61 protein-coding genes and 1 pseudogene (1 of these 62 only partly in view) are annotated in these 55243 nt (G+C 70.3%); 23 read left to right on the top strand and 39 right to left on the bottom strand.

From position 1 onward, the window contains the following. From AB0B50_RS39945 to AB0B50_RS39985, 9 genes are all read left to right on the top strand, one after another. Positions 1–688 carry the 3' portion of a M28 family peptidase gene (locus tag AB0B50_RS39945; RefSeq protein ID WP_362341403.1) on the top strand. Its footprint begins 446 nt before the window's first position, so only the last 688 of its 1134 coding nucleotides appear in the window; the start codon falls outside the window, past its left edge; the stop codon is at positions 686–688. After that, entirely contained in the window at positions 681–1139 is a 459-nt protein-coding gene (locus AB0B50_RS39950) for an NUDIX domain-containing protein (protein ID WP_362341406.1), read from the top strand. The genes AB0B50_RS39945 and AB0B50_RS39950 overlap by 8 nt, the downstream gene beginning before the upstream one ends. 81 nt (positions 1140–1220) lie before the next feature. Next, entirely contained in the window at positions 1221–2237 is a 1017-nt protein-coding gene (locus AB0B50_RS39955; protein ID WP_362341409.1) for a Gfo/Idh/MocA family oxidoreductase, read from the top strand. A 120-nt stretch (positions 2238–2357) separates the two neighbouring features. Then, positions 2358–4703: a hypothetical protein gene (locus AB0B50_RS39960; protein WP_362341410.1), complete on the top strand. Its 2346-nt coding sequence runs from the start codon at positions 2358–2360 to the stop codon at positions 4701–4703. A 109-nt stretch (positions 4704–4812) separates the two neighbouring features. Beyond that, positions 4813–6096, top strand: a complete 1284-nt coding sequence (locus tag AB0B50_RS39965) for a DegT/DnrJ/EryC1/StrS family aminotransferase (protein ID WP_362341413.1) — start codon at positions 4813–4815, stop codon at positions 6094–6096. 73 nt (positions 6097–6169) lie between these two features. Next, on the top strand, positions 6170–6859 hold the full coding sequence (locus AB0B50_RS39970; protein ID WP_362341416.1) for a methyltransferase: 690 nt from the start codon (positions 6170–6172) through the stop codon (positions 6857–6859). Between the two features lie 62 nt (positions 6860–6921). Continuing rightward, on the top strand, positions 6922–7800 hold the full coding sequence (hisN, locus tag AB0B50_RS39975) for a histidinol-phosphatase (protein WP_362341418.1): 879 nt from the start codon (positions 6922–6924) through the stop codon (positions 7798–7800). Between the two features lie 107 nt (positions 7801–7907). Continuing rightward, positions 7908–8510: a GNAT family N-acetyltransferase gene (locus AB0B50_RS39980; RefSeq protein WP_362341420.1), complete on the top strand. Its 603-nt coding sequence runs from the start codon at positions 7908–7910 to the stop codon at positions 8508–8510. Positions 8511–8647: 137 nt separating this feature from the next. Continuing rightward, on the top strand, positions 8648–9793 hold the full coding sequence (locus AB0B50_RS39985) for a methyltransferase (RefSeq protein WP_362341423.1): 1146 nt from the start codon (positions 8648–8650) through the stop codon (positions 9791–9793). Here AB0B50_RS39985 and AB0B50_RS39990 read toward each other — a convergent pair. Beyond that, positions 9790–11250 carry an MFS transporter gene (locus tag AB0B50_RS39990; protein ID WP_362341426.1) on the bottom strand — a complete coding sequence of 487 codons (1461 nt, stop codon included), beginning with the start codon at positions 11248–11250 and terminating at the stop codon, positions 9790–9792. The two genes, AB0B50_RS39985 and AB0B50_RS39990, sit on opposite strands and share 4 nt — an antisense overlap. Before the next feature lie 144 nt (positions 11251–11394). Between AB0B50_RS39990 and AB0B50_RS39995 the strand changes: the two genes are divergently transcribed. Both AB0B50_RS39995 and AB0B50_RS40000 read left to right on the top strand, forming a co-directional pair. After that, positions 11395–12135 (top strand): pentapeptide repeat-containing protein, encoded by a 741-nt coding sequence (locus tag AB0B50_RS39995; RefSeq protein ID WP_362341429.1) that lies wholly within the window; start codon positions 11395–11397, stop codon positions 12133–12135. A gap of 43 nt (positions 12136–12178) precedes the next feature. Continuing rightward, positions 12179–13090 carry a HipA family kinase gene (locus AB0B50_RS40000; RefSeq protein ID WP_362341431.1) on the top strand — a complete coding sequence of 304 codons (912 nt, stop codon included), beginning with the start codon at positions 12179–12181 and terminating at the stop codon, positions 13088–13090. 365 nt (positions 13091–13455) lie between these two features. Here the strand turns inward: AB0B50_RS40000 and AB0B50_RS40005 are convergent, their stop codons facing one another. From AB0B50_RS40005 to AB0B50_RS40025, 5 genes are all read right to left on the bottom strand, one after another. After that, entirely contained in the window at positions 13456–13791 is a 336-nt protein-coding gene (locus AB0B50_RS40005) for a hypothetical protein (protein WP_362341434.1), read from the bottom strand. 29 nt (positions 13792–13820) lie between these two features. Further along, complete coding sequence (locus tag AB0B50_RS40010; protein ID WP_362341437.1) at positions 13821–14000, bottom strand: hypothetical protein; 180 nt, start codon at positions 13998–14000, stop codon at positions 13821–13823. Next, positions 13958–14467 (bottom strand): hypothetical protein, encoded by a 510-nt coding sequence (locus AB0B50_RS40015; RefSeq protein WP_362341439.1) that lies wholly within the window; start codon positions 14465–14467, stop codon positions 13958–13960. Before AB0B50_RS40015 ends, AB0B50_RS40010 begins: the two co-directional genes overlap by 43 nt. 61 nt (positions 14468–14528) lie before the next feature. Then, entirely contained in the window at positions 14529–16148 is a 1620-nt protein-coding gene (gene aceB, locus AB0B50_RS40020) for a malate synthase A (protein WP_362341441.1), read from the bottom strand. A gap of 224 nt (positions 16149–16372) precedes the next feature. Then, complete coding sequence (locus tag AB0B50_RS40025) at positions 16373–17044, bottom strand: nucleotidyltransferase family protein (RefSeq protein WP_362341444.1); 672 nt, start codon at positions 17042–17044, stop codon at positions 16373–16375. 220 nt (positions 17045–17264) lie between these two features. Between AB0B50_RS40025 and AB0B50_RS40030 the strand changes: the two genes are divergently transcribed. Further along, a complete protein-coding gene (locus AB0B50_RS40030) occupies positions 17265–17579 on the top strand; it encodes a DUF5955 family protein (protein ID WP_362341446.1) in 315 nt (104 codons plus the stop codon). A 65-nt stretch (positions 17580–17644) separates the two neighbouring features. Here AB0B50_RS40030 and AB0B50_RS40035 read toward each other — a convergent pair whose 3' ends face one another. Continuing rightward, positions 17645–19114 carry a PLP-dependent aminotransferase family protein gene (locus AB0B50_RS40035; protein WP_362341449.1) on the bottom strand — a complete coding sequence of 490 codons (1470 nt, stop codon included), beginning with the start codon at positions 19112–19114 and terminating at the stop codon, positions 17645–17647. A gap of 101 nt (positions 19115–19215) precedes the next feature. On the opposite strand from AB0B50_RS40035, the gene AB0B50_RS40040 reads away from it, so the two are divergent. Beyond that, complete coding sequence (locus AB0B50_RS40040) at positions 19216–19722, top strand: universal stress protein (protein WP_362341452.1); 507 nt, start codon at positions 19216–19218, stop codon at positions 19720–19722. A 128-nt stretch (positions 19723–19850) separates the two neighbouring features. On the opposite strand, the gene AB0B50_RS40045 is transcribed toward AB0B50_RS40040, so the two are convergent. Beyond that, positions 19851–20504 carry a response regulator transcription factor gene (locus AB0B50_RS40045; protein ID WP_362341455.1) on the bottom strand — a complete coding sequence of 218 codons (654 nt, stop codon included), beginning with the start codon at positions 20502–20504 and terminating at the stop codon, positions 19851–19853. After that, on the bottom strand, positions 20501–21703 hold the full coding sequence (locus AB0B50_RS40050; RefSeq protein ID WP_362341458.1) for a sensor histidine kinase: 1203 nt from the start codon (positions 21701–21703) through the stop codon (positions 20501–20503). Before AB0B50_RS40050 ends, AB0B50_RS40045 begins: the two co-directional genes overlap by 4 nt. Before the next feature lie 289 nt (positions 21704–21992). On the opposite strand from AB0B50_RS40050, the gene AB0B50_RS40055 reads away from it, so the two are divergent. Together AB0B50_RS40055 and AB0B50_RS40060 are read left to right on the top strand one after the other, a co-directional pair. After that, entirely contained in the window at positions 21993–23096 is a 1104-nt protein-coding gene (locus tag AB0B50_RS40055) for an ABC transporter permease (protein WP_362341461.1), read from the top strand. Beyond that, the gene (locus AB0B50_RS40060; protein WP_362341464.1) at positions 23093–23782 is read left to right on the top strand and encodes an ABC transporter ATP-binding protein; all 690 of its coding nucleotides are present in this window, start codon (positions 23093–23095) and stop codon (positions 23780–23782) included. The genes AB0B50_RS40055 and AB0B50_RS40060 overlap by 4 nt, the downstream gene beginning before the upstream one ends. 292 nt (positions 23783–24074) lie before the next feature. On the opposite strand, the gene AB0B50_RS40065 is transcribed toward AB0B50_RS40060, so the two are convergent. Next, the gene (locus tag AB0B50_RS40065) at positions 24075–24890 is read right to left on the bottom strand and encodes an IclR family transcriptional regulator (protein ID WP_362341467.1); all 816 of its coding nucleotides are present in this window, start codon (positions 24888–24890) and stop codon (positions 24075–24077) included. 338 nt (positions 24891–25228) lie between these two features. On the opposite strand from AB0B50_RS40065, the gene allB reads away from it, so the two are divergent. Next, complete coding sequence (gene allB, locus AB0B50_RS40070) at positions 25229–26602, top strand: allantoinase AllB (protein ID WP_362341470.1); 1374 nt, start codon at positions 25229–25231, stop codon at positions 26600–26602. Between the two features lie 4 nt (positions 26603–26606). Further along, positions 26607–27722 (top strand): allantoicase, encoded by a 1116-nt coding sequence (alc, locus tag AB0B50_RS40075; RefSeq protein WP_362341473.1) that lies wholly within the window; start codon positions 26607–26609, stop codon positions 27720–27722. 72 nt (positions 27723–27794) lie between these two features. Here alc and AB0B50_RS40080 read toward each other — a convergent pair whose 3' ends face one another. Further along, a complete protein-coding gene (locus AB0B50_RS40080; protein ID WP_362341476.1) occupies positions 27795–28535 on the bottom strand; it encodes an SDR family oxidoreductase in 741 nt (246 codons plus the stop codon). Positions 28536–28718: 183 nt separating this feature from the next. On the opposite strand from AB0B50_RS40080, the gene AB0B50_RS40085 reads away from it, so the two are divergent. The 3 genes from AB0B50_RS40085 (at position 28719) to AB0B50_RS40095 (ending at position 30885) form a co-directional block, all read left to right on the top strand. Next, a complete protein-coding gene (locus AB0B50_RS40085) occupies positions 28719–29327 on the top strand; it encodes a dihydrofolate reductase family protein (RefSeq protein ID WP_362341478.1) in 609 nt (202 codons plus the stop codon). Positions 29328–29422: 95 nt separating this feature from the next. Then, complete coding sequence (locus AB0B50_RS40090) at positions 29423–30334, top strand: DMT family transporter (RefSeq protein ID WP_362341584.1); 912 nt, start codon at positions 29423–29425, stop codon at positions 30332–30334. Between the two features lie 143 nt (positions 30335–30477). Continuing rightward, positions 30478–30885, top strand: coding sequence for a ribonuclease (locus tag AB0B50_RS40095; protein ID WP_362341481.1), 408 nt, complete (start codon positions 30478–30480; stop codon positions 30883–30885). A 33-nt stretch (positions 30886–30918) separates the two neighbouring features. Here AB0B50_RS40095 and AB0B50_RS40100 read toward each other — a convergent pair whose 3' ends face one another. Beyond that, complete coding sequence (locus AB0B50_RS40100) at positions 30919–31125, bottom strand: hypothetical protein (protein ID WP_362341484.1); 207 nt, start codon at positions 31123–31125, stop codon at positions 30919–30921. A gap of 157 nt (positions 31126–31282) precedes the next feature. On the opposite strand from AB0B50_RS40100, the gene AB0B50_RS40105 reads away from it, so the two are divergent. From AB0B50_RS40105 to AB0B50_RS40115, 3 genes are all read left to right on the top strand, one after another. After that, entirely contained in the window at positions 31283–32578 is a 1296-nt protein-coding gene (locus AB0B50_RS40105; protein WP_362341487.1) for a sensor histidine kinase, read from the top strand. Then, positions 32575–33270: a response regulator transcription factor gene (locus AB0B50_RS40110; RefSeq protein WP_362341489.1), complete on the top strand. Its 696-nt coding sequence runs from the start codon at positions 32575–32577 to the stop codon at positions 33268–33270. Before AB0B50_RS40105 ends, AB0B50_RS40110 begins: the two co-directional genes overlap by 4 nt. 203 nt (positions 33271–33473) lie before the next feature. After that, the gene (locus AB0B50_RS40115) at positions 33474–33863 is read left to right on the top strand and encodes a PaaI family thioesterase (protein WP_362341586.1); all 390 of its coding nucleotides are present in this window, start codon (positions 33474–33476) and stop codon (positions 33861–33863) included. A 61-nt stretch (positions 33864–33924) separates the two neighbouring features. Here the strand turns inward: AB0B50_RS40115 and AB0B50_RS40120 are convergent, their stop codons facing one another. From AB0B50_RS40120 to AB0B50_RS40250, 27 genes and pseudogenes are all read right to left on the bottom strand, one after another. Then, entirely contained in the window at positions 33925–34929 is a 1005-nt protein-coding gene (locus AB0B50_RS40120) for a Gfo/Idh/MocA family oxidoreductase (RefSeq protein WP_362341492.1), read from the bottom strand. Positions 34930–35011: 82 nt separating this feature from the next. Next, entirely contained in the window at positions 35012–36958 is a 1947-nt protein-coding gene (locus tag AB0B50_RS40125; RefSeq protein ID WP_362341495.1) for an FAD-dependent oxidoreductase, read from the bottom strand. A gap of 544 nt (positions 36959–37502) precedes the next feature. Continuing rightward, the gene (locus tag AB0B50_RS40130) at positions 37503–37814 is read right to left on the bottom strand and encodes a hypothetical protein (RefSeq protein WP_362341497.1); all 312 of its coding nucleotides are present in this window, start codon (positions 37812–37814) and stop codon (positions 37503–37505) included. 131 nt (positions 37815–37945) lie between these two features. Further along, complete coding sequence (locus AB0B50_RS40135) at positions 37946–38401, bottom strand: hypothetical protein (protein WP_362341587.1); 456 nt, start codon at positions 38399–38401, stop codon at positions 37946–37948. Continuing rightward, complete coding sequence (locus tag AB0B50_RS40140; RefSeq protein ID WP_362341589.1) at positions 38398–38577, bottom strand: hypothetical protein; 180 nt, start codon at positions 38575–38577, stop codon at positions 38398–38400. Before AB0B50_RS40140 ends, AB0B50_RS40135 begins: the two co-directional genes overlap by 4 nt. Positions 38578–38848: 271 nt before the next feature. Next, a pseudogene (locus tag AB0B50_RS40145) lies at positions 38849–39301 on the bottom strand (YgjP-like metallopeptidase domain-containing protein); the annotation flags it as partial. A gap of 53 nt (positions 39302–39354) precedes the next feature. Next, positions 39355–39705: a hypothetical protein gene (locus AB0B50_RS40150; protein ID WP_362341500.1), complete on the bottom strand. Its 351-nt coding sequence runs from the start codon at positions 39703–39705 to the stop codon at positions 39355–39357. Continuing rightward, on the bottom strand, positions 39705–40523 hold the full coding sequence (locus tag AB0B50_RS40155; RefSeq protein ID WP_362341503.1) for a hypothetical protein: 819 nt from the start codon (positions 40521–40523) through the stop codon (positions 39705–39707). The genes AB0B50_RS40150 and AB0B50_RS40155 overlap by 1 nt, the downstream gene beginning before the upstream one ends. A gap of 114 nt (positions 40524–40637) precedes the next feature. Further along, positions 40638–40844, bottom strand: a complete 207-nt coding sequence (locus tag AB0B50_RS40160) for a hypothetical protein (protein WP_362341506.1) — start codon at positions 40842–40844, stop codon at positions 40638–40640. 126 nt (positions 40845–40970) lie between these two features. Next, positions 40971–42626 carry a ParB/RepB/Spo0J family partition protein gene (locus AB0B50_RS40165; RefSeq protein WP_362341509.1) on the bottom strand — a complete coding sequence of 552 codons (1656 nt, stop codon included), beginning with the start codon at positions 42624–42626 and terminating at the stop codon, positions 40971–40973. Positions 42627–42651: 25 nt separating this feature from the next. Next, positions 42652–43287 carry a hypothetical protein gene (locus AB0B50_RS40170; RefSeq protein WP_362341512.1) on the bottom strand — a complete coding sequence of 212 codons (636 nt, stop codon included), beginning with the start codon at positions 43285–43287 and terminating at the stop codon, positions 42652–42654. A 149-nt stretch (positions 43288–43436) separates the two neighbouring features. Continuing rightward, the gene (locus AB0B50_RS40175; protein ID WP_362341516.1) at positions 43437–44339 is read right to left on the bottom strand and encodes an N-6 DNA methylase; all 903 of its coding nucleotides are present in this window, start codon (positions 44337–44339) and stop codon (positions 43437–43439) included. Between the two features lie 258 nt (positions 44340–44597). Next, a complete protein-coding gene (locus tag AB0B50_RS40180) occupies positions 44598–45164 on the bottom strand; it encodes a hypothetical protein (RefSeq protein WP_362341519.1) in 567 nt (188 codons plus the stop codon). Position 45165: 1 nt separating this feature from the next. Next, positions 45166–45741 (bottom strand): hypothetical protein, encoded by a 576-nt coding sequence (locus AB0B50_RS40185; protein ID WP_362341522.1) that lies wholly within the window; start codon positions 45739–45741, stop codon positions 45166–45168. Between the two features lie 75 nt (positions 45742–45816). Further along, positions 45817–46842 (bottom strand): DUF3560 domain-containing protein, encoded by a 1026-nt coding sequence (locus tag AB0B50_RS40190; RefSeq protein WP_362341525.1) that lies wholly within the window; start codon positions 46840–46842, stop codon positions 45817–45819. Then, positions 46839–47075, bottom strand: coding sequence for a hypothetical protein (locus AB0B50_RS40195; protein WP_362341528.1), 237 nt, complete (start codon positions 47073–47075; stop codon positions 46839–46841). The genes AB0B50_RS40190 and AB0B50_RS40195 overlap by 4 nt, the downstream gene beginning before the upstream one ends. Then, on the bottom strand, positions 47072–47512 hold the full coding sequence (locus tag AB0B50_RS40200; protein ID WP_362341530.1) for a hypothetical protein: 441 nt from the start codon (positions 47510–47512) through the stop codon (positions 47072–47074). Before AB0B50_RS40200 ends, AB0B50_RS40195 begins: the two co-directional genes overlap by 4 nt. 83 nt (positions 47513–47595) lie before the next feature. Further along, positions 47596–47907, bottom strand: a complete 312-nt coding sequence (locus AB0B50_RS40205; RefSeq protein WP_362341533.1) for a hypothetical protein — start codon at positions 47905–47907, stop codon at positions 47596–47598. Between the two features lie 80 nt (positions 47908–47987). Continuing rightward, positions 47988–48323 carry a hypothetical protein gene (locus tag AB0B50_RS40210; RefSeq protein ID WP_362341535.1) on the bottom strand — a complete coding sequence of 112 codons (336 nt, stop codon included), beginning with the start codon at positions 48321–48323 and terminating at the stop codon, positions 47988–47990. A 163-nt stretch (positions 48324–48486) separates the two neighbouring features. Next, complete coding sequence (locus AB0B50_RS40215) at positions 48487–48942, bottom strand: hypothetical protein (protein ID WP_362341538.1); 456 nt, start codon at positions 48940–48942, stop codon at positions 48487–48489. A gap of 31 nt (positions 48943–48973) precedes the next feature. Next, positions 48974–49492: a hypothetical protein gene (locus AB0B50_RS40220; protein ID WP_362341541.1), complete on the bottom strand. Its 519-nt coding sequence runs from the start codon at positions 49490–49492 to the stop codon at positions 48974–48976. Then, positions 49489–49833 (bottom strand): hypothetical protein, encoded by a 345-nt coding sequence (locus AB0B50_RS40225; RefSeq protein WP_362341543.1) that lies wholly within the window; start codon positions 49831–49833, stop codon positions 49489–49491. The genes AB0B50_RS40220 and AB0B50_RS40225 overlap by 4 nt, the downstream gene beginning before the upstream one ends. 250 nt (positions 49834–50083) lie before the next feature. Continuing rightward, the gene (locus AB0B50_RS40230; protein WP_362341546.1) at positions 50084–50956 is read right to left on the bottom strand and encodes a hypothetical protein; all 873 of its coding nucleotides are present in this window, start codon (positions 50954–50956) and stop codon (positions 50084–50086) included. A 91-nt stretch (positions 50957–51047) separates the two neighbouring features. Beyond that, positions 51048–52193, bottom strand: coding sequence for a hypothetical protein (locus AB0B50_RS40235; RefSeq protein WP_362341549.1), 1146 nt, complete (start codon positions 52191–52193; stop codon positions 51048–51050). A gap of 97 nt (positions 52194–52290) precedes the next feature. After that, positions 52291–53391 carry an AAA family ATPase gene (locus AB0B50_RS40240; RefSeq protein ID WP_362341552.1) on the bottom strand — a complete coding sequence of 367 codons (1101 nt, stop codon included), beginning with the start codon at positions 53389–53391 and terminating at the stop codon, positions 52291–52293. A gap of 37 nt (positions 53392–53428) precedes the next feature. Then, positions 53429–53770, bottom strand: coding sequence for a hypothetical protein (locus AB0B50_RS40245; protein WP_362341555.1), 342 nt, complete (start codon positions 53768–53770; stop codon positions 53429–53431). Between the two features lie 275 nt (positions 53771–54045). Beyond that, positions 54046–55095 carry a hypothetical protein gene (locus tag AB0B50_RS40250; protein ID WP_362341558.1) on the bottom strand — a complete coding sequence of 350 codons (1050 nt, stop codon included), beginning with the start codon at positions 55093–55095 and terminating at the stop codon, positions 54046–54048. Positions 55096–55243 lie beyond the last annotated feature (148 nt).

Consider the following 55243-nt stretch of genomic DNA (forward strand, 5'->3'; position numbering starts at 1 on the left):
CCCCGAGCACACCGTGGTCTCCGGCGCCCACCTCGACTCCGTGCCGGAGGGCCCCGGCATCAACGACAACGGTGTCGCCGCCGCCGTCCTGCTCGAAGGCGCGCTCGCGGCCGCCAAGGGCCACGGCACCCGGCCCGAGGACAACCGGCTGGTGTTCGGCTTCTGGGGCGCCGAGGAATTCGGTCTGCTCGGCTCGCAGCACTACGTCGACACGCTCTCCGCCGAAGAGCGGAAACGCACCAAGCTGTACCTCAACCTGGAGATGATCGGCAGCCCCAATTACGGGCTGTTCACGCTGGATTCCGGCGCCACCGACCCCGTCACGGGACAGCGCCCGGCCCCCGGCTCGGCCGAGATCGAGCGCAAGCTGACCGAGGCGTTCGCCGCCCAGGGCCGCAAGTCCCTGCCGGGCCCCGCCGACGGCCGCTCCGACTACGTGGCGTTTCTGGGCGCCGGCATCCCCACGGGTGGTGTCTACGGCGGCTCGTTCGAGGCCAAGACCGCCGAGCAGGCCGCTCTGTGGGGCGGCGCCGCGGGCCGGCCCTACGACCCCTGCTACCACCTGACGTGCGACAGGACGGCGCAGTACAGCCGCGAGGCGGCGACGCTGCACGGACAGGCTTTCCAGACGGTGCTCACCCACTACTCCCGGCACCGGCTGGGCGAGGGGAGCACTCCGCGTGGGTGACGAGACCGCGCCCCAACTCGTGGTGGGCGCGCTCATCAGCGACCCGCTCGGCCGGATCTTCGTGCAGCGCCGCTCGGCCGACCGACGCCTGTTCCCCGGGTGCTGGGACGTCGTGGGCGGCGCCGTGGAGGACGGCGAGACCCACCACGAGGCCCTGGAGCGCGAGATCGCCGAGGAGACCGGCTGGCGGCTGCGCCGGGTCCTCGCCCGGGTGGTGCACGAGAGCTGGACGGCGGACGGCGTGCGCCACCTGGAGTCGGACTATGTCGTCGAGGTGGACGGTGACCTGTCGTCGCCCACACTCGAGTGGGACAAGCACCCGGAGTTCGCGTGGGTGGCGCCGGAAGACGTCTCCCTGCTCGACGAGAACGTCCGGCTCGGTGGCGGCACCTTCATCAAGGACATGGTGACCGCCGGACACGACTGGCTCGCCGCGTCCGTGCGCGGCTGAGCGCCCGCGGTCGTCCTCGACTTCGTCTTCCTTTTCGTCTTCGTCATCGGCAGATGCAATTACACGAGGGGGATGTTCTGCATGTCCACTTTTTCACCGAAGCGTGCGCAACCGCGGCTGCGGGCCCTGATGGTCGGATTCGCGGGCCACCAGGGAAAGGAGTACTTACCGGTCGTGCGGGAGTACGCCGATATCGTCGGGGGCGTCGATGTCGCCCCCGATGCGGCGGCGCTCGCCGATGACTTGGGATTTCCGCGCTTCACCGGAATCGGTGAGGCACTGAAGCGGGTCGACTTCGATGTCGCGATGGTCACCGTGCCGCACAGCGAACATTTTCCGCTGTGCAAGGAACTGCTTCTGCATGGTAAACACATCGTCAAGGAGAAGCCGTTCGCGGTCACCGAGGAAGAAGCCCAGGAGCTGATAGAGCTCGCCGAAGGGGCGGACCGCAGCGTTTATACGCTGCTCCAGCGCAATTTCAACCCGGTGTTCCAGTTCGCGCGAAGGAACCTGGCCCGCATCGGGGACCCGTACTGGTTCTCGTACGACTACCACTTCAACCTGGCGCAGCCGACGAGTGGTTGGCGCGCCTCCCGAGAGCAGGCGCTCGGCGGGGTGCTGCTCGACATGGGCTACCACCTCATCGACGTACTCAGCGGGATGTTCCCCGAACCGACCCGGGTGAACGCCGCCTTCGTCCACCACTACCAGGAGATGCGCGACCGGCATCTGGAGGACCTGGTCAGCCTCATGTGCAGCTATCCGTCGCCGACCCTGTCCGGCTCGCTGCGCATCTCCCGGCACAACCACGAGAAGTCCGAACGCCTCTGCGTCCTCGGCACCGGGGGCGCGCTGAACGTCGAGCCCCACGCCGCCACCGTGCACTCCACCGGCGGCCGGCTCATCGAGCGCTTCACGCTGCCCGGACCCAAGACCGACGCGGTACGCGCCATGATCGCCCACTACCTCGGACACCTGGACGACCGTGAGGTCCGTGACGACCACTTCCGCCGGCAACTCACCACCGTGCGCGTGATCGACGGGATCTACCGGGAGCGGTCAAGGGAGCGGAACGAACTCGCCGACCGGCCCACCTGATCTCTCGCCGATCGGACCACTTGATCGCTTGCCGACCGGTCCACTTGATCTCTCGCCGATCGGTCCACCTGATCCGCCGTCCTCACCGTCCTCACCGTCCCGAGGCACCTGGAGAGAAACGTGACGTTAAGCATCACTCTGACGCGCACACCGGGGGAGTATCTCGCCGCGGCCCTGGACCGCCCCGCCACCGCACCGCAGGCCGTTCCCGTGCTCGACCCCGCGGACCGCCATGTGTGGCCCCGCAGGATCGCCGCACGCCTCGGCCTGCCGCTGACCACCGCCGACGATCCGGACACGACCCACGCCCTCGCGTCCAGCGGTCCCGCGTCCGCCGATGCCGCGTCCGGCGACGGTGACGTCCTCCTGGGCGCCGCCCTCACCGAACTGCGGGCAGGCCGCGACGAGCACCTCGTCGTCGCGATCGCCCACGGCGACGACCACGCCTTCGCCCACCCGGCGGCCGTCTACGCCCTCGCCAAGCGCGCCCGGTTCCTGCCGGCCGCGAACGAGGACGACATCCACCGAACCATCAAGGCCGCGGCGCCCCGCTTCCTCACCCTCGTCGGCCCCGCCCGGCTGCTCGACTTCGGCCTCACCACACGGATACGGGCCCGCTTCCCCGCGCTCGACCTGGGCGTCCTGTACGCGCACAGCCCCGCCAAACTCAGCGAACTCGTCCTCAAGACACTCGTCTACCCGCAGGCCCCGGCCGCCGCGGACGTGCTGATCGCCCCCCTCCTCAAGGGCGACGAACCGCTGCGCAACGGCAAGTTGACCGTCTACCCGCAGGACGCCGTCGACGCCGCGGACTTCACCCGGCCCCTCCCCGGGCGCGGCGCGGACAGCGGCGCCGACAGCGACACCGAAGCTCAGGCCTCTGCCGAACAAGGCCCCATGCACCGCCTGTTCAGCGTCATCACCCACGGCAGCGAGGACTACCTGCGGCTCACCTCGCAGGACATCCTGTGCGGCCTCACCCCCGACCCCGCCGAACAGGCCGCGGCACGGCGGGAGTCACGCACCCTGCCCGCCTGCATGCACGGCGGCGACTGCGTCTACCCCGACGCGCGCCGCTGGGACCCGTCCGGCATCCCCGCCCAGGTCGTCTTCGCCAACGCCTGCCTCACCCTGAAGCTCGGCACCCAGCTCTTCGGCAACCACAATCGCTTCACCGTCGCCCAGCGCTTCCTCGACTCCTGGGCGGGCACCTACATCGCCAGCCCGCTGCTCAAGGACGGCACCCCCGGCGAGAACCTGCTCTTCCACTACCTGCTCGACGAGGGCGGCAGCGTCGGCGGCGCGGTCCGCCAGGTCAACGACAGCCTGCGGCGCTGGGGCATCGACGCCCCCGAAGTGCTCGTCATCGGCGACCCGGAGGCCCGCTACGCCCCCGCCGCGGACCAGCCGTCGCCGGACGCGGTGACCTGCCAGGAGGAGCCCGGTCGGGCCGAGATCACCTTCGAGGGGCAGGTGCCCGCCTTCACCCGTGTCCCCCTCAAGGATCCCGACCTGCGCGAGGCCCACCGCGGCGGACAGCTGCGCATGGTCCCCGCCCGGCCGTTCGGCGGCAAGCTGCCCCTGTACGGCACGTTCGGCGAGAGCGCCGACGGCGAACTGTCCGCGCTGGTCTTCGGGTTCCAGGAGCGCGGGCTCACCGGCACCGAGACCTCGCGCACCCTCACCGTCGCCCCGCGGCGGCCGGCCGCGGCCGACCGCATCGTGCGCGCCGTGGAGCGTTACGAGAACCTCGCCGCACTCGACATCAAGCTCGACAAGACCCGGTCGGTGCTCACCGACACGGCCAACAGCCTGCCCGCCGTGGCCCGCAGGACCAAGGACCACATCGCGGACCTGACCCAGTCCGAACCGCTGCACCGGGCCACCGAGCGCATCCTCGCCAACTGCGCCCGCCTCGACCGGCACCTGCTCGACACCCTGCTGCGCCTCACCGAGACCCGCGAGTACCACTTCGTGGAGGCGTACCGGCCCACGTACGCCGTCGAAGAGGTCCGCAGCCCGTACGGCGAGTGCGTCTACTGCGGCGAGGCAACCCACCGCTACACCAGCGCCCATGTGCTGCGCCCGTGGCTGCGCCGCCACCTCATCAGCTGCCCGGTGTGCGGCGCCACCCAGGACACCGAGGACACCACGGTGAGCCTCGCCATCGAAGGGGACGCCGTCCTCACGCCCGACAGCACGACCTCGCTGCGGGCCCGGATCACCAACGACGGTGACCAGGACCTCGACGTACTCCTCGGGGCCCGGATCACCCGAGGCAAGCCGCACGGCTTCCGATTCGCCCTGGGCCCCGACCGGTTGACCGTCCCCGCGGGCTCCACCGCCACCTCCGAACTGACCGTCACCACTGGCCGGCCGACGTCCCTGCACGCCATGCTCCTGCGCTTCTACGCCGTGGGCCTCGGGCGCATCGACTTCGCGGGCCGCGACCTGCGCTTCCGCTGACCGAGGCAACGTCCCACGCACTGCTGCCGCTTTCCACGCACCGCAGCAACTCTCACGCACCGCAGCAACTCCCATGCACCACAGCCAATCCCCACGCCAGGAAGGACCCATGACCACCGCAGACAAGCTCGCCCTGCTCGGCGGCGCCCCCGCCATCGACCGGCCGCTTCCCCACGAGATCTGGCCGCCCCGCGCGGACGAGGCCGAACTGGCCGCGCTCACCGAGCAGCGTCAGACCGACATCTCGATCAAGGGAAACAGCGGCCCCATCGGCCAACTGGAAGCCGAATTCCTCGACTTCCTCGACCGCGGCGTCCGCTACGCCGTCACCTTCAACTCCGGCACCAGCGCCCTGCTCGCCGCCTACTTCGCACTCGGCGTACGCGAAGGCGTCGAGGTGGTGGGCCCCGCGCTGACCTACCACGCCGCGCTCAGCCCCGTCTTCGCCTTGCGCGGCGACGTGGTCCTCGCCGACATCGACCCTGTCGGCCGAGGTCTTGACCCCAAGGCACTGGAAGCGGCGATCACCGAGAACACCAAGGTGGTCACGGTCGTCCATCAGTGGGGCCACCCCTGCGACATGGACGCGATCCTGCCGATCGCCGAGCGCCACGGGCTGCGCGTCCTGGAGGACTGCTCCCATGCCCACGGCAGCCGCTACAAGGGCAAGCCGGTCGGCACCTTCGGCGACGCCGCGGTCTTCTCCCTCCAGGCCAACAAGGCCGTCTACGCGGGAGAGGGCGGCATCCTCGTCACCGACGACGCGCAGGTGCAGGACCGCGCCACGCTCCTCGGCCACTACCGGGACCGCTCCCGGGACGCGGTCGTCGACGAGGGGCTGCGCTCGCACTGGGTCACCGGTTTCGGCCTGAAGCTGCGGATGTCGCCGTTCAACGCGGTCGTCGCCCGGCACGCGCTCGCCGCCTTCCCCGCCCGCATGGAGGCCAGGCACCGCTGCCTGAACCACTTCGGCGAACTTCTGCGCGAGGTGGACTACTTGGAGCCCATCACCGTCCCCGACCACATCGACATGGGCGCCTGGTACGGCTACAAGCCCCTCTACCGGCCCGAGGCGCTCGGCGGTGTCCCGCGCTCCGTACTCATCGACGCGCTGCGGGCCGAGGGCATGGAGGTCGGGGCGCCGTCAGGACCCCAGCTGTCCACCCTGCCGCTGTACGCACGGGCGGAGAACCCCCTCTTCCCCGGTACCCCCAAGCGCGCCAACACGCCCGAGGCCGGCTCGCACGCCGCCCATGTCGAGCGGCACGCGCTGTCCCTGCCCACCTTCACCGACTGGCCCGAGGACGTGGCGCTGATCGAGGCGTACGCAGAGGCCTTCCGCAAGATCGGACGGCACCGCGATGCCCTGGCCGCCCACGCGGCCTCCCGGTGACGCCCGTACCCCGACTGCTTCCACGATCCCCTCACCACCACGGGACCCGTCACCACCCCAGGAAAGGTCAACCATGACTGTCAAGGAATCCCCCGAGGCCGCTGCCAAGGTTCTCGAGCACGTCATGATCGGAGACGACCTGCCGGACGACTTCTCCCTGCTGGGCCGCGAGTGGATCCTGCACCGCGGCGTCTTCCCCGGCACGCTGACCGCCGCCACCGAGGTCATGGCCTCGATCGTGCCCTACCCCAAGGGCGGCTCCTTCCTGGAGGTCGGCTGCGGCACCGGCGTCATCTCCGTGACGGCCGCGCTGAGCGGATGTAGCGACGTGACGGCGCTGGACATCAACGAGAAGGCGGTGGCCAATACCCGCGCCAACGCCCAGCGGCACGGTGTCGAGGACCGGGTGCGGGTGCTGCACAGCGACCTGTACACGGCCCTCGAGTCCACCGACCGGTTCGACGCGATCTTCTGGAACGTGCCCTGGACGTACGTGGAGGACGGCTTCCCGCTCTCCAGCGACCTGCACTCCGCCGTCTTCGACCCCGGCTACCAGGGCCAGTCCCGGTTCATCTCCGGGGCCCGTGAGCACCTGGCCGACGGCGGCCGGCTGCTGATCGGCACGGCCGACCTGGGCGACCGCGAGCGCATCGACGCCTTCGCCGCCGAGGCCGGGATGACCGTCGAGATGCTGCGCCGCGTACGCCGTATCGAGGTTGTCCGGGTCATGGAGTACCACCTGCTCGAACTGCGCGCCAAGTGAGCCGACCGCCCCGGCGGGCGTTTCCCCCGGCCCGCCGGGGCGGTCCCCGCCCCTTCCACGACATGCGAGGCACCCTCATGCCGGAGCAGGCCGACTCCATGCCGCAACAGGCCGACCCCATGCCGCAGCAGGCCGACCTCGAACTGGCCCTGGAACTCGGCGACATCGCCGACCGCATCACCACCCGCCGCTTTCAGGCACGCGACCTGCGGGTGAGCGAGAAGCCCGACCGCACCCCCGTCACCGACGCGGACACCACCGTCGAGGCGGCCGTACGCGAGGCCCTGTGCGCAGCCCGCCCCGCGGACGACTTCGCGGGGGAGGAGACCGGCGGCGAGGTCACCGCGGGACGCACCTGGATCGTCGACCCCATCGACGGCACCAAGAACTTCCTGCGCGGGGTGCCGGTCTGGGCCACCCTGATCGCCCTCCTGGAGGACGGCCGGCCCACCGTCGGCGTCATCAGCGCGCCCGCCCTGCGTAGCCGCTGGTGGGCTGCGGCCGGGCACGGCGCGTGGCTGCGGCGCGGCTCGCCCGACGCCGATCCGCAGCGGCTGCGCGTCTCCGGCGTGACCCGCCTGGAGAGCGCCTATCTGTCCACCACCAACACCCGTACCTGGGACGCCTTCCACTCGCGCGCGGCGTATCTGCGACTCGCCGACGCCTGCTGGGACGACCGCGCCTTCGGTGACTTCCTGCAGCACTGCATGGTCGCCGAGGGCACGATCGACATCGCGGCCGAACCGGTCGTGAGCCCCTGGGACATCGCTCCCCTGCAGATCCTCGTGGAGGAGGCAGGGGGCCTCTGCACCGACCTGCGCGGCGCGTCGCCGCAGCGGGGGACCGGTGCCCTGTCCGCCAATCCGCAGCTGCACCGGCTCGCCGTGGAGGTCCTCGACGCCTCCGTGACCACGGCGACCGGTGCGGCGACCATTACTTGACCACGGCCATCCCCTGCCCACGGCCATCCCCTGCCCACGGCCATCCCCTGCCCATGGCCATTCCCTGACCACCGCCATCCCTGACCACCACGAGGAGACGACCTTCCATGACCCAGAACAAGCCGACCGTGCGTCCCGCTACCCGCGACGACGTCCCCTCGGCCGTACGCACGCTCGCCGCTGCCTTCGCCGACTACCCCGCCACGCGCCACACCGTCGACCCGGACCGTCACATCGAGCGGGTCACCGAGATCCAGGAGCTGTTCCTCACGCGGGTCGGCCTCGACATCGGCAAGGTCTGGGTCGCGGACGGCGGCGCCGCGGTGGCGGTGTGGACCACGCCGGAGAGCGTCGACGCGGGTGCGGTCTTCGGTGAAATCGGCCCGCGCCTGGCCGAGTTGAGCGGTTCCCGGCTGGCCGCGCAGCAGCAGATGGAAGGCCTCCTCGCGCCCCACCGCCCCACGGAGCCCGCGTGGTTCCTCGCCACCGTCGGCGTCTCGCCCGACCATCAGGGCAAGGGCCTGGGCAGCGCCGTCGTGCGCCCCGGGGTCGAGGCGGCCGAGCGCGCCGGAGTACAGGCCTTCCTGGAGACCTCCGACCCGCGCAACCTCCCCTTCTACGAGCGGCTCGGCTTCACCGTCACCGCCGACGTCGAGATCCCCGACGGCGGCCCGCGCACCTGGTGCATGACGCGCAAGCCGGGGGCCTGATCCGCAAGCCGGGCGCCTGATCCGCAAGCCGGGCGCCCTGCTCCGCGGGCCCGGCGTCCGACCGCCGGGCCCCGCCGCACGACCCACAGCGCCCGACCGAGCCCGACCGAGCCCGACCGAAAGGAGCGCACCACACCATGGCTCCGTCCGAAGCCACCGGGGGCGGCCCCGCCGACCCCGCATCCTCCGTCGTCCCCGAGGCCGAACACCCGGAACACCGCGAGCACTCCGAACACCCCGAACACCCCGAACACGCGGCGCAGTTCGGCGCGCAGGAGCGGATTCTGACGCTCGTCTGGGGCTACATCTCCTCCGAGATCCTGGACCTGGCGACGCGCCTGGACCTGCCCGACCGGATGGGCACGGAGGAACGCGCCGCCACCGAGCTCGCCACCGCCCTGGACACCGACCCCGTCGCCACCCTGCGCCTGCTGCGCGCCTTCGCCTCGCTCGGCCTGGCCGAGGAGACCGGGACGGGACGCTTCCGGCTGACCCCGGCAGGCCACCGGCTCCGCAGCGACGTGCCCGATTCGCTGCACGCCTTCGTCCGCCAGGGCATGGGTGTCTTCCGGCAGGCGTGGTCCCACTTCGACCACAGCATCAGGACCGGCGAACCCGCCTTCGACCAGGTATTCGGCACGGACTTCTTCTCGTACCTGTCCGAACACCCGGAACTCTCGGGCACGTTCACGTCCTCCATGCGCGAGGCCACCCGCACCATGAGCACCGCGCTCGCCAAGGAGCAGGAGTACGACTTCTCGGCGTACGGCACCGTGGTGGACATCGGCGGCGCCGACGGCTCCCTCCTCGCTGCCGTGCTGGGCGCGCACCCCGGCGTCCAGGGCGTGGTCTTCGACTCGCCGGAGGGCGCCCGGGACGCGGCGGCGACGCTGGGCGCGGCAGGGGTGGGGGAGCGCAGCCGCGTCGAGACCGGAGACTTCTTCACGCAAGTCCCCGGCGGCGGCGACCTCTACGTACTCAAGAGCATCCTGCACGACTGGAGCGACGCGCGGTCGGCGGACATCCTGCGGACCGTCAGGGCCGCCATGCCCGCCCACGCCAGGCTGCTGATCGTCGAGGTGCTGCTGCCGGACAAGGTGGACAGCTCCGCGCATCCGCTCGGCTACCTCAGCGACCTGTACATGCTGGTGAACATGGGCGGAAGGGAGCGCAGCGAGCAGGACCTGCGCTCGCTGCTCTCCGACACGGGTTTCCGCACGACGCGGGTCCTCACTCCGCCGGGCCTGACCCCGTTCTCCCTGATCGAGGCGGAACCGGCCTAATCGGCCGTCCTCGCAAGGGGTGTTGCCGTCTTCGTACGGGGGTTGATGAGCACCCAGGCGAGGAGCGCCGTCAGGAGCAGCACCCCGACGGCGAAGGCGATGGCGACGGTGTAGCCGTGCACCGTGCCGTCGACCGTGGCGGCGGGCGAGGTGCCGTGGTCGGACAGGTAGGCGGTGGTGGCGCCGGTCGACACGGTGTTCAGGAGCGCCACGCCCAGTGCGCCGCCGACCTGTTGGGCGCTGTTGACCACGGCCGCCGCGGCCCCCGCCTCGTCCGGGGCCACCTGCGCGGTGGCCGTGTGCATCGCGGGCATCATCATGCAGCCGATGCCGAGCCCGATGAGGATCTGGGCGGGCAGCAGGTGCGTCAGATACACCTGCGGTGTGTCCGCTTCGAGCCGGGTGAGCAGGGCCATGCCGGTCGCGGCGGAGAGCAGCGCGCCCACGATCAGGGTGCGGGGCTGGGTGTGGGGGAGCAGCCGGGCCGCGATGAGCGAGGAGCCCACGGCGATCCCGAGTCCCAGGGGAAGGAAGGCGACGCCGGTCAGGACGGGCGAGTAGTCCAGGATCTCCTGGAGGTAGTACGTCAGGAACAGGAAGAGCCCGAAGAGCCCGATCTGCGGCAGCCCCACGACGAGGAACGAGCCGCCCCGCACCCGATGGGCGACCACGCGGGGCGGCAGCAGCGGATCCCGGACCCGCCGCTCGACGAGAGCGAAGGCCACCAGCATCAGCGCACCGAGCCCGAGCAGCCAGACGACCAGGGGATCCCCCCACCCGTTCTCGGCCTCGACGAAGGCGTAGACGATCGCGACGAGGCCGCCGCAGCCGAGGAGCGTGCCGGGCAGATCGAGCCGCACGGCCTTGCCCACGCTCCGGTCGCGCGGCAGCAACCGGCAGCCGAGCAGGGCGAGGAGCGCGACGGGGGCGTTGACGTACAGGCACCAACGCCAGTCGAGGTACTCGGTCAGCAGCCCGCCGGCCAGCAGTCCCACGGCCGCGCCGCCGCCGCTGACGGCTCCGTAGACCCCGAACGCCTTGCCGCGCTCGGCGGGTTCGGTGAACAGCGTGTTGATGAGCGCGAGCGCGGCGGGAGCTAGGGCCGCGGCGAAGACGCCCTGCAGCGCGCGGGCCGCGAAGAGCGTGCCGGGGTCGGGCGCCGCGCCGCCGAGGAGCGAGGCGAGCCCGAAGCCGAGGATGCCGATCGCGAAGACCCGCCTGCGCCCGAACGCGTCGGCGACCCGGCCGCCGAGCAGCAGAAGACCGCCGAAGGCGAGGGTGTAGGCGGTGATGACCCACTGCCGACTGGCGTCGGACATGCCGAGGTCGCGCTGGACCGAGGGCAGGGCGATATTGACGATGGTCCCGTCGAGGACCACGAGCAACTGCGCCGCCAGGATGACCACGAGCCCCCACCAGCGGCGCACATCCGGTTCCTGACGGGTGGCCGTTTCCATGGACAGCAGCCTCCTGAAAAGCGGTAAGTGGGAAGCGGAAAGAGGAAAGAAGAAAGGGGGAAGAACCCTGACACCCCAGCAAAGAGCGCAAAGGCTGTCCAACAACGGTTGCTCCTCACCCGACAAGGAGCGGTTGTCACGACATTGACAGCCGGACGGTTGCCCCGCAGTCTCACCGAATACACCGCAACAAAGAACACCGAAGATTGGAATCCCCAGATGTCCGGGCAGGTTCGCATCAAGGCGCCCAGCGCCCCTCGGTCGTCACCGGTGCTGCGGCCGGCGGTCCTGCCGCGGGACGACTGGGAGGACGACACCACGCTGAAGGGTGTCGCCTACGACGGAGCGGTCGTCGCCGGGCGGAGCGCGGAGGCGGTGGAGGCGGAGCGGTGCCGCTTCGAGAACACCCGGTTCACCGGCACCGAGCTGCGGCGTTCGGTGCTGTCGGACTCGTACTTCGACACATGTGACTTCGCGCAAGTGCGGGCTCGGGACGTGTCGTTGATCCGCTGCGCCATCACGTCGAGCCGCCTCACGGGCTCCTCGTGGGCGCCCGGCGCATTCCGCGACGTGCGCTTCGACGCCTGCCGCAGCGATCTCGCGCTGTTCAGGTACTCGAAGTTCAACGCGGTTGTGTTCGCCGACTGCAATATGCAGGGCGCGGATTTCCAGAGCGCGGAATTCAACTCCGTACGTTTCGTGAAATGCGACCTGAGGGGTGCGCAGTTCTCGCACGCGAACATGAGGAACGTACGCTTCGAGGGCTGCGACCTCAGTGAGATCAACGGCGCGACGAGCTTCAGGGGCGCGACGGTGCAGGGACCGGGCTCGATGGATCTGGCACTGCTCATCGCGCACGAGACGGGCGTGACGATCGAGGCATAGCACCGCGTCGCTCTCTCAGGAGGTGATTTACACTGCTCACTTCATGAGAACGCTGAGGCAGGTCGCCGCAACCCGCTACGTCGAACCGCTGCGGACCGGTGGCTCCGTCCCCGGCGTCGTCGAGGCCGACGACCTGGGCACGTACGTGGTCAAGTTCACCGGCTCCGCCCAGGGCCGCAAGGCGCTGGTGGCCGAGATCATCGTCGGCGAACTCGCCCGCCACCTCGGCCTGCGCTTCCCCGAGCTGGTCCTGGTCCACTTCGACCCGGCGGTCGCGGCCGACGAACCGCACCAGGAGGTCCAGGACCTGCTGCGCGCGAGCGCGGGCCTCAACCTCGGCATGGACCTGCTGCCGGGTGCGAAGGACTTCACTCCGGACGCCATCGACGTGGACCCGCTGGAGGCGGGCAAGGTCGTCTGGCTCGACGCCCTCACGGCGAACGTCGACCGCACGGTGCACAGTTCGAACCTGATGATCTGGCCGACGTTCGGGACCCGCCCGCCGAAACTGTGGCTGATCGACCACGGCGCGGCCCTGGTCTTCCACCACCGCTGGGGCGCGTCGGAACCGGACAAGGCATACGACTTCCGCCACCACGCCCTGGGCGGCTACGGCCCGGACACGGCCGCGGCCGACCTCGGACTGGCCCCCCTCGTCACGGAGTCGGTCCTCCGCGAGATCGTCGACATGGTCCCGTCCCCCTGGCTGGCCGACGAGCCCGGTTTCACCTCCCCGACCGAGGTCCGCGAGGCCTACGTCACCTACCTCCTGGCCCGAGCCCGCTGCTCGGCGAAGTGGCTCCCGACGGGCTTCCCGACCAGAGGCGAACTGGCGGAGGCGGACGCGAAGCGCGCGGCGGCCACGGAGAAGGGCCGCCCTTCTTGGCTGAAGCGGGTGCCCGATCTGCACGGCAAGCCGCCGGCCGAACAGGACTGGTCGGCGCACCTCGGCTGACGGACTGCCGCAGACCACGGTGGCCCCGCGAGAAGCCTCGCGGGGCCACAAGTGCAGTCCGAGTTACTCCGGCAGAAGTTGCTGAATTACATATGCTTCGGTCACGTTGGACCTATTCCATGTGCCAGGCGCCCAAGAGTTGAGTATCGGGATCCCAGCCTGGAGGAGGTCCCGATGGGTCATTCCACCGGTACCCAGAATCCCGCCATTTTCTCCTGGCCGCACGTACGCCCACAGGCGTTGCATCCTCGTAGCCGAACTCAATCCCGCAGCAGTCACAGATCTCGTGACTTGGGGAAAATCCGTCCTCCCCCCAAGGAGGATCGTCTTGGAGCAGGCCGCAGACTCGGCAGTGAGAATCTCGCTCATCGGGCATTGAAGTAATCCAGGTTTGTCGGGTATCCGTGAGATGTTGGATCCGGCTTGAAGTATGTGCGCGGAACGCCGGATGGGTCCTTGACCCCGAATTCATTTGTCCTCGGATTGAAGCGAAGCACATCGCCATTCGACCTTTCCGGGTCAGGATATTCGGGTCGGCGCTGTCGAGGAAGTTCGTGCCGGCCTTCGATGGTGAGGTTGTAGGTGCGTGCGTGGTCCCGGTACTGGCGGGCCGCCATGACCTTGACCGTCCGGCCGTCGTCCGTGCGCAGGGCCGTGCCCGGCTTGAGGTCTCCTGCCTCTACCCATTTCTTCTGGTTCACCGACCAGAAGGGGCGCTCGTACGTCGCGGTCAGCTTTTGCTGCCTTCAGGCGTAGCGATCGTCAGCTCGGTGAGCTGCTTGTCGTCGTCGGTGACGACGGTCGCCGTGACTTCGCGTTCACTCGTTTCACCTGCTTCCACTCCCTCTCCCGTCTTCTTGAGCTCCTTTATGGCGCCCTTGAACGGCTTGAAAAACTTCCCCACCGGCATGTCCAGCAAGGTGTTCCCACGTCGGTGTTGGTGGCGTACGTGGTCCGAGTGCACTGGTCGTCGGCCGCGGTGGCGCTGTCCCCGAAGTCGTCGACCTGGGTGACGCGGCCCGCGACGGTGTCGAACTGTGTCGCGGTCGATGTGGTCCGCCAGTCCTTGCCCGCGCCGTCGTCGAGCGAGGTCCAGGTCTTGGAACGGCCGGACAACGAGGAGGACTTGAGTCCGTACTCGATCCGGTTCAGCGAACCACCCCGCACGTAGCGGGTGTTGTCCTTGGCTTTGAGGTTGCGGCCGTAGGAGTTCTTCTCCTGGTCGTAGCAGTAGGCGGTCGCGTTGCCGTGCGGGTCGACGACGTAGTAGCGCACGCCGTCGGGGTCGGTCAGGCGCCAGTACTCGCCGCCACCGGCCGGGACCAGCTCATCGCCCTTGCCGTTGAAGGTGATGAACGCGTTGTCGTGGCCCAGCACAGTGACTGAGCCCCCGGCGCCATGCGGTGCCGGGGGCTCGGTCGGGGGAACGGGTGGTGCGTCAGCGCAGCTGCTCGTATGCCGGAAGCGTCAGGAAGTCCGCGTAATCCGCGTCCAGGGAGACCTGGAGGAGGAGGTCGTGGGCCTGCTGCCACTTGCCCGCCGCGAACGCCTCGTCGCCGATCTCGGCGCGGATCGCGGCCAGTTCGGCGGCGGCGACCTCGCGGGCCAGGTCGGCCGTCGCGGTCCGGCCCGTCTCGAAGACGACGCCCGCGTTGATCCACTGCCAGATCTGGGAGCGGGAGATCTCGGCGGTGGCCGCGTCCTCCATGAGGTTGAAGATGGCGACGGCGCCGAGGCCGCGCAGCCACGCCTCGATGTAACGGATGCCGACCTGCACGGCGTTGACCAGGCCGTCGTAGGTGGGCTTCGCGTCGAGGGAGTCGATGGCGATCAGGTCACCGGGCGCGACCGAGACGTCCTCGCGCAGGCGGTCCTTCTGGTTGGGCTTGTCGCCCAGGACCGCGTCGAACGACTTCATGGCGATCGGGACCAGGTCCGGGTGCGCCACCCACGAGCCGTCGAAGCCGTCGCCGGCCTCGCGGTCCTTGTCGTTCTTGACCTTCTCGAACGCGACCTTGTTGACCTCCGCGTCCTTGCGGGACGGGATGAACGCCGCCATGCCGCCGATCGCGTGCGCGCCGCGCTTGTGGCAGGTGCGGACGAGGAGTTCGGTGTACGCCCGCATGAACGGGGCGGTCATCGTGACCAGGTTGCGGTCCGGCAGGACGAACTTCGAGCCGCCGTCACGGAAGTTCTTGACGATGGAGAAGAGGTAGTCCCAGCGGCCCGCGTTCAGGCCGGAGGCGTGGTCGCGCAGCTCGTAGAGGATCTCCTCCATCTGGTACGCGGCGGTGATCGTCTCGATCAGGACGGTCGCGCGGACCGTGCCCTGCGGGATGCCGACGTAGTCCTGGGCGAAGACGAAGATGTCGTTCCAGAGGCGCGCCTCCAGGTACGACTCCGTCTTCGGCAGGTAGAAGTACGGGCCCTTGCCGAGCTCGATCAGGCGCTTGGCGTTGTGGAAGAAGTACAGGCCGAAGTCGACCAGCGCGCCGGGGATCGCGCGCCCCTCGACCTGGAGGTGGCGCTCGTCCAGGTGCCAGCCGCGCGGCCGCATGACGACTGTCGCGAGCTCGTCGGCGCCCTTGAGGGCGTACGACTTGCCGGTGCGCTCGTCGGTGAAGTCGATGCGGCGCTCGTAGGCGTCGGTGAGGTTGAGCTGGCCCAGGACCACGTTCTCCCAGGTGGGGGCCGAGGCGTCCTCGAAGTCGGCGAGCCAGACCTTGGCGCCCGAGTTGAGGGCGTTGATGGTCATCTTGCGGTCGGTCGGGCCCGTGATCTCCACACGGCGGTCGTTGAGCGCGGCCGGGGCCGGCGCGACCTTCCAGGAGTCGTCCTCGCGGACCGCGGCGGTCTCCGGCAGGAAGTCCAGCGTGGAGGTGCGGGCGATCTCGGCACGGCGCTCGGCGCGCCGGGCGAGGAGCTCGTCACGCCGCGGCGTGAACAGCCGGTGCAGCTCGGCCACAAAGGCCAGGGCCGCGTCGGTGAGCACCTCTTCCTGCCGGGGCAGGGGCTCTGCGTCGACGATGGCCAGCGGCGACGGCGCTAGTGCGGACATGAGCTGTCACTTCCTTCAGGACTGCGCGGACGGTGCCGGGCGAGCCGCCGGGCAGACGCGGTGGCACTCGGTGCCACTGGAGCCGAGGTACGGCCGCGAGGCCCCGTCCGAGGTAACGGGCCTTCTGGTCAGTGGATACTAGTTTCCTCATGGTGGAAGTTCAATGGTTTGTTGATGTCGAGATTCTCTTCGTCGACAGAACATGGCGCTGAGTGCCATCCCGGTCACTCCATGTGCGCCGGACCGCCGGGCGCCCCGGAGGCAGAGGTTCCGGGCGTCAGGCGTCCCAGGTCCTCCACCGTGTCGATGTCGTACGGCTCCGCGACGTCCCCGCATTCGACGAGCGTGATCGCGTCCGCGTGCTCCTTCAAGTAGGCGCGTGCCCCCCGGTCCCCGACCGCACTCGCCTCGATCCCCGCCCAGTGGTCGGAACCGAACAGGACCGGGTGGCCCCGCAGCCCCTCGTACGCCGCCGCCGCGAGCGTCGAGGGCGAGCGGTACGCGGCCCGCACCCGCGCCGTCGCCGCCGCACCGATCCCCGGCTGGTCGACCAGTGACACCAGCGCGGCGCCCGCGTCCGTGCCGCGCAGCGAGGCGAGGCCCACCCGCAGCGACGAACCCATGCCGTCCGCCCAGTCCGGGTTGTCGACCAGGACGCACCCGGGCAGCGAGGCCCGTGCGCGCACCGCCTCCGCGGACGCGCCCAGAACCACGTGCACGCGCGCACACCCGGCCTCGCGCAGCACCCGCACCGCGTGCTCCACCAGCGGCCTGCCCCGGTGCTCCAGAAGCGCCTTCGGCCGCCCGCCGAGCCGCCGCCCGCCCCCCGCGGCGAGCAGCAGCCCGGCCACCTCGCCCGCCTCGCCGGCCTGCGTGTTCATCGGTTCTGTCGTCATGACTCCTGGATACACCCAACTGGGGCACCGCGTTCCGGCCGCAATGGCGGCCGGAAAGTGGCGCATCCCTCAGCAGGAACGGTTTACTGACCCGCGACCCCGGTGCCTGACCAGCACCTCACGGGTCCATGGAACGAACACGTACAAGAACACGTACAAGAACACGCACGAGAACATGCACAAGAAACATGCGCACGACGGTGTGCGAGGGGGAGAACCCATGTTGCGGAGTGTGGGGCAGAGGCCAGTGACCGGCAGGGACGAAGATCCACGGGTGGCGGAGCTGCGCACCGCGGTGGCCCGGCTGCGCCGTGAACTCGCCGTGCACCCGGCCGAGTTCACGGACCGCGGCATCGCCGAGGACGAACTGGCCGCGCTCGCGGAGATGGCGTACGGAGGCGCTCCCGAGATTCCCAGGATGCGCAGATCCCTGCTGCTCGTGGCGGGCGCGATCGGCTCGGTGAGCGCGCTGTCCTCCGGCCTCGCGGGAGTGCGGGGCGCGGTGGAGATGTTCGGGGAAGGCAGCGCCCCGTAAGGGGCGCGGGGAACTGCGCGACAAGCCGCATCGGCCCCGCAGTTTCCCGCCGACCCAAACGACCCCTACGCCACCCAGTGCCGCCGACCAGCCACTTCCCCCGTACCTCGCAAATCCCCCGCCAATGCCGCCGCGAGTCGAACCACCGCCTGCTCCAACAACTCCGCGGGCAACACGTACGGAATCCGCAGCCGATGCTCATGCGTCCCCGGGTCCGCCCCGAACCGCGAACCCCCCTCGATCCGCACCCCGTGCCCCAGCGCCGCCCCCGCGAGCGCGGACGCGACCGGACGGCCCAGGTCCACCCAGAGCGAGAGCCCGCCCGGCGGCAACTGCCAGCGCCACTCCGGCAGATGACGGGTCAGCGACGACGCGAGGGCGTCCCGCTGGGCCCGCAGTCTCGGCAGCCGTTCGCGCAGTACGTCGTCCACGCCGCGCAGCAGATGCAGCGCCACCAACTGCTCGATGACCGGCGTCGCCATGTCGCTCGGCACCCGCTTCGTCGCCAGCTCGGTGATCAGCCGTGACCCGGCCCGCACCCAGCCGATCCGCAGGCCGCCCCAGTGCGACTTGCTCAACGACCCGACGGTGACGACCTGTTCACCCACACCCTGCGGCGCGAGGGAGGCGAAGGGGGCGGGCGGCGGCACGTCGAGCGCGATGTCCGCGATGGTCTCGTCGATCAGCAGCCAGGTGCCCGTGGCGCGGGCGGTCTCCAGGATGCGCACCCGCTGCTCGCGCGGCATCAGGCTGCCCGTCGGATTCTGGAAGTCCGGTACGAGGTACGCGATACGGGGCGCCGTCTGCCGCAGCGACGACTCGACGAGGTCGCTCTCCCAGCCGTCCTCCGTGACGGGCACGGGCACCGCGCGCAGGCCCGCGTCGCGGATCGCGTCCAGGGCGTTCGGGTACGACGGGTTCTCCACCAGGACGCGGTCGCCCTGCCTGCCGAGCAGGGACAGCATCAGGGACAGCGCGTGCTGGGCGCCGGTCGTGATCAGGATCTGGTCGGGCAGCGTCGGAAGCCCGCGCCGCGTGAAGCGCTCGGCGACGGCGGCCCTCAACTCCGGGATTCCGTACGGGTGGTAGCCCGGCGTCGGCGCGTGCTCGGCCAGCATCGAGCCCGCAGCGGCGAGCGCCGCCATGAGCTCCGGCTCCGGCGCGCCGGGGGCCGCCGACGCCAGCTCGATGAGGTCGTTGCCCGCGGGGAACGCCGCCACGTTCGACGGCCGCTGCCCCTCCGGCAGCTCGGTCCAGGTGCCCGCGCCGCGACGGCTGAGCGCGTAGCCGCCCTCGCGCAGGACGTCGTACGCCGCCGTGACGGTGGCCCGGCTGACGGAGAGCGCCGCCGCGAGCTCGCGTTCGGCGGGCAGCCGGGTGTGCAGGGGGATGCGGCCGTCGAGCAGGAGCGTGCGTACGCCGTGCGCGAGCGCGCGGTAGCCGGGGTGCTCGCCCGCGGTCCCGGTCAGCAGGGCGGCCAGCTGACGGCTGCCCAGTCTCCTGTCCACCGTGTGGACCACTCGTGCCTCTGCCATGCCAACTCCCGCGTATTGGCCCTGCTCTCCAGGCCAATGAGCGTACAGACTCCCCTCCAGAGAGCTGCAGTCGGCTGTTTTGGCCTGGGGAAGGGGTACCGATGTCGGGGCACGGAACGGGGCGTGTCGTCGTGGGGGTCAGTGGTTCGCTCGCGAGTCTCGCGGCGCTGCGGGCCGGGGCGGAGGAGGCGCGGCGCGGCGGCCGCGCGCTGATCGCGGTGATGGCCTGGGAGCCGCCGGAGGGGGAGGGGCTGTATCTGCGCCACCCCGACCCGGTGTGGGCGCGGCACTGGTGGAACGAGGCGCGGGCCCGCCTCGACCGCGCCTTCGACGAGGTCTTCGGCGGCCCACCACCAGGCGTCGAGGCCGAGCGCCGGGTGATCAGGGCCCGGCCCGGCCACGCCCTGTGCGACGTCGCCGCCGACCCGGACGACCTCCTGGTCATCGGCGTCCGGCACGGCAGACGCCGGACGAGCCGGCTCCACCGCCACGTCCGCTCGCACGCCTCCTGCGCCGTCCTGACGGTCCCGGCGCCGCCGGTACCGAAGGGCATGCGCAGGGCTCTGCGGAAGGTGACGGCGGAGGACTTCGCGCTGGTCGGGGAGTGAAGCCGGGGCCGCGTCCCGAAGGGGCGCGGGGAACTGCGCGACCAGCCATGGGACGCCCGCAGACGTCCGACGGCGTGATGCGACACATCCAGCGCAGTACATCCGGCGCGGCACAACCAGCGGAGCGCCTACGTGCGGATCAGACCACGCGCCGTCGCCGCGGCGACCGCCGCCGTGCGGGAGTCCACGCCCAACTTGGCGTAGATGTGCACCAGATGGGACTTCACCGTGGCCTGGCTGAGGAAGAGTTCCTTGCTGATCTGCAGGTTCGACAGACCGGCCTTCACCAGGCGAAGCACCTCCAGCTCGCGGCGGCTCAGCGCCTCGGCGGGCGTGCGCATCCGGTCCATCAGGCGGTGCGCTATCGCGGGGGCGAGCGCGGAGCGGCCGGACGCCGCCGTGCGGACCGCCGCGGCCAGCTCCTCGGGCGGCGCGTCCTTGAGGAGGTAGCCGGCCGCGCCCGCCTCCACCGCGGCGAGGATGTCCGCGTCCGTGTCGTACGTGGTGAGGACCAGGACCCGGGGCGCCCCCGCACGCGCGGTGATCGCGGCCGTCGCGGCGGCGCCGTGCATGCCCGCGCCGAACTGGAGGTCCATCAGGACCACGTCGACGCCCTCCGGACCCTCCAGGGCGGCCCGCTCGACCGCCGCCTCCGCCGTCGCCGCCTCCGCGACGATCTCGAAGTCCGGCTCCGCGTCGAGGACCGCGCGCAGACCGGCGCGTACGACGGGATGGTCGTCGGCGAGCAGCAGCCGGACCGTCGTTCCCGTGCCGGCCGTCATGCCGCGGCCTCCTGCGTGCGGGCGGGCAGCGGAAGCGAGATCGCCACCGCGGTGCCCTGCCCGGGTGCGGACTCGACCGTGAACGTGCCGCCCAGCGAGTCGGCCCGCGACCGCATGGCCGTCAGCCCGAAGCCGCCGTCGTCCTGCCCTGTCCGGGCGGGCGGCTCCGCGGCCGGGTCGAAGCCGCGGCCGTCGTCCACCACGTCGAGCGTGACCGACGCGTCCATGAACGACAGCGTGATCTCGGCGCGCCCCGCCTCCGCGTGCCGCACGGTGTTCGCGAGCGCCGACTGCGCGACGCGGAGCAGTGCCACCTCGTACGGAGTGGGCAGCTCCGCGGGTGTGCCGCTGAGCGAGAAGCGGACGCGCGGCCCCGGGCTCGACGCGCTCAGCCGCTCCAGGGCGGCGGCCAGCGAGCCGTGCGCCAGGTCCGGCGGAGCGAGCGCGCGCACGAATCGGCGCGCCTCGGCGAGGTTGCCCTGCGCGGCCGCCCGCGCCTGTTCGACGTGCGGGGCGGCGGGGGAGTCCGGCGGCAGCGCGCGCTGGGCCGCCCGCAGGAGCAGCTGGATCGAGGAGAGGCCCTGCGCCAGCGTGTCGTGGATCTCCCTGGCCAGGCGCTCGCGCTCGGCAAGGGTGCCCGCGGTGCGCTCGGCGGCGGCCAGTTCGGCTCGGGTGGCCACGAGCTCGTCGATCAGCTCGCGGCGCCGCTCGCTCTCGCGGTACAGCGCCTCGTACCCGCGTACGGTGGCGACGGCCACGGCGGCCCCGAGCAGCGGCCCGATGAAGCTGCCCGGCGTGATCTGCGAGCTGTGCACCAGATAGCTCGCGATGGCGGCCGACGCCGTGGCGAGGACCGTGGGCAGCGCCCAGCGCGTCGGCAGCAGGTGCAGCTGGAGGAAGTACAGCGGGAAGGCCGCCCAGAGCCCGTCGGGGGAGAGGGCGAGCAGCACCAGCCAGCACGCGCCGAGCGCCGCGAGCCACCAGGCGGCCGCGCGCCGCGAGCGGGCGACGGACGGGCTGAGCGTGCCCGCCGCGTAGACGGCGGCCATCGCAAGGGCCGCCGCGACCACCGCGGCGGGGCGGGCCGCCCCTTCGCCGCCCGCGCCCGTCACTGCCTTGACCGCGGCGAGCGCGAGCAGGCCCGCGAGGAGGGCGTGCAGGCAGAGGCGGAGGGCGAGGGTCACGGGGGTGCGGGTCATGGGGCGTGAGGTCCGGGGTGTGGAAGGGGCTGGTTCGTGGCGTGGTGCGTGGCTGCCGTGCACGGTTCGTGGCGTGGTGCGTGGCTGCCGTGCACGGTTCGTGGCGTGGTGCGTGGCTGCCGTGCACGGTTTGTGCCGCGCGGATCGTGCGGCGTGGCCCTTCCACCGTACGGGTGCCGCCGTACTTGTTCGTCAACCGAAAGGTTGACCGTCGGCTCCCCACTTCGATTCGGGTGAAGCGTGCTGTGGCGCGATGCCCGGCGGGCGGGCGTGGCCGCAGGGTGGGGGCATGTTCGTCGCATGGAGAGACCTGCGGTTCGCCAAGGGGCGGTTCGCCCTGATGGGAGCCGTCGTCGTGCTGATCACCCTGCTCGTCGGCCTGTTGTCCGGGCTGACCGCCGGGCTCGCCAGGGAGAACACCTCGGCGATCACCGGGCTGCCCGCCGACCGCCTGGCGTTCGCCGCGCCGCCCGACGGCCAGTCCGTCTCCTTCACCAACTCGCTGGTCGAACAGCGTGCCTGGGAGAAGTGGGCCGAGCGCCCCGGGGTCACCTCGGCTCAGCCCATCGGCATCAGCACCCTCAACGCCACCGCGGGCGAGGGGTCCGGCGGGGCCTCCGCCGCGGTCTCCGCCTTCGGCGTCGAGCCGGACTCCGGGATCGCGCCCGACGGGGTCGCGCCGGGGCAGGCCGTGCTCTCCGAGAAGGCCGCGGCGGACCTCGGCGTCGGCGTCGGGGACCGGGTGCGGCTCGGGGGCGGCGGGGTCGAGGAGCGGGTGGCGCGGGTCGCGTCCGACGCCTCGTACAGCCATACGCCCGTGGTGTGGATCTCCCTCGACGACTGGCAGGGGCTCGGGCACCGCGGCACGTCCGCGGACGAGCAGGCGACGGTGGTGGCGCTGCGGACCTCGGGCGGAGACAGCGTCGATCTGGCCGCGGGGGACAAGGCCGCGGGGACCGAGACGAAGACGCTGGACGGTGCCCTGTCCGCCATCGGTTCCTACCAGGCCGAGAACGGCTCCCTGCAGTTGATGCGGGGGTTTCTGTTCGTGATCTCCGCGCTGGTGATAGGCGCGTTCTTCACGGTGTGGACCATTCAGCGGGGCGCCGACGTGGCCGTACTGAAGGCTCTGGGGGCCTCCACGCCCTATCTGCTGCGGGACGCGCTGGGGCAGGCCGTGGCGATGCTCGTCATCGGCACGGCGGTGGGGACGGCGATCGCGGCGGCGGTCGGCGCTGCCATCAGTGGGGGTGACGTCCCGTTCGTCCTCGAACCGTCGACCGTGCTGTGGCCCGCGGGCGTGATGGTCGTGCTGGGCGCGGTCGGGGCCGGTCTTTCCGTACGGCGGATCACCTCCGTCGATCCGTTGGTGGCGCTGGGGAGTGCGCGATGAGTCAGACGAAGCAGCTTGTCCTGAACGATGTCCTGTTGACGTATCCCGATGGTGCGGGGCGGTTGACCGCGCTGGACGGGGTGGGTCTCGAGGTGCCCGGCGGGACCATGACGGCGGTGGTCGGTCCTTCGGGGTCGGGGAAGTCCAGCCTGCTGGCCGTCGCGGCGACGCTGGTCACGCCCGATCGGGGGCGGGTCGTGGTGGACGGCGTGGACACGGGAGAGTTGAGCCGGGCCGAGAAGGCGGAGCTGCGGCGGCGGAGCCTGGGGATCGTCTTCCAGCAGCCGAATCTGCTGCCGTCGCTGACGGCCCTTGAGCAGCTGGAGCTGATGGCTCATGTGGACGGGCGGCTGCGGCGGCGGGCGGTGCGGGGTGTGCGGGAGCGGGCGCGGGAGTTGCTGGCGGCGGTGGGGCTCTCGGCGGAGGCCGGGCGGCGGCCGCATCAGCTGTCGGGCGGGCAGCGGCAGCGGGTGGGGATCGCGCGGGCGTTGATGAACGGGCCTGCGGTGCTGTTGGTGGATGAGCCGACCAGCGCGTTGGATCATGAGCGGGGGGCGGTGGTGATGGACCTCTTGGCGGGGCTGACGAGGGAGCGGGGAACGGCGACGGTGCTGGTCACGCATGACCGGGCGAGCCTCGCTGTCGCGAACAGGGTGGTGGAGATGGTGGACGGCCGATTGAGCTGAGCGTCTGCGCCTTGGGTTCGGTTGTGGGGCGGGGCCGCGGGGGTATGTCCGTACTCGCCATCTTTGTTGCGGGGTTTTGTTGCTGCGGCTGGGGTGAGCTTTGTGCGCAGTGCTCCGTGCGCACATACCCCCACGTCCCCTCGCGTGCGTACGCGGCCGCGGGTGGGTGGGAGCCTGTCCTCCACCGGCTGGGGGGAGGGCAGGGTTTGTGCCGCAGCCTGCCCCGCCCCTCTCATGCTGCTACGCGTACGAGGCCGCCGCCGGGCAACCGGTCAACCAGGCCCCGCTCCGCTCACGCCCCCGGTCCCGCCGAGGCCAACGCTGCCGAGAGGTCCACCGCTACCTCCTGGAGGATCGGGACGATCTTCTCCGTGGCCGATTCCGTCACCCGTCCCGCCGGGCCCGAGATGGAGATCGCCGCAGCCGTGGGGGAGTTGGGCACCGGAACCGCCAGGCAGCGGACCCCGATCTCCTGCTCGTTGTCGTCCACCGCGTACCCCGTACGACGTACTTCCTCGAGCGCGTCGAGGAAGCCTTCGGGCGTGGTGATCGTCTTCTCCGTGGCCGCGGGCATCCCGGTGCGGGCGAGCAGCGCCCGCACCTCCTCCGGCGCTGTGTGTGCGAGAAGCGCCTTGCCCACGCCCGTGGAGTGCGGCAGGACCCGCCGCCCGACCTCGGTGAACATCCGCATGGAGTGCTTGGACGGCACCTGCGCGACGTACACGATCTCGTCGCCGTCGAGCAGCGCCATGTTCGCCGTCTCGCCGGTCTCCTCGACGAGGCGGGCGAGATACGGCCGCGCCCACGTGCCGAGCAGCCGCGACGCCGACTCGCCGAGGCGGATCAGCCGCGGCCCGAGCGAGTAGCGGCGGTTGGCCTGCTGGCGTACGTAGCCGCAGGCGACCAGCGTGCGCATGAGGCGGTGGATCGTGGGGAGCGGCAGACCGCTGCTGGCGGAGAGCTCGCTGAGGCCGACCTCGCCCCCCGCGTCCGCCATCCGCTCGAGCAGGTCGAAGGCGCGCTCGAGTGACTGAACACCACCGCTCGCGGCGGAGGGCTTTGAGGCGGCGACTTCAGCAGGGGCGTCGCTGGCGCTTGACGTCGGCACGGCGCGTTCCTTTCGGTGCTGGCAGGCAAGGAAGCAGCCTACCGGGCGGTTCTTCACAGGGGTTCTTGCGCGTGCTGACATCGTCGCCGGTCAGGGGGTGTTTGTCCGTGTCTTCGCGGGGTTGTCCCGTGATCCCTTGACGCTCAGGTTGTGCGTAGCTACGTTCTGGCACGCGGAATTCTAATTCCACGTTGTGGAAACGTCCAGTGCGGGGTGGGTGCGCAAGCACACCCTTGACGCCGCGAGATCGAGCGTGAAAACTCCTTCAACAGAACGTTGAATTCCGTTAAGCGGAAGCAAAAGGTCTGTGTAGCGGAACAGAAGAAAGGGGACGCGGGGTGTCCGAAAAGGGCGTGGACGTGGTCGCGACTGTGGGTGCCGACGTGGAGCTGGTCCTTCGCTCCACCCGTGTCGTCACCCCGGAGGGGACGCGGCCCGCCTCGGTCGCCGTCTCCGGCGGCAAGATCGTGGCCCTCGGCGCGTACGACGCCGTGGTCCCGGACGGCGCGCGGCTGGAGGACTTCGGGGACGACGCGCTGCTCCCCGGCCTCGTCGACACGCACGTCCACGTGAACGACCCGGGCCGCACGGAGTGGGAGGGCTTCTGGACCGCCACCCGCGCCGCGGCCGCCGGCGGCATCACCACCCTGGTCGACATGCCCCTCAACTCCCTTCCGCCCACCACGACGGTCGACAACCTGCGGACCAAGCAGGACGTCGCCCGCGACAAGGCCCATATCGACGTGGGCTTCTGGGGCGGCGCCCTCCCCGACAACGTGCAGGACCTCAAGCCGCTGCACGAAGCCGGTGTCTATGGGTTCAAGTGTTTCCTCTCGCCGTCGGGTGTCGACGAGTTCCCGGAGCTGAACCAGGACCAGCTCGCCACCTCCATGGCCGAGATCGCTGGCTTCGGCGGGCTGCTCATCGTGCACGCCGAGGACCCGCACGAGCTGGACGCCGCACCCAAGAACAAGGGCCCCAAGTACGCGGACTACCTTCGGACCCGGCCCCGTATCTCCGAGGACACGGCGATCGAAGGCCTCATCGCCGTCGCCAAGCGGATCGGCGCGCGGGTCCACGTACTCCACCTCTCCTCCTCCGATGCCCTGCCGCTCGTCGCCGCCGCCAAGCGCGAAGGCGTCCGGCTGACCGTCGAGACCTGCCCGCACTACCTGACCCTGACCGCCGAGGAAGTCCCGGACGGCGCCAGCGAGTTCAAGTGCTGCCCGCCCATCCGCGAGGCCGGCAACCAGGACCTGCTGTGGGAGGCGCTGGCCGACGGCACCATCGACTGCGTCGTGACGGATCACTCCCCGTCGACCGCCGACCTGAAGACCGACGACTTCGCGACCGCCTGGGGCGGCATCTCCGGACTGCAGCTGAGCCTGCCCGCCGTCTGGACCGAGGCCAGGAAGCGCGGCCACACCCTTGAGGACGTGGTGCGCTGGATGTCCACGCGCACCGCAGAGCTGGTCGGACTCGACCAGAAGGGCGCCATCGAGGTCGGCCGCGACGCCGACTTCGCGGTCCTCGCGCCCGACGAGACCTTCACCGTGGATCCCGCGGAGCTGCAGCACCGGAACCGAGTCACGGCGTACGCGGGCAAGACCCTCAGCGGCGTCGTGAAGTCCACCTGGCTGCGCGGCGAACGCATCCTGCACGGCGGCGAGTTCAGCGAACCCGCGGGCCGACTTCTGGAAAGGAACAACTGAAACAGTGACGGCGATACCTTCCTTCACCGGCGACGCGAGCCCCTACGGCGGCGGCGAGCCCTTTGCCGACTACCGCACGGCCGACTTCCCCTTCACCCAGTACGCCAACCTCGCCGACCGGCAGCTCGGCGCCGGTGTGATCGCCGCCAACGACGAGTTCTTCGCGATGCGCGAGAACCTGCTGCTCCCGCACGACGCCGTCTTCGACCCGGAGCACTTCGGGCACAAGGGCAAGGTCATGGACGGCTGGGAGACCCGCCGCAGGCGCGGCGTCTCGGCCGAGCACCCCTGGCCCACCGCCGAGGACCACGACTGGGCCCTCGTCCGGCTCGGCGCCCCCGGTGTCATCCGCGGCATCGTCGTCGACACCGCCCACTTCCGCGGCAACTACCCGCAGGCCGTGTCCATCGAGGGCACCAGCGTCGCGGGTTCGCCGACCCCCGAGGAGCTCCTCGGCGACGACGTGAAGTGGACGACCCTCGTCCCGCGCACGCCCGTCGGAGGCCACGCCGCCAACGGCTTCGCCGTCGACGTCGAGCAGCGCTTCACGCACCTGCGCGTCAACCAGCACCCCGACGGCGGCATCGCCCGCCTGCGCGTGTACGGCGAGGTCGCGGCCGACCCCAAGTGGCTCGCCGCGCTCGGCACGTTCGACGTCGTCGCCCTGGAGAACGGCGGCCAGGTCGAGGACGCCTCCGACCGCTTCTACTCCCCGGCCACCAACACCATCCAGCCGGGCCGCTCCCGCAAGATGGACGACGGCTGGGAGACCCGCAGGCGCCGCGACACCGGCAACGACTGGATCCGCTACCAGCTGGTGCAGCAGTCCGAGATCCGCGCCGTCGAGATCGACACCGCGTACCTCAAGGGCAACTCGGCCGGCTGGGCCTCCCTGTCCGTACGCGACGGCGAGAACGGCGAGTGGGCCGAGGCGCTGCCGCGTACCCGCCTTCAGCCGGACACCAACCACCGCTTCGTCCTGGACGCCCCGGTCGTCGGCACGCACGTGCGCATCGACATCTTCCCAGACGGCGGCATCTCCCGCCTGCGTCTGTTCGGTTCGCTGACCGAGGACGGCGCGGCCAAGCTGGCGGCCCGCCACCAGGAGCTGGGCGGCTGACCCGCCCCCGCCGAACGTGGGGCGCACCGGGTGGACAGCCCCGGTGCGCCCCGCATCCAACTCCCCTTGCGGTCAGGCGGCGTGACCGCCGTCGACCGACAGCTCGGTACCGGTGATGTACGCGGCGTCGTCACCGGCGAGATAGCCGACCAGGGACGCCACCTCGTCGGCGGAACCGAAGCGACCGAGTGCCGTCATGGCGCTCTGTCCGTCGGCGAAGGGGCCGCCCGCCGGGTTCATGTCGGTGTCGATGGGGCCCGGCTGGACCAGGTTCGCCGTGATCCGGCGCCCGCCCAACTCCCGTGCGAGCGCCTTGTTCAGGCCGATCAGGGCGGCCTTGCTCGTCGCGTAGAGCGTGCCGCCGGGGCCCGGCACCCGCTGTGCCATGCAGCTGCCGATGGTGATGATCCGGCCGCCGTCCCGGAGCCTGCCCGCCGCCGCCTGCGAGGCCAGGAAGACCCCGCGTACGTTGACGGCGATGACCCGGTCGACGTCGGCGAGCGTCAAGTCGCCGATCGGTCCCAGGACGCCGATACCGGCGTTGTTCACCAGGATGTCGAGGCCGCCCAGGTCGTCGGCCGCGCGTTCCACGGCACCCGCCGCGTCCCCGGCCTCGGCCGCGTCCGCCTTGATGGCGAAGGCGCGCCGCCCCATCGACTCGATCTTCGCGACGATCTCGTGGGCCGCGCCCTCGTTCTGTACGTAGGTGATCGCCACATCCGCGCCCTGCTCGGCCAGGCGCAGCGCGGTGGCCGCGCCCATGCCGCGGCTGCCGCCGGTGACCAGGGCCTTCTTGCCGGTGAGAGTAGACATGTCCGTACCTCTTCTGCGTGTGTATCCGGGGGTATCCGCCGCTGTGGGCGAGAAGTGCTTGCGGGTTCAATGAAACTCGTCCGGGTAGGCGAAGGCTGGCGGTAATCGGACGTGGCGATGACTTCCCGGAGGCTGCGGAGTCTGAGTGGGAGAGAGCCTCAACCGACAAGGAAGGCGTTCGCCATGAAGCTCACGCTCACCCAGTTCCTCACCCTCGACGGTGTCTTCCAGGGCCCGGGTGGCCCGGACGAGGACCGCAGTGCCGGCTTCGCGTACGGAGGCTGGTCGATGCCCTACAACGACGAGGACTTCGGCGCGTTCATCAACGAGGTCTACGACCAGGTCGACGCCTTCCTGCTCGGCCGTGGCACGTACGAGATCTTCGCCGCGTACTGGCCGAAGATGACGGACCCCGCCGATCCGGTGGCCTCGCGGCTCAACGCCCTGCCGAAGTACGTCGCGAGCACCACGTTGACCGGCTCGGACTGGCAGGGCACGCGGATCATCGGCCGCGACGACGTGGTCAAGGACGTCACCGCCCTCAAGGAGCAGCCGGGGCGCGAGCTCCAGATGCACGGCAGCGGCAAGCTCGCCGGTTCCCTGATGGCGCACGACCTGATCGACACCCTGCATCTGGTGACGTACCCGGTGGTCCTCGGCGCCGGCAAGCGGTTCTTCGCGGAGGGCGGCTTGCCCAGCGCCTTCCGGCTCACCCGGTCGCGTGCGACGTCCACGGGCGTCGTCATCAGCACTTACGAACGCGCGGGCCGCCCGGAGTACGGCAGCTACTGAGGTCTTCCTGGCGCGATCTCCGTCGGGTACGGTGTGCGCTCCGCGTGCGAGCCGTCGAAGTCTCCACACCCTCCGGCCCGTTGGAGACCGCGCCCGTGTCGTCGCTCGCCGCCACCCCCGCCGCGCTCGCCCCGCGCCGCGCCTGGCTCACCGATCTGCCCGTGCTGCTCGTCGCCGTGGTCTGGGGCGCCAGCTACCTCGCGGCCAAGGGCATCACCACGACGCACACGGTCATCGCCGTGCTCGTGCTGCGCTTCGGCGTGGTGCTGCCCGCGCTCGTGGCGGCCGGATGGCGTTCGCTGCGCGCGCTGACCCGGGCGCAGTGGCGCGGGGCCGGGGTCCTCGGGCTGATCCTCGGCGTGATCTTCCTCCTGGAGACGTACGGGGTCGTCCACACCTCGGCGACCAACGCGGGCCTCATCATCAGCCTCACCATGATCTTCACGCCGCTCGCGGAGTCCGTGGCGCGCCGCGCGCGACCGCCGCGCGCCTTCCTCGCCGCCGCCGGGCTCTCCGTACTCGGCGTGGTCCTGCTGACCCAGGGCGGCGGCTTCACCAGGCCCTCGCCCGGCGATCTGCTGATCCTCCTCGCCGCCCTCGCCCGCACCGCCCACGTCCTTGCCATGTCCCGCATGAAGGCCGTGCGGGACGCCGACTCGCTCTCCCTCACCACCGTCCAACTGGGCGGCGCGGTCCTGGTGTTCGCGGTGCTCGCGGCATCCGGGGTGGGTGAGGCGCCATGGTCCGTCGCGGCGGACTTCGGTCCGCGCGCGTGGGCGGGGCTGCTCTTCCTCTCCGTGTGCTGCACGCTCTTCGCGTTCTTCGTGCAGATGTGGGCGGTGCGCAGGACCTCGCCCTCACGGGTCAGCCTGCTGCTCGGCACGGAGCCGCTGTGGGCGGCCGCCGTCGGCATCACGCTCGGCGGTGAACGCCTCGGCGTCGCGGGGCTGTTGGGTGCGGCGCTGGTGCTGGTGGGGACGTGGTGGGGGCGTCGAGCCGTCGGCTGAGGTGCGGGGCGACCGTCGGGCCGTCGAGGGCCGGAGGCGTGGGAGGACGCCAGGTGTCCGGGCGGCGGCAGGTGGTTAACTCCTGGAAAATTCAGTGCACTTGACGTTGACACGCCAACCTCTACGCGCGTCACACTGGACCCATGCGTATCCCCCCACGAATTCTCAGCGTCACTGCCCTGGCCGCCGCCCTGCTCGTCGGCGGCCCCGTCGCGGCCACCGCGAGCGCCGCGCCGGCCGCCCCCGTCGCGTACTCCGTCACCGCCGTCGGCGACATCTGCTACTCCGCGCTGCCCTCCCAGGCGCACGACACCCTCGACCTGATCGGGAAGGGCGGCCCCTACCCCTTCCCGCAGGACGGCACCGTCTTCCAGAACCGCGAGGGTGAGCTGCCGCAGCAGAGCTCCGGCTACTACCACGAGTACACGGTGATCACGCCGGGCTCGGACGACCGCGGCGCCCGCCGCATCGTCACCGGCGAGAAGAGCCAGGAGGACTACTACACCGCCGACCATTACGCGTCCTTCGACCTGGTCGACTACGGCTGCTGAGCCACCCGCCCCCGCCGTGCGGGCCGGACCCGGTCACCCTTCCTTCCGGCTCGCCACGGCGGCGAACACCGCGCACGCGAGCACGATCAACGCCACGCTCGCGTACGTCTCGTAGCCGTCGAGGAAGCTCAGGCGCTGCACCAGGCCCCAGCCGCGCAGCTCACCGGTGAACCGGTGGACCAGGCCGACGGCGCCCTGGATCAGCAGGACCACACCGAGAAATTCCAGAAGCCGCTTCATGAGGCGATCCTCGCCGCGTGCCTTCCCCGCGGACATCCGCCGCCGGGCGAGGATCCCTCATGGAGCCGGGTCCGAAAGTCGTGGACCTGCGCGACTTTGGTCGACGATCATGGACGGGGCGCGGCCGGGACCGCTTCTGTGCGTAGATTTGTCGACCATGAGCGGCACTGAGTCCACGCCCCGCCCCGAGCCCGCGGCCGAGTCCGGTCCCGGGCCCGTGGCACAGTCCGGCCCGGGGCCCCTGGCCAGAAGTCCGTGGACGCTGCCCTCCTCCATCGCCCGCGAGTTCGACCCGAGCCGCGTCGGGCGCAAGTCCCGGCGGACCGTACGGGACTGGATCTCCGACTTCGCCTGCTTCTTCGCCGCCGTCGTCATCGGGATGATCGGCGCCGACGCGGTCGGCAACAACCCGCACATCTCCCCGGGTCTCGCGGAGTTCGACCAGGTGGTCGGCGCGCTCGCCTGCGCCGCGGTCTGGCTGCGCAGACGGTGGCCGGTCGGCCTCGCCGTCGCGATGGTGCCGGTCGCGGTCGTCTCGGACACGGCGGGCGGCGCGGCGGCGGTAGCCCTCTTCACGCTCGCCGTGCACCGCCCCTTCCGGTACGTCGCGTGGATCGGCGGCATCTCGATCGCGGTGATCCCGCTCACCTACTGGCTGCGCCCCGACGCGGATATGCCCTACGGGGTCTCCATCGCCTTCGGCGTGGTGCTGACCGGGGCGGTCATCGGCTGGGGCATGTTCGTGCGCTCCCGCCGCGAGCTCCTGCTCAGCCTGCGCGACCGTGCCGTGCGCGCCGAGAACGAGGCCGCCCTGCGCGCCGAACAGGCCCAGCGCCTGGCCCGCGAGGACATCGCCCGCGAGATGCACGACGTCCTCGCCCACCGCCTCACCCTGCTCAGCGTCCACGCCGGCGCCCTGGAGTTCCGCCCGGACGCACCCCGCGAGGAGGTCGCCCGCGCTGCCGGTGTCATCAGGGAGAGCGCGCACGAAGCCCTGCAGGACCTGCGCCAGGTGATCGGCGTCCTGCGCGGCGGCGACGCGGACGCCCAGGACCGCCCGCAGCCCACGCTCGCCGCGCTGGACACCCTGGTCTCCGAGTCCCGCGAGGCGGGCATGAAGGTCGTCCTCGACAACCGCGTCACCGACCCCGAAGCCGTGCCCGCCGCCCTCGGCCGCACCGCCTACCGCATCGCGCAGGAAGGCCTGACCAACGCCCGCAAACACGCCCCCGGCGCCGAGGTGACGGTCACCGTCACGGGCGCGCCCGGCGAGGGCCTGACCCTGTCCGTGCGCAACCCCGCGCCGCCCGGCGACGTACCGAAGGTGCCCGGCTCGGGGCAGGGCCTGATCGGGCTCGCCGAGCGGGCCTCGCTCGCGGGCGGCAGGTTCGACCACCGGGCAGGGCCCGACGGCGGATTCCACCTGGAGGCCTGGCTACCGTGGGCGTCATGAAACCGATCAAGCTGCTGCTCGTCGACGACGACCCGCTGGTGCGCGCCGGGCTCTCCTTCATGCTCGGCGGCGCGGACGACATCGAGATCGTGGGCGAGGCGGGCGACGGCACCGAGGTGGCTCCGCTGGTCGGTGAACTCCGCCCCGACGTCATCCTGATGGACATCCGCATGCCCACGATGGACGGCCTCGCCGCCACGGAGGCGCTGCGCAAGCGCCCCGACGCCCCCGAAGTCATCGTGCTCACCACCTTCCACGCCGACGAGCAGGTGCTGCGGGCCCTGCGCGCGGGCGCGGCGGGCTTCGTCCTCAAGGACACCGCGCCCGCCGAGATCGTCGCGGCGGTGCGCGCGGTGGCCGCGGGGGAGCCGGTGCTCTCGCCCGCGGTGACCCAGCAGCTGATCACCCAGGTGACCGGCGCCGACCCCCAACTGGACAGGAAGCGCCGCGCCTTGGACCGGCTCGACGCGCTGGGGGAGCGGGAGCGCGAGGTCGCCGTCGCGGTGGGCCGGGGCGGTTCGAACGCGGACGTCGCCGCGCAGCTGTTCCTGAGCGTGGCGACGGTGAAGGCCCACGTCTCCCGGATCCTGACCAAGCTGGACCTCAACAACCGTGTGCAGATCGCGCTGTTGGCGCACGATGCGGGACTGCTGGACGAGGAGGACCCGTCCGGTGGTAGAAGTCGTCCATGACCGATCCCTGGACGAACGATCCCTCGACGGCCGATCCCTGGACGACTGGTCCCTCGACGGCCGATCCCTCGACGGCCGATTCCTGGACGACTGGTCCCTCGACGGCTGATCCTTCAGCGTCCGAACCGCTGCCCGCCGGGCCCGAGTCCGAAGCCGCCGGGTCCGGGGCCGCCGATCCGCCGGCCGACCCCATCGACCTCGCCATGGCCCAGAAGGTCCTGGACGCCCAGCCGTTCAGCCGTCTCGTCCGGGCGCGCATCACGCGCTTCGGCGAGGGCGCGGCCACGCTGGAGATCGGCATCCGCGAGGAACTCCAGCAGCAGAACGGCTTCCTGCACGGCGGCGTGCTCGCCTACGCCGCCGACAACAGCATCACGTTCGCCGCCGGAACGACCCTCGGGCCCGCCGTGCTGACCTCGGGCTTCTCCATCCAGTACGTCCGTCCTGCGACCGGCGCCAAGCTCGTCGCCCGCGCCGTCGTCGCCCACACGGGCCGCCGACAGGCCGTGGTGCGCTGCGAGTTGTCGACCGTCGGCGATGACGGAACGGAGACGCTGTGCGCGGTGGCGCAGGGCGCGGTGCTCGCGACCTGAACCGCCGCGGTCTGCATCGCCGTGACCTGAACCGCCGCGACCTGAACCACGGGGCGCGGCCTCAGCCCCCGGCGATCTCCGACAACGCCACAGGACGCCGCTCCCTGCGCGAGCGCTCGCACGCCTCCGCGATCCGCAGCGCGTGCAGCGCCTCGCGGCCGTCGCAAGGGTTGGCCCGTTCCCCGCGTACGACGTCGACGAAGGCGGCGAGCTCCGCCTCGTACGCGGGGGCGAAGCGCTCCAGGAAGCCGGACCAGGGCTTGGCCGGTGCGGGCGGGCCCGCCGGTTCCACCGAGGTGAGGGGCGTGCGCTCGTCCATGCCGACCGCCAACTGGTCGCGCTCACCGGCCAGTTCCATGCGGACGTCGTAACCGGCGCCGTTGCAGCGCGTCGCGGTGGCCGTGGCGAGCGTGCCGTCGTCGAGGGTGAGCAGGGCCGCCGCCGTGTCGACGTCGTCCGCCTCGCGGAACATCGCGGGCCCCGCGTCGGACCCGGTCGCGTACACCTCGGTGACCTCGCGCCCCGTCACCCAGCGCAGGATGTCGAAGTCGTGGACCAGGCAGTCGCGGTAGAGCCCGCCGGAGAGCGGCAGATAGGCCGCCGGGGGCGGCGCCGGGTCCGAGGTCGTCGCGCGGACGGTGTGCAGCCGCCCGAGGCTGCCCGCGCGGACCGCCTCGCGCGCCGCCGCGTACCCCGCGTCGAAGCGCCGCTGGAAGCCGAGCTGGAGCACCGTGCCCGCGGCCTCGACCTCGGCGAGCGCGGCCAGCGTGCCCGGCAGGTCGAGCGCGATGGGCTTCTCGCAGAACACCGGGAGCCCGGCCCGCGCCGCCCTGCCGATGAGCTGGGCGTGCGCCGAGGTCGCCGCCGTGACCACCACGGCGTCGACGCCGGCGGTGAACACGTCGTCCACCGACGCGGCCGCCGTCGCCCCGGTCCGCGTCGCGAGCTCGGCCGCCCGCCCCGCGTCCGCGTCGGCGACGACCAGCGACGTCACCTCGGGATGACGGCTCAGCGCCGCCGAGTGAAAGGTGCCGATGCGGCCCGTTCCGATCAGTCCGATGCGCATGGCCCCACCCTCGCGACGCCCCGCCCCTCCTGTCAATGGTTTGTCCGGACAACTGAACTGTCCGGACAACCGGACTTCGGAGTCAGGCCTGGTGGACTTCGAGGGCGGCGCGTACGGCGGATTCGAGGGCGCCTTCGATCCAGGCCGGTTTGAGCGAGGTGTGGTCGCCTGCGAAGTGGAGGGGGCCTTCGGGGGCGGTGAGGTGGGGGAGGAGCTCGGTGTGCTGGCCGGGCAGGAGGACGGAAGCCTCGCCGTAGGCGTAGGGGTCGCGCATCCAGCTCTGGGTGCGGCCCGCGCCCGTGTAGAAGACCTCGATGCGCTGGCCGTAGATGTCCTGCAGGCCGCGCAGGGCGTGCGGGTAGCGGGCGTTGTCGTCGAGGCAGTCCCAGCGCAGGGCGTCGTCGGCCCAGCTGTAGGAGGCGAGGATGACTCCGCCCGGGCTTCCGGGGACGGGGTGGGAGGGGTGGAAAACGAACCGGTTGGAGTTGTCGGAGACCGAGCCGCCACCGATCGCCGCGGTCGCCTCGGGCTGATCGCGCAGGGCGGAGCGGCGGGCCGCGTACTGGGCGCGCTGGTCGCCGTCGAGCCAGCCGTCGGGCACGGAGGGGTGGGCGCCCAGCAGAGAGCCGTCGGTGGGAGCCTTGCCGGTGCGGTAGGCGTCGTAGAGCCCGGGACGGAAGCCGTCGAGTTCGCGCTTCCACTCCGCTTCGGTCCACTCCCACCAGCGGCGGGAGAACTCCAACAGGACCTTGGTGGCGGCGTCGTAGTGCATCTCGGTGATCGCACGCCGCTTCCCGTACGACATGCGCGGGGAGACGGGCAGCTGGCGCAGCCCCGAGAACGGCACGGTGACGATTGCGGTGTCGGCGGTGAACTCCTCGCGCTTCACCGGCCCGTGGCCGTGCTCGGAGACCGTGTCGACCCACACGCCCTTGCCCGCGGGGGCCTCCTCGCCGTGGGCGATGCGGGTGACACGGCGGTTGAGGCGGACCGCGTCCTTCACCCGGTCCAGCAGGGCGTCGGCCAACAGTGCGGTGCCGCCGTTGATTTCGTAGAAGCGGGTGCGCGGCTGGATGAGCGCCGAGCCCATGAAGCTGTGCAGGAAGGCGAGCGGCAGGCGGGAGGTGAGGTTCTCCAGGGTGCCGAGCAGGTCGATCGTGTGCGGGTCCAGGCGCGCGTGCTCGGACAGGAAGCGGTACATCGACCACTCCCCGAACCGTTCGATCACGCGGGTCCAGCCTGCCAGGCACTCGGGCAGGGGTTTGTCGACGCGCAGCCCGTCGGGGCCCTTGTCGGAGAACTCGTCGCGGACCGGCTCCAGGGCCTCGCTGAGGATCTGCGCGGAGGGGACGGCCCACAAGCGCCGCGGGACCCCGAAGGACCGGTTCACCGCACGGGGGTTCTTGAGGTAGTCGGAGCGCCGCACGCGGACGCCGTTGACGTACAGCCAGGTGCGGGCCGCCGGCTGGGAGTTGTGGTCCACGTCGACGAGGTAGAAACGGCGGCGTTCGAGACCGAGTCGGTCGATGAGTCCGCTGACCAGCGGGTGGCTGTCAGGGATGCGCATGGCGCCGGCCTCGGCGTACTGCCTCGGATCGGCGAACGGCTGCCGGGCCTTCTCGTGGCCGCCGGTGCGGAACGTCTTGATCCGTCCGCCGGCCCGGTTGCCGTTGGCTTCCAGCACGGTGACCTCATGGCCTGCCTGCCTGAGCAGGGCGGCGGCGCTCAGCCCGGCCACTCCGGCCCCGACGACCAGCACCTTCTTGGGGCGCTTGCCGGTGCGCGGCAGCCCCTGCCCCAGCAGGACGCTCCGGTAGAGCGGGAGGAGAGGCTGATCGTTCCTGTCCAGGAGGAGCAGGGCGCGCGCCACGTCCTTGTGTGCGTCACGGAGTGGGGAAAAGGCCGCTGCGGAACGTTTCTGCTCGGCCGCCGAAGCGGACGGAAGGAGGGCGGACTGCTCCGCTCCGACTGCGGCCAGGGCCGCGGCGGAAAGGGTGAACGAGCGACGGGAGAAATGCTGCGCAACCATGGGGTCCGGTCTAGGGGGTGGAGCTCCCGCAGGTGCGGCGGCGCACAGGGCGCCGCGGCGGGCGCCACCCTTCCGGAGGACTGGAAGGCCGCGGAAGCAGGGGGTGCGCGGACCGTGAGCGGCCATGAGCTTGTCCGGACAGCAGAACTGTCCCGACAACTGAACTGTCCTGACAACTGAACTGTCCTGACAACCGAACTGTCCGGACAACCGAACTTCAGAGATGGTGGCTTCTGTTTCCCGACCAAGTGAGGGAACTGGGGTCCGCCCAGGTCAGGGCTGAATCGCTGCAGGTCAGAGGCCTTGCGGTGCAGGCGGAGAGCTGTAGCGGAACGGAGTTCTTGCCTGGTCCTGCCGTAGCTTTCCTTGGCTGTCGTTAGCGTTCTGTCCCCCGATGGTCCCCCGCGGTGTCCTCTGAGTGGGGCTCTGGGGCTCTCGGCTGACGTGTCTCTTCAAGACCCCAGGTGACCGGCTGCTCGGCAATCAACTGACTACCGGTCCGGGTTCGTGGCGGCTTGCGGAAACTCCTGCTGCTCTCATGTCGTTACCGGAGCTGCGCGCGGTCCTGATCGAGCCTTGCGCGGGCCTGCGCCACTGCCGCCATGTCGACGGGTGCCTCCACCCCTAGCTCGGCATGCACACGCTGGTAGACGCCATCTTCGAGCAGTGAGAGTTCGACATCGCGCCACGGGGTCGGGCCGACGAGCGCGGTCAGTCTCTTGATGCGCTCGGTGAGGAAGTCGCAGCGCATGGACCAGCGGTCGCGAAGGGCGGCGTCGCGAGCCGCGTTGAGGTCGCTCCAGAGGCTGTCAAGTTCCGCGCGGATGGCTTCGCGCAGGGTTTCGAGCTCGGTCATTTGTTGTTCCGTCCCGTCTCGGTGGCGGTGCCATCGTGTCACTTGGGCGTCGGGGGTGATGCTTTCGCGGTGGCGTGGATGCCCTGATGGCGTTGTCGCCCCAGGGCGTGGCCCGTGGGGCGATGCGTCTCCTAAGGGGAGCACTCCTCACAGTGTGAGGAGCACAGTGCGGCCTCGCTTTGCAGCTGGCCCTTGCCGCAGGTTCGGCAGTTGGCCCAGGCGCGCGCGGTGAATTTGACGTCGGGGGAGCCGCATCGTGTGCAGCGCACTCCGTGTATTCGTGGCAGGTTGCCGACCTCGTCGGGTTCGCCGGCGGTGTAGCCCTGGAGTCGAATGTTGGGACTGTGAAGGTCGACTTCGGGGATGTCGGGGCGTTCGCGGTTGATGTACAGCCACACCTGATGACCGATGTATCGGTTCGAGGTCAGGGGGTGTGCTTCGAGCTCGGTGGTCCAACAGCGGGCATCGGGTGCCCGGCCGGTTCCGTCGTCGGCTGCTTCGTAGTAGGTGACGGTCCAGATCGCTTGCCAGTTGGTGCCGAGGCCGGGGCGTTGGGCGTTGGCTCGGGGGGCTCGCGTTGTGGTCACGGGTGGTGTGTGTCCTTGAGGTGGTGCGGATCGGAGGGCAGGGTCATGGGCTGGGTTGCTGGGCCCCGGTGGCATTCGCGGTAGAGGCGGTTGAAGTCGTGCATGGCGCCGGGGGTGTCGGCGGTGCAGGGTTCGTAGCCGTCGGGGGCGGGGCGACAGTAGAAGCCGTAGGTCATGCATTCGGATTGGCCGGGGAACTGGCCGGTCCAGGTGGTGTTGCAGGTGCTTTTGGGGTGGCAGGTGTTGCGCTGAAGGCCGGTGTGGGCGCAGTGGGCGATGCCGCAGCGATCGGGGTGCAGTGTGTCGGGGAGGGTGCTGCAGCTGGGGCAGTTGGGGTTCGTCGGTTAGGTGGGGGTGAGGGGCTGGGGTGAGGCCGCGAGTGGGGCGCATGAGGCTGGAGAAGGTGCCGGTTAAGGGCCTGTTCGAGGTACTTACGGAGACCTGGGATAGATCGTTTTCGAGCCATTTCCGGCCGACGCTGGTGTAGAGGTTGATGATGGCTCGTCGGGCTTTGTCCGGTTCGCGGGCGGTGCTCTCCTGGAGGTGGAGCCGCCTCTCGGGTGAGCTGCCTCGGTGAAGGTGGAGAGGGGGGTTCTGCTCGCAGTCGGGGACGATGTGCAGCCGGTGCGGGTGGCCGAGGATGTCGAAGGATGTGTCGGTGGTGAGTTGCTTGGTCGGGTCGTCTGGGGTGGTTGCAGCGAGGTGGGTGAGTCGCTGGTAGATCCATGAGCGGCGGCGTTCGACGAGGGTCGTGGCGTCAGTGTCGGTGGTCGTGTGCGGGCCGCGGACGATGATGGTGCCTTGCTTGTTGACGCTGAGTGCGAGGGTGGTGTGGTGGCTGGTGCGGATGAGGATGCGGGCGGTGCCGACGGTGATCACGCGCTCGCTCTTATAGGTCACGATCTAAGTTTCCTGGTTCGGGTGGTGCTGGTGCGCTCTTGGGTGAGCGGGGGCTAGGCGCAGGAGCCGCAGACCCATGCCTGCGGGGTGCCGTGGAGTACGAGGTCGAGAACCCGGTGCGTGCGTGCCGCGCAGAGCTGACAGGTCAGCTCGAAGGTGCGCAGCATCCGAAGGGGGAGCAGCAGTTCTTCGGGATGCACGGTCAGCGGCGCCGTTCTGCCCAAGGCGTGGATCGTCAGGCGCGTGCTCACGGTGGGGTGGGCCTGGCTGGATTGGGCGATCAGGTGGTCATCGGGCGCTTTGGGCAGGGCGAAGGCGTCTTGCTCTTGGAAGTCGGCGGCGGGGACCGTGTTCGTGATGGGGATCGACACGATGAAGCCGCGCTCGGGATGCGGGGCGGCCATCAGTGGCCTCGCCTCACGGGTTGTGGCGGCATAGATGTTCGCTGTTCCGTGTGCTTGCGGGCTGCGGCGTACCGCTGGGCGGCGTTGAGGTCGCCGGGCTTGCCGAGGGTGATCGCGAGGGCGAGAAGCAGTCCCTGGACGAGGGCGTTCTGCTCGGCGTGGTTGTCGTGAGGCATGGCCTGGCCGTTCGGAGCGTCGGCGTCGGGCGGGAGGTGGGCCTGCTGGTGACGGAGGGTTTCGGCTGCGAGTTGGCGGCGCACCGGTTCGAGGTGGCGTTGGTGGTGCCGGTGGTCGGCGGATCGCTGCCGAAGGTCGTGGCCGAGTAGCCGTCGGCAGCTGCCGCAGAGGTGTTCGGGGGCGGGCTCGGGGATCTCTCGCAGTGCGAGCCGCCCGCAGAGGGTGAGGACTAGTTGGTTCGGGTCGGTCGGCCAGGTGGTGACGGTGACGAGGTGAGGCTTCCCGGAGACGGATGCGCCGTAGGTGCGGGGCGTCGGCTGGTCTGGCTGTTCGAGGCCGAGGAGGAAGGCAAGGTCGGCCGGGGCGTGTACGAGGAGTTCGGCGGCGGTGATGGCGGCGGCGAGAGCCTGGGCGGGCTCCTCGTCGTCGGGGGCGTGGTTGCACAAGACTTCGGCGACGCGGGCGCCACTGGGTTCGAGGAGTTCGAGGGGGGTGTGGACGGCTTCGGGGTCGTCGGCGTCGACGAGCGCACCGTTCTCGGTCCAGTGGGAGCGGTGGAGTTCGAGGGGTGGCAGGTTAGCGGCGGTCAGGCGGGCTGTGATGGCTGTGATGCGGTCGGCGCGGTCGGGGCTGGCGGTCATGGGGAGTGGTCCGTTCGGTGGGTTGTGCGGGGTGACGCCCCCTCCAAGCGGTAGCTAAACTCTACTCTCTATCGAGGAGGCGTCAAACCCGAAACATGAAGGTCAGAAGGGTGGTTAGGTGTAGCGGCGCAGCTCGTCGAGCTTGCGGCGCAGATAGTGGTGGTCGGCTGCCAGGTCCTCAATGCGCTCGGCGTACTCGGCTGCGGCGACCGGAGCGCCATCGGCCAGGGCGCGGGCCCGTTCCCGATGCAGCTGGCGCAGCTGCATCGTGTTGAGCTCGATCGCGTCGGCCAACGAGTCGGCGTACTCAGCCAAGTTCACGTGCGCTCCCCGTGCTGCTCGCGGCGGCTGTACGCACCGAGTGCGCCTTGGCGGCGCAGTTCGGAGGCACTGTTGCGGCGTGGACGGACGGTGAAAGTGATCATGGGCATTCCTGGGGTGAGATGGTCAGGCGGCAACGGGTTCGGCTTCCTCGTCCTGCGCGCGTTCGTCCCCCTGCGCAGCCAGCGCCTCCGCACGCTGCTTTGCCTGCTCCTCGCCCCTCGCCAGGGTCTCGGCTTCGATGTCGGAAAGGGCGTAGCCCTCCGTCTTCAAGAAGGCCAGCCACTCGGTGGTCTCGGTGCTGGGCTCTCCGCGCCAGGCGCTGTCGCCCATTGCCTGCTGCTCGTAGGCGGCGCAGGTCAGCGCGAGCAGAATCTGCCAGCGCCGGGCTGCCGGAGTCGCCGCGATCACATCGGCGAAGGGGGCCTTGACCCGGTTCCACTTGCTGCTGCGCTGCGCGTTCGGGTCCGGAACCCGCAGGAACGAGGCCATCAGTTCCGTGTCGTGCGTCTCGATGAAGTGCTCGAACAGGTACATGGTGCCGGTCAGCGTCGACAGGGTCATCGACCAGGTCGCAGAGGAAGCGTGTCCCTTCTTCGTGCAGAGCCTGGCCAGGAACTCGTGCCGCACCGGCCTCGCCGCCCGCCACGCCTTGTTGTTGGCGATGACTGTGCGACGCTCCTCCTTCTCCTGCTCCCGGCTCTTGTTCTCCCTGGCGTCCTTCGGCGCCTTTGGGCTGAGCTGGTGCCCGCATTTCTTCCAGTCCTGGCACACCCACACCGTCACCGGCTCATCCCGGTCAAGGAAAGCCGCATGCCCGGGGCAGGTGGCATGCTCCTCCGCGTCCAGGGCGGTGCCATCGGCCGTCACCAGATCGGTGAGCGGGCGAGCGGGAGTGCGCGTCCAGTCCCAGCAGTAGTCCACCAAGGGCACGCCGGCCGCCTTCAGTTCCTCGCGGAGTTTCGTGCGTGCCGCGCGGTCGGCCTTGCGGGCGCGCAGCTCCTGCATTTCGTGTGCCCAGTGGCCGCGTTGCCCGCTGCCCTCCTCGATGTCGCGCCGCTTGGCGTGACGTAGCCAGTCGATGGCGTACTCGAGTTCTTCGACTTCGTGGAGATCGGCCATCTCGACGAAGTCGAAGTCATAGGTCAGGGCGCGATCCAGGACGGGGTCGCTGAGCTGATCGGCCTTTTCGGCCGCCTTCACCTGCTTCGCTGTGAGCCCCAGGGCGCGTGTGTGCTTCGCCTTGCGGGTCTTGCTGATGTTCATCAGGGAGAGTTGGCGGACAGCCGCGAGGTCATCGCGTGCGGAAGCCGCCGTGCGGTGCTTGTTCTCGATCAGGCTGAGCGTCAGCGCGTCGTCGTCCACGCCCGCCAGGTCGGTGCGGATGATCGCCGGAACCATGCGGAACGGGCGACCCTTGGAGATTGCCTTCTCCGCGGCGAGTACAGCGGCCTTGCAGCGGCGCTGACCGAAGATCACACCGAGCGTCACGCCGTCCTCCTGCGGGCGCAGCAGCAGCGGAGTCTGCACGCCGATCTCTTCCACTGACGCGATCAGTTCCGCATCCGGCACGGTCGTGTCCACCACGTCCGGACCGGGCTCGGCCTCCTCGCCGTCCTCCGGCCCACGGTCGCTGTCGGCGGATGCTGTAGGCGACTTGCGGTGGTTGTAGGGATCGATGACCAGCGTGCGCGGGTCGATCCAGGCGAAGGCTCCGGCGAACCCTTCGATGCCGACAGCGGATTGCGTGACATCGGGCTCGGTGGACTTGGTGGCAGTCATCATGCTCCTTGAAACGGTTGCGGAGTCAGTCGCGGGAGGTGACGGACTTCTTGCTGGCGCGGCGCGGTGATTTGGTGTCCTTCGGCTTCGCGGGGGCCTTCCGGGCGCCGGACTTGGGGGCCGTCTTGGCCTTGGCGGTGCTCTTGAGGGTGCGCGCCTTCGGAGGCGCGGTGGCGGGCTCGGCGGGGGTGGGGGCCTGCTCGGGCGTGGCGGCGGAGTCCTTCCCCCGGCAGCGCCCGCGTGAGGTGAGGGCCGCGCGGTGGCCGTCGAAGGCGGGGAGTAGCACGGTGCGGATGGCCGTCAAGGCCGCCTCCAGCGGGCTCTGCTCGTGGGTGAAGGTGACGCCGGTGCTGTAGCGCACGCCCTCGGCCAGCGGGGTGGCCACCGTCTCGGTGGCCGTCGTGGCGGGCGGGGCGCCGCCGATGGCGAACGTCTGGAGCGCCCGGCCGTCGAACAGCAGCCGCAGTCCGATGGCCCGGCCGTCCGGGCCGGCGAGGTGCAGGCCCTCGCTCCCGTTCGGGACGTAGTCGGTGGTGGCTTCCCAGTCGTCGAGCTCGGCGGCCAGGGAGTTGCCGAGCTGGTGCAGGTCGGCCGAGGAGAGCCTGACCGGCTCCTGGTCTTCCTGGTCGACGGCGTCCGGGTGCGGTGCGGTGGTGTCCATGGGGTGTCCTTCGCTGAAGAGAGCAACTGCTGTGCTGCCTGCGGGCGGGAGGGGTCTTGCCGGTGGGGGTCTCATCTCAACCAATAAATAAATTCTACTCTCAAGTGAGGTGGGGGCAAGTCCGTTTGCCCAGGTCAGAAGGGGGGGTGCTAAGCGGCGTCTGCGAGGGCCGTGTCCATGAGGTCGTGCGCCTGGCGGATGGCGGCGATGATCCGTGCCCGGCCGAGCACTTCGTCGCGGTGCTCGAAGACGGCGCGCGCCTCCCGCATCGCATCCTCGACGGCGTTCGGGTTCGCCAGCGCATCCGCGCACGCCACGGTCACGCGAGGCCCGAACGCCCAGACGATCGCGTTGACTGCCGCGCAGGCGGCGGCTATCGGATCGATGTCCACCATCGACCACTGGACTTCGGCGGGATCAAGGCCGATTTCGCGCATGTGCTGCGCGGCCGCCCTCAGCAGGCCCCCACTGCCAGAGCACGGATCGTGAATATGCTGGCCCGCCTTCACCCCTACTGCATCGAGGCCGATGTCGGCGATGGACTCCAGGCCCATCGCCTCGCCGATGGCCTCGGCGACCGCTGGCGGGGTGTGGTACTCACCGAGCCCCTGTCGCGCCCCGTGGGAGCGCAGGCACATCATCACCGGCGACAAGACGTCCGTTGCCGAGCGCAGGAACGGGTCCTCGTGTGCGGTCAGGTCGAACAGGCCGCGCTTGAGGGCGGTTTCGGCAACGGCATGCACCGCGTGCAGGCGGTGCTCGTCGACATCCTCGTTCAGCCACTCGTGCAGGATTCGGGCGCGCTCGATCAGGTCGGGGCGGTGCATCCAGTGCATCGACCAGATCTCGCGGAGCATCGCGATCAGCTGCGGGCCGTCCTGGGCGAGGATCTGCGACTTGAGGTCCGGGCCGTCCGGGTCCTTCTCCCGCACCAGGCACAGGGCGGCGACCACGCCGATCGGAACTTCGATGTCGGTGCCGCCATGGCGGTTGTGCCACCGGCCGGCCACGGCTTCGCCGATCTCCGATGCGCGCCGGTGCGGATCGCTCACCGGCCGCGGGCGTCCTGTCCGCCGGGCCTGTGGCGGGGGAGCCGCAGAAGCCTTCTGTGCTTTCGACGTTGGGGGTGCGGTGTTTCGTCGTGGCGCTGCGGCGAAGGTGTCGGGGACCGGTGCGGGGTCGGGGGCCAGATCGGCGAACAGATCGAGCTGCTGGGGCACGGCGGACCTTTCGGTCGGGGTGTGGGCATGCGGCGGCCCGCCCGGCAGGAGCGGGCGGGCCGTGATGGTGGAGGCGAAGAAGGGGGCGGCTCAGGCGTGGAGGATCCACACGGCGCCGAACGGCGTGTGCCAGATGTGGGACTGCGCGGCTCGGTGGACATCGGTGCGCACGTCGTCCCAGCGGATGCGCCCGTAGGTGTCGGGGTAGGGCTCCAGGTCCCAGGCCATGTCTGCTTCGGCGGAGGTCATGATGTCGGCGATGGAATTCCCGAACCCGATGACCTGCTCGCGGTACCGCTGATGCGTGGCGCGGACCTCCTGGCGCCAGAGATCATCACGCTCATGCCGATGGCCACTGGCCGGGCGGACCCAGCCGTCTTCGCTGATCGCGTCGTGCTTCACGAGCGCCACCCAAGCCACCGCCCGCTCCCGGGAGCGCACGGCCGGGCGGAAGGCGACCTCACCGACCACCATCTCCAGTGCGCACGCCGGATCGCTCGCCACCGAGGCCCGGTCGGTATGCCGGTCTGCCGCAATCGCGCGGGCGGCCACTTCGGTGCGCGCCTGCCAGTGCGGTACGAGATAGGTGTACGTGCCGCTGTCGTGCTCGGGGTGCCAGAGGGTGATCCGCCACATGCCGCGCATCCATCCGGTCACGTCAGGCCACCCCCTGCTTCTCCTGCTTCACCGTCTCCAGGTGTGCCGTGAGGGCTTCGGCCCGCACGCCGGTCGCGGGGCACGCCCCCAGGAGCCGGTCGATCTCCGTGAGCATCCGCGCGTAATCGAGCTGGAGTTGGGCCTCGGCAATCACGGCCAGCGTGGTGGCGACCTCCTTCTCGGAGGTGGGGTGCGAGACCAGGCAGCGGCACGTCTGCTGCGCGCGCCCGGCGAGCTTGGCCAGGACCGCGGCGTGCTCGCTCCTGGCGATGCATCCGGGGTGCCGGAACGCGGGGCGGTTGCGCCGCAGGTGGCTGTAGAAGCGGTCTCCGTCCCAGTCGTCACAGACCAGGCAGTGCACCGGCCAGAGCACGTCGCTGCCCGGGTATCCGCCCAGCGGCACCCAGCCGAGCTCGTCGATGCGGGCCAGCGCGCGTACGGCGGAGGCGAGATTGCGGGGCGTGGGCTGAAGGCCGCTGAGGTGAGGGCTGACGCCGCTGGCGTCCGGTATGAGGGTGGCGCGCATGCGGGGGCCGTTCTCGTTGTGGATGGGGAAGGTGGCGAGGTGGGGCGTCACCCCCCTCGCTTGTGAACTAAATTCTACTCTTCTTTGGGGCTGGGGCAACTGCGAAGCCCCAGCCCACAAGGGGGACTACTCGGCGCTCGGCGTCTCCAGCAGCTGCGCCATCCGCTCCGCGTCCAGACGCCCGAAGACCTTGTCGTAGCGGACGGTGTGGGTCATGTCGCCGAAGGAGGAGTTCTCTTGGGTGACGACCTTGGAGTGCACGTTGAGGATGCTCGGCACGGTCACCGACTTCGGATTCACCCTCAGCACCTGGAACCAGCGCCCGTGGATCCGCGCGAAGTCCCCCTTGGAGAAGTCCGCCGGCCCCCAGACCTTGAAGCCGTCGGCCTCGGCCTTCGCGATGATCTCTTCCCAGAAGCCGATCTCTTCCGTCAGCTCCTCGTGCCGCCGCTGCAGCTCCGCCACGGTCTCCGGGTTGCCGATGTCGCGGGTGAACCCTGCGGCTGACTCGCCCTTCTGCCACCGCTCCACTCGGCGCAGATCCGCACGCAGCGTCTCCAGGCGCCGCAGCGTGCGGCGCGGGTCCTTGCGGAACTTCTCGTAACTCTCGGCGGCCGCAGCCCTTCCCGCCCAGTACCCCGCACGCTCATCCTCAGTGATCGACGTGCCCATGTCGCTGTGGATGCGCTCCTGGTCGCGACGCGCACGCCGCTCCGAATGATGGCCCATGAGTATGGGCTGCCCGAAGGGGATCGATGCGGCCAGCCGGTGCGCGCTCGCCCGCCGCTGGCTGGAGCGGGCAGCGGCCCGACCGGCCCGCTCCTCGAACCGCTCGGCCCGCGCCTCGGCGCGCTCGACCCGTTCCGCCTCCGCCTCCGCGAAGGGGCGGCGGGTGTCCTCGTCGATGGACACCGTCACCTCGAAGCCCGCAGTGCGCAGCCGTTCGGTGAGCGCCTCCAGCATGCCTTTCGGTGCCTGCTTGTCACGGCTGTGCGGGAGATACCAGCAGCCCAGATTGCGGGAGAAGCGGGCCAAGTTGATGTAGCCGGACGGGTAGTCGCGGGTGCGCAGAACGGCTGAGGGGCCGTCGTCCTTGCTGGTTCCGTGGATGAGGGTGCCGTTGCTGCGGGTGTGGGTGATCGTGATGGTCACTGCTGGGTTCCTTCCGCGAGTTCAGGAAACGGGACGGGGATGAGCGTCAGGCCGGTGTGCCAGCCACCGAAGATGTCCTGCGCTGTCGGGTGCGCGGTGCGCAGCTGATGCCACGTGCCGTGGTCGGCCAGGACTTGGGATGCGGTGATGCGGAAACTGATCGCCGCGCCGTGTGTATCGCGCACCGGCTGGCTGTCGTGGCCGCGCAACCACACATGACGGTCGGGCCTCACGGCTCCTCCGGTGCTGCCGCGTAGGAGCACAGCAGCAGAGCCGTCTCAAGGGGCACCAGGAAGTCGTCGCGGTCGAAGGCAAGGGAAGACGTGGCATGACGCGCCGGGTGCCATCCGGCGCAGAACGCAGCCGCATCCCCATCCGGGTGCTGCTCGGCCCACGCGGACGCGTACTGGATGAAGGCCCATGCGTACTGGCCCGCAGGCGTTGCGGAATCGACGTCGGCCGCCGTGGCGGTGCGGGCTTCCCACGCAGCGACGAGCAGCAGGTGCTGCCGCACTTCCGGGAGGGTGACGGACCACAGGTGGGGCATATGGACGGCGACGGTGGCGGCATCCGCCGTGCTGCCCACGGATGCCATGACATGGCCGAAGAGGCTGTGGAGTGAGCGGGCCTCCCGCCCGTCGTCCTCGCTGTTGCTGATGTTGTCGTGCACGGTCGTGCGGTTCCTTCCGACATGTTCCAAGAGGTGCGGGCCGGGCTGTGCGCACCGTGAAGTGAGCACAGCCGAAGGGCTGTTCAGTAGGCGGCCAACCCGAAGATCAACCAGCCGTCCTCGCCGCTGCCGTTGGCTACGATCGGCAGTGCCCCGGCCGGTCCCCATGTGCTGCCGATCTGCGGGTGATCGCCGATCAGCAGTTCGTCGGCGCGAGCCATCGCGTCCCCTTCGGAGCGTCGAGGTTCGTCGAGCAGGACGACCTCGTCCTTCGCGGCGACGCTGCCGCTGTAGGCGCCGCTCCCGTACTCCCGCGCCGCTTCCTCGCGTGCGGCGGAGAAGGCGGCGCTGAGGTCGGATCCCGTGGCCGTGACGAAGAAGTCGATTGCACCCATCAGGTGCTCCCTTGCTTGAAGTTGGGGTGTGGGCATGGCGCGGCCCGCCTCGGTACGAGACGGGCCGGGGTGTTCCTGGATCAGTGGATGCGCACGCGGCGCCGGTTGGTGCGTATGACGCGGGCTCGCCGGTCGCGCTGGCGGTACACATCTGCCAGCGCGTTGTCGGCGCCGATCACCGCGGTGACCGCATCGTCGAGCACGGCGGCCCGCGTTGCGGCAGGCAAGGAGTGGAACCACGCCTCCATCGTGCGGCCGTCCTTCTTCTCCGCGCCGAGCAGCTCGGCGTAGGCGTCCCACGCGTGCACCGTGAGATGTGCCGCCCACTCGATGGCGGTCGCAGCCTGCTCCTCGGTGATGTTGTGCTCCGTGGCGACCTGGAGGACGGCGAGCGGATCGGCCAGTGGCGCGTGCATGGGGTGCGTTCCTTTCGGTGGTACGGCGGTGTGTTTCCCTCACCGCTCATAACTAAATTCTACTCTGCTCTGGGGGGGGTGTCAAACCCCGCAAACCCCGGCACGCTCACCAACTGGCCAGCCCGCAGCCCCGCTTCGAGCAGCAGGCGCTGCGGGCGACCGCTCATGCTGCGACCGCCAGAGCTCTTCCCCGCGTGGCGCGCTTGCGGATGCTCGCAGCCCCCGCGCGGCGGACATCGGCACGCTGGGCCGTCACCCGGCACTCGCCGCACAGCGGCTCCCCGAGCCGCCGGTGCCCCTTCACTCCACTGCTCGTCCCGCACGTCCCGGCCTGCGAGGGCAGCTTCGGCAACGCCTCCGCGCCCTGGGCACTCGCCACCACCTTGCCGTTGACCCAAATCCGCGCCGCGCACACCCCGTCGAACTGACTGGACGCCGGACGGACGCGGTCATAGCAGCGCGCGATGAACGGACACGACGTGCACGCCTCCATCAACGGCGCGCAGGCGTCCAGGAGTTGACGCAGCTGGCGCAGCAGCGAGCCGTCGGGCAGATAGCCGTCGACGCCCGCACAAGGGGCGAGCTCGGTCCAAGCGGTCGAGGCAGTCGAAGTGATCACGAGAGCTTGCTTCCTTGCCGTAGAAGGGGATTCAGAACAGGGCGGGGTGGGCGACGGCGGCGGGCAGGATCGCGTCCAGAGCGGCCGCCGCCTTGAGCTGGAGAGCCGAACTCCCGCGCGACCAGTCCCGGTAGAAGCCCCGGTCCCACGCCGCCGGATCGGCGTACGGCCCCGGGCAGGGCGTGTAGGCCTCCTCGTGCCTGGCGTGCTCCTCGACCGCCTTGCGCAGAGCGCCGTAGCGGACGGCGGTCAGGCGGGACTCGATGACCTGGTGCACCTCGCGCCAGGTGAACTCGCCGGCGCGAACACCTCGACGGGTGTCGATCTCGTACCGGAAGCCGCCCGGAGCGCGCGTCCATGTGCACATCGATCCAGCGTCGGGCTCGCCCTCTAGGCGGCGGACGGCCGTGTGTCCCTTGCGGCGCGCGAACTGGCCCTCGCCCCAGGCGATGCGGGCCGCCCCGTCGGGAAGGTCGGCGAACTCCAGCAGCTGCGCAGGCATGAAGAAGTCCCGCACGGCCATCTGCCGGTCATCGTCGGTCAGCCTCATGCCGCCGCCCCGGCTATGCGGGTGCAGGCGTCGAGGTGAGCTGTCACGGCGTCAGCGACAGTGGCGAGGCTGAGGTCCCCGGTGGAACCGCTGTCCCCTTCGGGCGGGAGCGTGTCGAGGACGGTGCACCGCCACGAGGGGTTGTGCGAGTCCTCGGGGACGTGGCTGACGTGCCAGCCCTTGAGGGATGGCCGCCGCAGCGGCAAGGTGTCCTGCCCGGCCACCACGATCAGTGAGCCGTCTGCGGCGCAGGCGCATACGGCCAGCCCGCCGCGGGTCTCGACGTAGGGGGTGGAGCCCGGCTGATTCGAGCGCGGCGTGCAGGTCGGCGTAGGCGGCACGCGCGGCCAGTTCTTCCGGGCCGTACGCATCGCGCAGGGCGGCAACTGTCGAGGTGATGTCGAGCATGAGCATCCGATCTGAATTAACATCGCGACCTATTAAAAATCGAGATCGCACTCTTCTGTCAATTCGAAGTGGCGGTCCGGCGGAGATGAGGCGGGCTGGGCGAGGGGGTTGATCATCCTGTGTAACTAAATTCTACATGCTCACGCTTGGTTGAGGTGACTTGGCCGAAGGGGAAGATGCGACCTATATTGACGCGTCGCGTTCACGATCCTCCTTGCCGGAAGCGTTCGTCTGCCTGATCTGCTCCAGACGCTGACGCGCCACCGGAGACAGGCCCTGAGGGTCTGGCTGTCGCCGCACCGAGTTCAGCACGCGCTCGTTCGCCGCGCGCCGAGACGCCACACGCTCATCCTCCTTGGCCTGCTGCTGAGCTTCCCGCTGCTTGCGCGGGCTCGTGCCGCAGGCTCGGCAACGACGGCCCGGCCGCTCCGGATGGGCCGGGCACCCGCCATGCCCAGGCTGACCTGAACGGGGAGCGCCTTCGCTTCCTTCATCTGCCGAGTCGGGCGCGTCCGTGGGTGCCCCTACAGCGGCAGCTGCGGGGGAAGGGGGGTTCTGCTGTGGGTAATTGGTGTGGTTACTAACTAGAAAGCCTGAAGAACCGGCGGCGGGTGCACCGGCGCCTGGTGAACCGACGCCTGAAAACCCGTCTTCGGGCTGTTCGGCTCCGTCTTCCACAGCCTGTGGAGCCTGCTCGGCCTCGGCCTTCAGCCTGCGCTCGACCCGCCTGACCACCTGGCGCGCGTACTCCTCAGCAGCCCACTCCTGGGCCGTGTCGTACACCTCCGTGATCCGGACCAGCTTTCCGTCGCTCAACCGCTCGGTGATCACCCGGTAGTAGCCGCAGTTGCGCAACTCCCGCAAAGCACCCTGCACCGCGTCCCGGCCTTCCTTGCCCACCTTGGCGATGGACTCGGCCCGCACCTGCCAGTCATCCGGCTTAGCGATCAGGAAGGCTAGGATTCCCCGCGCCCTGAAGCTCAGGCGGGAATCTTCGAGGGTGGCCGTCGGCAGCACGGTGAACCCGTTGCTGAGGTGGCGGCGCAGGATGGTCACGGAGGATGCCTCCAAGGCAGTGCAAGCAGCAAACAGCAGCAAGAAGAGGGAAAGGGGAGCGGGAGGGGCTAACAGGCCGTCAGGAGGGCTGTCACGGCCTTGATCGGGCGCGACTGACGTTGATGGTGCGCGCCGTCTTCTGCCCGGCTGCCTTGCGCCGGGGAACGACCATCCCCGCGCGCCGAAGGATCGCCACCATGGCCTGGGTATCCGGGATCATCGGCACGACCAGCTCAGCGTCCTCGAACTGCTCGACCATCGCGGCAACGTCGGTCTCCTTCTTGTCGTTGCCGCCGCTCCACCCGAGGTGGTTCTCGCCGTAGTCGCCTGCGGGGGAGTCGTCCAGCATCGCGCGCGCCAGCTCCTTGACCCGCTTGGCCTCCCGGTACCGCTCGTGCGCGCGCACGTAGTCGGCCAGGGCCTTGGCGCGGTCCGCGTCGTCGTGGACGAGGACCGTCTGTGCGGGCTGTCCCGGCGCCGCGCCTGCCCAGCATGCGTTCACGAACGGGCAGTTGTTGCAGATGGCCGACAGGCCGGGGCCGTCGTGATCGCGGCGCAGCTGCTCGGGTGTCTCGGCTTCCAGTACTCGGTCCACCCACCAGCGCGCCTCTGCGGCCAGCCACTCGTCGAACGCGAACTCCTGAATGTGCTCCTCGCCCGTGTCACGGCACACGAACCGGAACCGGATCCGCTGCACGTCGATGGGGCCCAGGCGGTGCAGGTACCGCTGGCCGGGCATGTCCGCGAAGCCGACCGTGCGCAACAGATCCGCGTACAGAAGGACTTGACGCATCTCCGCGGCCGTCGGCCCGTAGCGCACCACCCGGTCCCAGATGCGGGAGGACTTGGTCTTCACGTCCTCCACCGTGACCACCTCGGCTGGGTGCACGGGGCGGTGCCGTTTCGGCAGGCGCGCGGCTGTCGCAGCGTCGAGCTGGACGACGTCGACGTGCCCGCGCAGCGTCGCGTCCGCGACAGTGCGCTCCACCAGCCAGCCGTACTCACGGCGTGCGTCCTCGAGCAGCCCTTGGTGGATGTACGTTCCGAGGATCGCGGCCCTCTTGTCTCCGGCGTTCGTACGCTCCGCGCCGGCCAGGATGTATCCGGCCCTGCGTGAGCAGATGGTGTCCGACGCCCCGAGCTGGGTCTGTACCGAGCGGGGACGCCGGGAGTCAGCGGCATGAGCGGCGTCCCAGATCGACATGGTTGCGGGCGCGCTGGTCTTCGTGGCGGTCACAGCAAACTCCAAGAAGGGCACGCCGCCGGAGCCCGGCCCATCGCACGGTGGGCCCCGGCAGCGCAGAAAGAAGGAAGAGGAAAAAAGGGGGAGCGGGTCAGGCGGCGAACTCGCCGCCGGGCTGCTCAGCGAAGGCGCCCTCGGCGTCCTGGTCCTGCTGCTCGGCCGCAGCAGAGCGCAGGCGGGCCACGTCATCGCTGGTGGGATCGCTGAACTTCCGGGGGTTCTTCAACTCGGCCGCCACACGCTCGATCGCCGAGCGCACCACCAACACCTCGTCCCGGCTCAGGTCCTCATCCGCCTCGACGTCCCGCCACAGCTTCTTGAGGTCCTCCACGCCTTCCTCGGCGGCCTCTTGGACCTTCGGTATCCACGCCTGCGCCAGATCGCCCGTCAGCTCCGGAGTCGGCTTGGGCTGGTTGTGGATCGAGCAGCCCATCAGGCCGAACACGAGCTTCTCAAGGGAGAAGTCCGGCATCGGCTTGGGCTGCCCGCCGCGCGGCACCTGGAACTTCAGCGAGCGTGCACCGACGATCTGCGGCGGCTCCGCGCGGCGCATGCGCACCCACACCGTCGCATCGAACGCCAGCGACTTGTGCGCCTCCACCCGCCAGTCCTTCGTGCGCGGGATCGGGTCACCGTTGCCGTCGACGGCCGCGACCTCCTTGCCACGCGCCAGCAAGATCACGATGCCGGGCATCGTGCGCACCAGGTACATCACCCGCTGCCACCGCTCGGCCGCGTCGTTCCACAGGTTCATCGACGGCTTGACCTCGGCGTCTGGGTCCTGCCGCAGGGCCTTCTGCCCTGTCCTGGAGCGCCGTGCCCGCTCGTTGGTCCAGTTCACGAGCATCCGCCACAGCATCGAGCCCGAGTCGATGACCAGAACGACCGGCTTCTCCTTCGCCGCGGCCGCGCGCTTGGCCTCCGCGTGAACGGCCTCGACCTGGCCGAGGATGTCGCGGTAGGTGCCGTTGTGGTCGATTAGCAGGTAGTCGGCTCCGGGCACGTTCGCATACTCGTCGGCGGTGTCCTCGCCGAGCTCCAGCCAGTACGCCTGCCCGGTCAGCTCACAGCCGGTGAACGCCGCCGCTTCATGGCTCTTGCCGCTCTTCTCCTCGCCTTCGATCAGGATCGTCGGCCAGGGGATGACGCCGGTGGGCTTGCGGGTCCGCAGCTTGGGTGTCAGGTGGTTCACGCACTCCTCCAAAAGGTTGTTTAGATCGGGACCTATTTCAAGGTGTGCGGAGTTCCCTGGTCTCGAACAGGGCGGACCACTCGGGATGCCGGTCGAGCAGGAGGCGGACATAGCGGGAGCGGAAGTCGTTGTTCAGCTTGAACGGCTCGCCGCGCGTAGCCCGCCCGTACTGCCAGCGCAAGACCTCGAACAGCATCCCGATGCCGATGCGGCGAAGCCCGCGCTCCGCACAGTCGGCCGTCAGTGCCTCCAGCTGCTCCAGGATCCACGGGTTGAGCTGATGGAACATCTCGAAGCGGTCCTGGATGCTCACCCCTGTGCCGCCAGGGTCAGGATGCCGCAGCGGCGCGATCGGCAGCTCCATCTGAACCGGAATCATGCGACCCTCCATTACTCATCTATCGCAACCTATATTGAGGCATGCGTGAACGGCACTCGCGGGCGCCCCCCCCACACCTTGCAGTTAAATTCTACTCTCCATTGGTGAGGGTGCAACTGCCGGTCCGCATCACCGAGGGCGATTCAACGACGGCCGGAGTGTTCACGACCTGTGCTCATCCGCACGACCGCAGACGTGCGTGACGAGGCGACCCCGAGGGGCGCCCGGGGCTCCGGCGGTGCGGTCCGGAGCCCCGGAAATTGCGGACCTTGGATCTACTTCCTGATCCGCTCGCAGTTCTTGACCTGGTCCTTCTGCTCGCTCTTCGGCACGTAGCAGATGTTGTGGCCGTCGCCGCCGTCGACGATGCCCCTGTTGTCCTCTTCGGGACCACCGCGGGTCATGAGGATGTCGTCACCGGGGCCGCCCAGCATCTGCGAACGCAGGTCGTTGGCGGTGAACTTGTAGTTGCCGGTGACGGAGAGGCGGTCGTTGCCCTCTCCTCCCGCGAGTACGGAGTGCCATCCCGTGCCGCCGGACACGTGGATGACGTCGTCGCCGCCGTCGCCGAACACCTTGGTGCCCTGAAGAGCCGTACGGTTGGGGCTGGTGCTGCGGATCTCGATGCTGTCGGCACCGCGACCACCGTGGATCTGCGACCCGGAGACCGCCGTGGTCCTGCCGGCGCCCTTGATGAGGATCCTGTCGTCGCCCTCGCCGCCGCCGAGGAAGGCGTTGTCCCCGTGCAGGGCTGAGGCGTTCTCGGCGCTGCCGCCGTCCTTGTCGGCGCCGCCCAAGCCGCCGGTGACCGTGATCTCGTCCTCGCCCGCACCGCCCTGGATCCGGCCGTTGTTGCCCACGCCGCCCGGCGCGGCGGACGGGTCGTAGGGCACCTCCTTCTGGGTGCGGACATCGCCGCCACTGCCACCGGTGACCGTGATGGAGTCGCTGCCCGCACCACCCAGGATTTCACCGGAGTTGCCCACGCCTCCTTGCTGCGCGTGCGAGCCGCTGTGTCCCTGCGTCCCGGTGGCGATGATGGTGTCCGCACCGGCACCACCGTCGACCGTCACGCCCTGGGGCACGCCGTGGTCGCACACGATGATGTCGGCGCCGTCCGTGCCCGTGATGCGGGCGGAGGTGACGTTCTTACCGTTGACGGTGCAGGTGGTCTCGGCGGCGTACGCGGGGCCGGTGAACGCGGTGACCCCGCTGAGTGCAAGGAGAAGGGAACAGGCCGTCACCACCAAAGGCCGCGCGGCACGACGGGAACCCGCGCGGTGTCCGGGGACTACGAGGACGGAGACGGAAGCGGACACGGGCATGACCTACCTCTGAGTCATCAGGAATTCCGAGACGGTTGCCTCAAACACCCCATTTGACCAATGCCCATGGCCCGGCCGACGGACGCCAACCGCGGCTGCCACGACGCCCACCCGAATGCCGCGCCCCACCGCTGCCGCCTCGACGGCC

The sequence above is a fragment of the Streptomyces sp. NPDC041068 genome, from assembly GCF_040647455.1.
GTDB lineage: Bacteria > Actinomycetota > Actinomycetes > Streptomycetales > Streptomycetaceae > Streptomyces.

Excerpts from the sequence above, each read along its gene's own strand:
- AB0B50_RS39985 (WP_362341423.1), top strand. The coding sequence starts at position 8,648 with ATGGCTCCGTCCGAAGCCACCGGGGGCGGCCCCGCCGACCCCGCATCC.
- AB0B50_RS40035 (WP_362341449.1), bottom strand. The coding sequence starts at position 19,114 with ATGGCAGAGGCACGAGTGGTCCACACGGTGGACAGGAGACTGGGCAGC.
- AB0B50_RS40000 (WP_362341431.1), top strand. The coding sequence starts at position 12,179 with ATGAGAACGCTGAGGCAGGTCGCCGCAACCCGCTACGTCGAACCGCTG.
- AB0B50_RS40110 (WP_362341489.1), top strand. The coding sequence starts at position 32,575 with ATGAAACCGATCAAGCTGCTGCTCGTCGACGACGACCCGCTGGTGCGC.
- AB0B50_RS39965 (WP_362341413.1), top strand. The coding sequence starts at position 4,813 with ATGACCACCGCAGACAAGCTCGCCCTGCTCGGCGGCGCCCCCGCCATC.
- AB0B50_RS40010 (WP_362341437.1), bottom strand. The coding sequence starts at position 14,000 with ATGCCGGTGGGGAAGTTTTTCAAGCCGTTCAAGGGCGCCATAAAGGAG.
- AB0B50_RS40050 (WP_362341458.1), bottom strand. The coding sequence starts at position 21,703 with ATGACCCGCACCCCCGTGACCCTCGCCCTCCGCCTCTGCCTGCACGCC.
- AB0B50_RS39980 (WP_362341420.1), top strand. The coding sequence starts at position 7,908 with ATGACCCAGAACAAGCCGACCGTGCGTCCCGCTACCCGCGACGACGTC.
- AB0B50_RS40130 (WP_362341497.1), bottom strand. The coding sequence starts at position 37,814 with ATGACCGAGCTCGAAACCCTGCGCGAAGCCATCCGCGCGGAACTTGAC.
- AB0B50_RS40030 (WP_362341446.1), top strand. The coding sequence starts at position 17,265 with ATGTTGCGGAGTGTGGGGCAGAGGCCAGTGACCGGCAGGGACGAAGAT.
- AB0B50_RS40100 (WP_362341484.1), bottom strand. The coding sequence starts at position 31,125 with ATGAAGCGGCTTCTGGAATTTCTCGGTGTGGTCCTGCTGATCCAGGGC.
- AB0B50_RS40105 (WP_362341487.1), top strand. The coding sequence starts at position 31,283 with ATGAGCGGCACTGAGTCCACGCCCCGCCCCGAGCCCGCGGCCGAGTCC.
- AB0B50_RS39955 (WP_362341409.1), top strand. The coding sequence starts at position 1,221 with ATGTCCACTTTTTCACCGAAGCGTGCGCAACCGCGGCTGCGGGCCCTG.
- AB0B50_RS40060 (WP_362341464.1), top strand. The coding sequence starts at position 23,093 with ATGAGTCAGACGAAGCAGCTTGTCCTGAACGATGTCCTGTTGACGTAT.
- AB0B50_RS40150 (WP_362341500.1), bottom strand. The coding sequence starts at position 39,705 with ATGGCCGCCCCGCATCCCGAGCGCGGCTTCATCGTGTCGATCCCCATC.
- AB0B50_RS40140 (WP_362341589.1), bottom strand. The coding sequence starts at position 38,577 with ATGACCTACGGCTTCTACTGTCGCCCCGCCCCCGACGGCTACGAACCC.
- AB0B50_RS40125 (WP_362341495.1), bottom strand. The coding sequence starts at position 36,958 with ATGGTTGCGCAGCATTTCTCCCGTCGCTCGTTCACCCTTTCCGCCGCG.
- AB0B50_RS40155 (WP_362341503.1), bottom strand. The coding sequence starts at position 40,523 with ATGACCGCCAGCCCCGACCGCGCCGACCGCATCACAGCCATCACAGCC.
- AB0B50_RS40245 (WP_362341555.1), bottom strand. The coding sequence starts at position 53,770 with ATGATTCCGGTTCAGATGGAGCTGCCGATCGCGCCGCTGCGGCATCCT.
- AB0B50_RS39970 (WP_362341416.1), top strand. The coding sequence starts at position 6,170 with ATGACTGTCAAGGAATCCCCCGAGGCCGCTGCCAAGGTTCTCGAGCAC.
- AB0B50_RS40115 (WP_362341586.1), top strand. The coding sequence starts at position 33,474 with ATGGCCCAGAAGGTCCTGGACGCCCAGCCGTTCAGCCGTCTCGTCCGG.
- AB0B50_RS40220 (WP_362341541.1), bottom strand. The coding sequence starts at position 49,492 with ATGAGGCTGACCGACGATGACCGGCAGATGGCCGTGCGGGACTTCTTC.
- AB0B50_RS40165 (WP_362341509.1), bottom strand. The coding sequence starts at position 42,626 with ATGACTGCCACCAAGTCCACCGAGCCCGATGTCACGCAATCCGCTGTC.
- AB0B50_RS39990 (WP_362341426.1), bottom strand. The coding sequence starts at position 11,250 with ATGGAAACGGCCACCCGTCAGGAACCGGATGTGCGCCGCTGGTGGGGG.
- aceB (WP_362341441.1), bottom strand. The coding sequence starts at position 16,148 with ATGTCCGCACTAGCGCCGTCGCCGCTGGCCATCGTCGACGCAGAGCCC.
- AB0B50_RS40120 (WP_362341492.1), bottom strand. The coding sequence starts at position 34,929 with ATGCGCATCGGACTGATCGGAACGGGCCGCATCGGCACCTTTCACTCG.
- AB0B50_RS40095 (WP_362341481.1), top strand. The coding sequence starts at position 30,478 with ATGCGTATCCCCCCACGAATTCTCAGCGTCACTGCCCTGGCCGCCGCC.
- AB0B50_RS40045 (WP_362341455.1), bottom strand. The coding sequence starts at position 20,504 with ATGACGGCCGGCACGGGAACGACGGTCCGGCTGCTGCTCGCCGACGAC.
- AB0B50_RS40210 (WP_362341535.1), bottom strand. The coding sequence starts at position 48,323 with ATGCACGCGCCACTGGCCGATCCGCTCGCCGTCCTCCAGGTCGCCACG.
- AB0B50_RS40250 (WP_362341558.1), bottom strand. The coding sequence starts at position 55,095 with ATGCCCGTGTCCGCTTCCGTCTCCGTCCTCGTAGTCCCCGGACACCGC.
- hisN (WP_362341418.1), top strand. The coding sequence starts at position 6,922 with ATGCGAGGCACCCTCATGCCGGAGCAGGCCGACTCCATGCCGCAACAG.
- AB0B50_RS40080 (WP_362341476.1), bottom strand. The coding sequence starts at position 28,535 with ATGTCTACTCTCACCGGCAAGAAGGCCCTGGTCACCGGCGGCAGCCGC.
- AB0B50_RS40055 (WP_362341461.1), top strand. The coding sequence starts at position 21,993 with ATGTTCGTCGCATGGAGAGACCTGCGGTTCGCCAAGGGGCGGTTCGCC.
- AB0B50_RS40085 (WP_362341478.1), top strand. The coding sequence starts at position 28,719 with ATGAAGCTCACGCTCACCCAGTTCCTCACCCTCGACGGTGTCTTCCAG.
- AB0B50_RS40025 (WP_362341444.1), bottom strand. The coding sequence starts at position 17,044 with ATGACGACAGAACCGATGAACACGCAGGCCGGCGAGGCGGGCGAGGTG.
- AB0B50_RS40205 (WP_362341533.1), bottom strand. The coding sequence starts at position 47,907 with ATGGGTGCAATCGACTTCTTCGTCACGGCCACGGGATCCGACCTCAGC.
- AB0B50_RS40170 (WP_362341512.1), bottom strand. The coding sequence starts at position 43,287 with ATGGACACCACCGCACCGCACCCGGACGCCGTCGACCAGGAAGACCAG.
- AB0B50_RS40040 (WP_362341452.1), top strand. The coding sequence starts at position 19,216 with ATGTCGGGGCACGGAACGGGGCGTGTCGTCGTGGGGGTCAGTGGTTCG.